Source organism: Collimonas sp. GW821-FHT07E08 (assembly GCF_059418905.1).
This window is the reverse complement of the sequence record NZ_JBWKQR010000013.1, coordinates 1-54,928: the sequence shown is the minus strand read 5'-3', so window position 1 is coordinate 54,928 and position 54,928 is coordinate 1. Positions and strand designations below refer to the sequence as shown.

Below are 54,928 nucleotides of genomic sequence, written 5' to 3'. Positions count from 1 at the left end.
TGCAGCAGGAATCGCCGTTCACCGAACTGACGCAAATGCTGGCGCCGCTTGCGGCGGGCGCCAACGCCGCCGTCAGCATGGAGGAGAAACCCTTCCTTGAATTGATCAACCTCAAGGGCGGAGCGGATTCCACGGTATTGCAGAAAGCTGTCAAAAGCCTCACAGGCGCGGTTTTGCCGTTGCAGCCGAACACGGTAAGCGACAGCGAACAGTTCACCATCTACTGGCTGGCGCCCAACGAATGGCTGATCCAGTCGAAGCAGCCGCGCCTGCCGGCGCTGTGCGCCGACCTGGCCGGCGCGCTGGCGGGAGAGTTTGCTTCCGTGGTGGATGTCAGCAGCGGCAACACCAGCCTGGTGCTCAGCGGGGCGAAGGCGCGCGAGGTATTGCAGAAGGGTTGTCCGCTGGATTTCCATCCGGCTGTGTTCACGCTTGGCCAATGCGCCCAGAGTCATTTCTTCAAGGCCGGCGTCTTGCTGCGGCCGCTGGCCGACGATGCGTATGAACTGGTCATCCGGCGCAGCTTCGCTGACTATTTCGGCCGTATCCTGCTCGACGCTTGCCAGGAGTATCTCCGATGAAGAATGAAAACATCGCTAGCGGCGTCCGCTGGCAGATCTTCGTCGAAGCCTTGTCGACGATCACGCGCATCGGCCTGCATCCGCATGAGCATGAAAAGCCGCAGCCGGTGGAGCTGGATATCGAGCTGTCCTACCGCACCGGCGGCGGCCAGCACGATGACGACGCCGCTTCGGTGATCGACTACGATCATTACTGCGGCGTGGTTACCGCTTTCCTGCAGGCCAAGCCGCATACCCGGCTGCTGGAGACGCTGGCGTCGGAAGTCGCCAGCCTGTCGTTCCGCGAATTTCCGATGCTGGATGAAATCCGGGTTGCGATCCACAAGCCGAAGATCCGTCCCAATACCGCGCGGCTGGGCGTGGCTTCGAGCTGGACGCGCTGGAGTTATGAGACGCTGCTGATACAGCAGCCGCTGGAAAGCAGCGTCGCAGCCTGACATTGGCATGATGGCAGTAATCTTCCGATGGCAAGCCCGCATGCGCGGGCTTTTTTTATGCGGCACTGCGGAATAAATTAGACTGGTATTTTTCGCGGTAACGCTGCAAGTTGCCCGGGATTCGTCTACCATTTGTCATGAGCCGCACAATTCAAACCACGATCCCACCGGATAATTTCCCTTTCCAAAAAGCATCTTCCCCAGCAGAGATATCGGTCGCCGGCAAACCGCGTCGATAGACATTGTGATAATGTCGCTGCCACCGAATTTTCATTAGCGTACCCAGGAGACCATCAATGAGCACCCCTACCACTCTTTCTGCGGCCGAGCAGGCCCTGCGCGACGCTGCGCTCGAGTACCATCGCAGCCCGACGCGCGGCAAGATCGCCGTGGTGCCGACCAAGCCCCTGTCGAACCAGCGCGACCTGTCGCTGGCGTATTCGCCCGGCGTAGCCTATGCCTGCCTGGCGATCCACGAAGATCCGGAGATGGCGGTGGAATACACCTCGCGCGCCAACCTGGTGGGCGTGGTCACCAACGGCACCGCGGTGCTGGGCCTGGGCGACATCGGGCCGCTGGCCGGCAAGCCGGTCATGGAAGGCAAGGGCTGCCTGTTCCACAATTTCGCCGGCATCGACGTGTTCGACATCGAACTGGCCGAGCGCGACCCGGACAAGCTGGTCGAGATCATCGCCGCGCTGGAGCCGACGCTGGGCGGCATCAACCTGGAAGACATCAAGGCGCCGGAATGTTTCTATATCGAGAAGAAGCTGCGCGAACGCATGAAGATCCCGGTCTTCCACGACGACCAGCACGGCACCGCGATCATTTCCTCGGCAGCCTTGCTGAACGGCCTGGAGCTGGTCAACAAGAAGATCGGCGAAGTCAAGCTGGTGGCTTCCGGCGCCGGCGCTGCCGCGATTGCCTGCCTCGACCTGATGGTCGAGCTGGGCGTCAAGCGTGAAAACATTTTCGTCTGCGACTCGCGCGGCGTGATCCATGACAAGCGCGAAGACAAGCTGGATGTGTCCAAGCAGCGCTATCAGCAAACCACTGCCGCCCGCACCCTGGCCGACGCGATTGTCGGCGCCGATGTATTCCTCGGCTGCTCGGCGCCCGGCGTGCTGACCCAGGACATGGTCAAGGCCATGGGTTCACAGCCCATCATCCTGGCATTGGCCAACCCGGAACCGGAAATCCGCCCGGAGCTGGCGCTGGAAGCGCGGCCGGACTGCATCATCGCCACCGGCCGTTCGGACTATCCGAACCAGGTCAACAACGTTTTGTGCTTCCCTTATATTTTCCGCGGCGCGCTCGATTGCGGCGCCACCAGCATCACGGAAGCGATGAAGGTCGCATGCGTACGCGAGATCGCCGACCTGACCAAGGCCGAGATCAGCGAAGAAGTGGCTTCCGCCTATGCCGGCCAGGAGCTGCATTTCGGTCCTGAATACCTGATCCCGAAGCCGTTCGATTCACGCCTGATCCTGCGCATCGCGCCCGCGGTCGCCCGCGCCGCCGAAGAGTCGGGCGTGGCGACGCGTCCGATCAAGGACATGGAGGCTTATCGCCAGTCGCTGATGCGTTTCGTCAGCCATACCGGCATGTTCATGCGTCCGGTGTTCGTCGCGGCGCGCGGCGAACCGCAGCGTATCGTCTACGCCGAGGGCGAGGACGAGCGCGTATTGCGTGCGGTGCAGATCGCGCTCGAAGAAAAGCTGGTGCGGCCGATCCTGATCGGCCGTCCGGCGGTGATCGAAGCGCGCATCAAGCGCGCCGGCTTGCGTTTGCAGGCAGGGCGCGATTTCGAGCTGATCAATCCGGAAGACGATGTGCGTTTCCGCCAGTACTGGGAAACCTACCACGAGATCAAGGCGCGCGACGGCGTTACGCCGGAGATGGCGAAATCGACGCTGCGCCGTTCGAACACCACCATCGCCTCGCTGCTGGTCAAGCTGGGCGACGCCGACGGCATGCTGTGCGGCCTGGTCGGGCGTTTCGACAACCACCTGGAACATGTGAGCGACATCATCGGCCTGCGTGACGGCGCCAAGTGCTTCGCCACCATGAACGGCCTGGTGCTCGACAAGCATACCTTGTTCATCGCCGACACTTTCGTCAACGACGATCCGGACGCCGAGCAGCTGGCCGATATCGCGGCGATGGCGGTGGAAGAGGTGCGGCGTTTCGGCGTGCCGCCCAAGGTGGCGTTCCTGTCGCATTCGATGTTCGGTTCCAGCACGCGGCCGTCGGCCAAGAAAATGCGCGCCGCGCGCGACCTGTTCGTCAAGCGCATGCCGGATGTCGAAGCCGATGGCGAGATGCACGGCGACGCTGCCTTGAGTGCAGAGGTGAGGGCGCAGTTCCTGCCGAAATCCACGCTCAGCGGCGATGCCAACGTGCTGGTGACGCCGAACCTGGACGCCGCCAATATCCTGTTCAATGTGTTGAAGATGACCGGCGGCCAGGGCGTGACGGTGGGGCCGGTATTGCTGGGCGCGGCGGCGCCGGTGCACATCCTTAATCCGTCGGCGACTGTGCGGCGGGTGGTCAACATGACCGCGCTGGTGGTGGCGAACGCGATCTCTGCCAAGCAGGGAGCATAAGCCAGCGGGGGACAGGATGCCTGATCCTGTCCCCCGCTCAATTCAACACAATACAATGCAATGCTGTCAGTCGAACAGCTCTTGCCAGAAACTCTCTTTCTTCTTCGGCCGGCGGTAATCGCCGTACTGCGATCCGTGCTGCTCCTGACGGTATCCGGGCTGATGCCGGACCGGAGCTGCGGGCTGCGCCCTGGCGCTTGCCAGTTCATGCGCCGATTGCTGGACGATCTTGTCCAGTTCGCCGCGGTCCAGCCAGACGCCGCGGCAGCCGGGGCAATAATCGATTTCGATGCCCTGGCGCTCGCTCATGGCGAGCTCCTTGTCTTTACATACGGGGCAATGCATAGTCACTCTCCATAATATTCAAACGTAACCCTGGCAGGCCGTGCAGGCTCTGCCGCGGATTTACTCTTTGTTGACGAATCCCAGCAGCTGCAGCAGGCTGGTGAACAGGTTGAAAATCGAGACGAACAGGCTGACGGTCGCCATCACATAATTGGTCTCGCCGCCGCGCACGATATTGTTGGTTTCAAACAGGATCATGCCCGACATCAGCAGCACGAACACCGCGGATACGGTCAGCGACAAGGCCGGGATGCTGAAGAAGATCGCTGCCAGTGCGGCCACGAAAGCCACCAGCACGCCAACCGTCAGCATGCCGCCCATGAAGGACAGGTCGCGCTTGGTGACCAGCGCACAAGCGGACATTCCCAGGAAAATGATGGCGGTGCCGGCCAGCGCCATCATCACCGTCAAGCCGCCGTTAGGCAGGCTCAGGTAATGGCTGACGATCGGTCCCAGGGTGTAGCCCATGAAGCCGGTCAGGGCGAACACCAGTCCCACGCCGAGCCCTTGGTCACGATACTTTGTGACCAGGAACAGCAAGCCGAAATAGCCGACCAAGGTAATGATGATGCCCGGTGCGGGCAGGCTGAACGCTATCGAGGCGCCGGCGACGATGGCGCTGAAGCCCAGGCACAGCGACAGCAGCAGGTAGGTGTTGCGCAGGACCTTGCGCGCAGCGCCGTCCATCACCGTGGTGGCGGCATGCCTGGCGCTACTGTTTCTAAGAGTGTTGTAGCGGTTGTTCATGGCGGTCTTTCGTAACATTAGATAAGGGCTGGTTCGCTGGTCGGCACCGTGTATCTGGTGTGCCGGATCGATTTGGCGCGCGACAGCAGGCGGTCGATGGCTTGTGCGGCGCGATGCGCGGCCTGGTCGACCATGGCCGCGACATCGTTTCCTTTTTCGGTGATCACCACGGTCGGCAGGCCGGGCAAGGTCAGCTGGATCTGGCAATGCTTGTCGATGCCGCCCTTGGGGCCGTTCTGGTCGCTGATGCGCACTTTCATTGCCTGGATGCTGTATTGCCTCCTGTCGAGCGCCAGGCTCAAGCGATGGATAACGTACTCGCGCAGCCTGCGGCTGAGTTTTACACCTTTGGTAGCGACGATGGCGATAGTCGGTTTCATCAAAGACTCCAGTTCGTTTCAGGAGAAATCATCATAGCGCCGCGACATGAACTTAAAAAGCGAAGATAATCGAAGAATTACTTCGGAAAAACAGAACAATGAAGACATCGGGACTGAATTTCCGCCACCTGCATTATTTCTGGGTGGTGGCCAAGGAGGGCAGCGTCACGCGCGCCGCCGAACGGCTGGGACTGGCGGTGCAAACCGTCAGCGCCCAGCTGTCGCTGCTGGAGCAGGCGATAGGAAAGTCGCTGCTGGCGCCGCAGGGGCGGCGGCTGGTATTGACCGAAGCGGGACGCCTGGCGCTGGGTTACGCCGACCAGATCTTCCTGCTGGGCGAACAGATGCAGGAGGCGCTTGCCGCCGTCGAAGACGAACCTACCTTGCGGCTGGCGGTCGGGATTTCGGATTCGCTGCCGAAACTGATCTCGTCGCGCCTGCTGGAAGCCGCGCTGCGCCTGCCGCAGCGGGTCAAGCTGGTGTGTTTCGAGGACAAGTTCGAGTCGCTGCTGGGCGACCTCACCATGCACAAGCTGGATGTGGTGCTGACTGACCGGCCGGCGCCGTCCGGCGCGGCATTGCGCGTGTTCAGCCATCTGCTCGGCGAAAGCGATATCGCGCTGTTCGGCAGCAAGGAGCTGGCCAAGCGCTACCGCGCAGGATTCCCGGCCAGCCTGAGCGGCGCGCCCTTGCTGCTGCCGACCCGCAACAACGTGATCCGCGGCCGCATCGATCATTGGTTCGAGACGCATGAACTGCGGCCGGATGTGGTCGGCGAATTCGATGACAATGCGCTGCTGAATACGTTCGGCCGCAACGGCCTCGGCCTGTTCCCGGCGCCGTCGGCGCTGGCCGCGGACGTCGAGGAGCAGTTCGGCGCGGTGCTGATCGGCGAGCTGGACCAGGTGCATGAGCAGTTCTATGCGGTATCGAATGAGCGCAAGATCAAGCATCCGGCGGTGGAGGCGATCCTGTCGGCGATACACGGCAGGGTGTTCACCCCGGCCAAGCGCAAATGAGTTAGTCCCCCGACAATGCGCGCCGGTGCTCGCCGGGGCTGCTCCCCGTCCATTTCTTGAAGGCCCGGTGGAAGGCGCTGGAATCGGCAAAACCGAGGCTGATGGCGATATCTTCTATGCTCTTGGCGGAGCCGCTCAGGTAATTGATCGCCAGGTCGCGCCGCAGGTTGTCCTTGATCGCCTGGTAGGATTGCCCCTCCTGGCTGAGCTTGCGGCGCAGGGTCGAAGCCGGCGTGTTGAGCTGTTGCGACAGGCTGTCGAAATCCGACCATTCCGTCAGCGGCAGCTGGCGCAGCCGGCGGCGGATGGTCGCCGCCAGGCTGTCGTGGTTGCTGTATTTCACCAGCAGGTTGCCGGGCGCTTCGCGCAGGAAAGGCTGCAGCGTGCGCTGGTTCTGCACGATCGGCAACGCCAGGCAGGCGGCGTCAAAGGTGATGCTGGTTTGCGGCTGGCTGAAACGCGCCTGGTCGCAAAAGCGGATCTTGTAGTCCAGGCTGGCCAGCGGTTCCTTGCAGCGGAAGTCCGCCGACAGCAGCTGGATGCGGCGTCCGATCAGCCAGCTGCCGATGCCGTGCACGATCATCAGGAAGGCGCCGTAGGCGAACATGCGGCGCGGACGGCCGCTGTCGCTGATGGCGATGCGCGCCAGGCCGTCTTGTTCTGTGAGGGCGGCCGACATGTCGTCCAGCACCAGCCGCAGGAAATCCAGCATGCGTTCCAGGGCCTTGCCGAGATTGGCGCTGTGCAGGGCGCTGCGGCACAGCATGTTGAAGCTGCCGACCCGCATCGGGTGGCTGTCCATGCCGAAGAATTCGTCGTCCATGGCATGCGCGATCAGGTACCACAGCCGGCCGTAGTTGGCGGCGGCGACCCGGGCGTGCGGTTCGTGCAGCCAGCGCGGCGCGATGCCGGCCTGGAGCAGCAGCGATTCGGTATCCATGCCGCGCTGGCGCATGCTGTGCAGCGCTTCATCGACAAAACTGATCGCGATCGTACCCTTTTCCCAGTCTTCCATATGACCACCTCTAAAACCTACTGCGCGGCTCAATCTCGGGGCGGCGATGCTCACCGTACTTTCGTACGGCTGCGCTTCTCACCCCGACCTTGAGCCGCTCGCTACGGTTTTAGAGGTGGCCATAATTTCATTTGCTCGGTATTGCAATTCCGATCAAGCCCGCTGATCGCTTTTAACATGGCCGTCAGCCACCAAATATTCTAGACTTGACTACAGCAATTCTATTTCTGACAACAACAAGAGCCGATTAAGCCTGCCATTTTAGGTTAGAGGAGAACACTCATGCCACCTGCTTTTCCAGGCGATGCTGCAATTGCGCACGCCAGCATTCCTGAATATGCCAGGTTTTATGCGGATTTCAATGTCGACAGCATTGCCGCCGAGCTGTCCGGCAGCTTGCAAACCGGCATCAACGCTTGCGTCGAATGCTGCGACCGCCACGCCACGCCTGGCCGTATCGCGTTGCTTTGGGAAGGCAAGGATGGCCGCAGCGCCAGGTATACCTTCGCCCAGCTCATGGAATTGTCGGGCCGTTTTGCCAATTTCCTGAAAGAGCGGGGCGTCCAGCCCGGCGACCGTGTGGCCGGATTGCTGCCGCGTACGCCGGAACTGCTGGTCGCGATCCTCGGCACCTGGCGCGCCGGCGCGGTGTACCAGCCCCTGTTTACCGCTTTCGGCTCGAAATCGATTGAATACCGGGTGGCCGCCAGCGAAGCCAAGCTGATCGTTACCGACGCCGATAACCGCCACAAGCTGGAGGAAGTGCCGGATTGCCCGCCGATCATGACCGTAGCCGATGAAACGGCGGCCGGCGATTTCAATTTCCGGGCAGAGATGGCGCGCCAGCCGGCCGAGTTTGCGCCGGTGATGCGCAAGGCTGACGACGCTTTCATCATGCTGTTCACCTCCGGCACCACGGGGCCGGCCAAAGGCGTCGCGGTGCCGCTGCGGGCAATGCTGGCGTTCTACGTCTACACGCGCTACGCGCTGGATGTGCGGCCGGAAGACGCTTTCTGGAACATCGCCGATCCCGGCTGGGCCTATGGCTTGTACTACTGCGTGACGGGGCCGATGCTGATGGGGCACGCGATTACCTTCTATGAGGGTTCGTTCACGGTAGAAAGCACCTACCGCCTCATCGACAAATACAAGATTACCAATCTCGCCGGGTCGCCTACCGCGTACCGGCTGCTGATCGCCGGCGGCGCCGAGGCCGCGGCGCCGGTCAAGGGCCGGCTGCGGGTTGTCAGCAGCGCCGGCGAACCGCTGAATCCCGAAGTGATCCGCTGGTTCGGCGAACACCTTGCCTGCCCGATCAACGACCACTACGGCCAGACCGAAACCGGCATGGTGCTGTGCAACCACCATGGCTTGCGGCACGAGGTGCGCATGGGTTCGGCCGGCCTCGCCATGCCCGGGTACCGGCTGGCGGTGCTGGACGATGACGAAAACGAACTGGGAGTGGGCCAGCCAGGCGTGCTGGCGGTGGACCGCCAGCATTCCCCGGTGTACTGGTTCCAGGGTTATTGGCAGCAGGATGCCGCAGATAACGAGGGCCGCTATTACGTCACCGGCGATACGGTCGAGAAAAACCAGGATGGTAGCATCAGCTTTGTCGGGCGTGGCGACGATATCATTACCTCTTCCGGTTACCGCATCGGACCTTTCGATGTCGAAAGCGCATTGCTGGAGCACGCGGCGGTAGTGGAAGCGGCGGTGGTCGGCAAGCCCGATCCCGAGCGTACTGAACTGGTCAAGGCTTTTGTCGTCTTAAGCAAGGACTGCCAGGCCAGCGCGGAACTGGTGGCCGAGCTGCAGCAATACGTCAAGCACCGGCTGGCGGCGCATTCCTATCCGCGCGAAATCGAATTTTTAACTGAACTGCCCAAAACGCCGAGCGGCAAACTGCAGCGCTTCATCTTGCGCAACCAGGAAATCGCCAAGGCTAAAACCTAAAGAAGAAAAGAAGAGAAAACCATGCAAATCGAAAATAATGTATTCCTGATCAGCGGCGGCGGTTCCGGCCTGGGTGCGGCTACCGCCGCCATGCTGGTGCAGGGCGGCGCCAAGGTGGTGATCGCCGACATCAACCAGGAAGCCGGCGCCGCACTGGCGACGCATCTGGGCGCCAACGCCCGTTTCGTGGCGACCGATGTGTGCAGCGAGGCCAGCGCCGCGGAAGCTGTCAACACGGCGCTCACCGTGTTCGGCGGCTTGCACGGCCTGGTCAGCTGCGCAGGCGTGGCGCCGGCCAAGCGCATCGTCGGCAAGGAAGGGCCGCATGCCCTGGAAGATTTTGCGCGGGTGATCCAGATCAACCTGATCGGCACGTTCAACATGATGCGGCTGGCCGCGGATGCGATGAGCAAGGGCGAGCCGAATGCCGACGGCGAGCGCGGCGTGATCATCAATACGGCTTCGGTGGCCGCCTTTGACGGCCAGATCGGCCAGGCTGCCTATGCTTCGTCCAAGGGCGGGGTAGTGGCCTTGACCTTGCCGGCGGCGCGCGAACTGTCGCGCCACGGCATCCGTGTGATGACGATTGCGCCCGGCATCATGGAAACCCCGATGCTGCTCGGGATGCCGGAAGAGGTGCAGGAGGCGCTCGGAAAAATGGTGCCATTCCCGCCGCGGCTGGGCAAGCCGGCCGAATTCTCGGCGCTGGTGAAGACCATCGTCGAGACGGTCTACCTGAACGGCGAAGTGATCCGCCTCGACGGCGGCATCCGGCTGGCGCCGAAATAACGGCGCAGCGCGGTTTGCAGGAAACGCGGGCGGCTGGGCGTGAGCTTAGCTGCCTTGCCGTTTGACGATTTCTTTATTGAAGAAGTCATAGATGCCGTTCTCGCCCATGCGGCGGGCATCGGCCAGCTCGCCGGCCTTGGTCGAGTACAGGATCTTGTTGTCCGGGCTGAGCAGGACGGCGGCTGGAATCCCCTTCTTGATCGGGTTGCCGTAAGACTGGGCAACGTCGAGGTTCTTGTCGAAATTGCCGACGTCGATTTTCACCAGAACAAATTTGCCGTCGATCAGCGACGCGCTTTTGCCATGGATCGCCTTGTCCAGTTCGCGGCAATCGGTGCACCAGTTGGCGCCGAACACCAGGATCACCTGCTTGTGGCTGGCCTGGGCCTGGCTCAACGCCTGGCTCAGGTCGGCCTTGGCGTCGGCCTTTTCATCGTAGGGCAGCGGGGCGGCGGCTACCGCCTGCGCCAATAACAGTCCCAGGCAGAGGGCGAAGAGTTTTTTCATCATGCAATCCTGTTCAGGTTGGGTATTTTACGGATACGGCCGTATGTCGAATAGTATATTTCGTTTTGGTAATTGGCGGCGGCGCCTCGATTTTGACTGAACGATAACTCGTTGCCTGGATCAGAATCAGCGGGAAAGCTCCGTGAGTTTGCCAATTTATGGCAAACTGCGGGCTGATTTCGGGAGCCTCGTTTGAGCATCTTAAAAAATTTACCGTTTGAGTGGCTGGTCGGCATCCGCTATACCCGTGCGGGCAAGCGCAGCGGCCGCAACAGTTTTATTTCCTTCATCTCGCTGATTTCGATGGCCGGCATCGCCCTTGGCGTGGCGGCGCTGATCGTGGTGCTGTCCGTGATGAACGGCTTCCAGAAAGACGTGCGCGACCGCATGCTGTCGGTGCTGGCCCATATCGAAGTGTTCGACGCTTCCGGCTCCATGCCGAACTGGGAAGAGGTCGCCCAGCAAGCGTTCAAGAACAAGGAAGTGATAGGCGCGGCGCCCTATGTCGACGCGCAGGCCATGCTGGTGCGCGACAGCGTGTTGCGCGGCGTCGCGGTGCGGGGCGTGCTGCCGGCCGAAGAGCCGAAGGTGTCCGACGTGGCCAGCAAGGTCAAGCGCGGCAGCTTCAACGACCTCAAGCCGGGCGAATTCAATATCGTGCTGGGCATAGAGCTGGCGCACGCCTTGAGCGTCGGCATCGGCGACAAGGTGACGCTGATGGCGGCGCAAGGGCAGGTGACCCCGGCCGGCGTGATTCCGCGCCTGCGCCAGTTCACCGTGGCCGGGATTTTCGAGGCCGGCCATTTTGAATACGATTCGACCCTGGCCTTCATCCACCTGGAAGATGCGGAAAAGATGTTCCGCCAGGATTCGCCGTCCGGCGTGCGCCTGAAAGTCACTGACATGCTGCAGGCGCCGCAGATCGTGCAGCAGCTGGCGACCACGCTGCCGCCCAACCTGTACCTGCGCGACTGGACCCAGCAGAACAGCAATTGGTTCGCCGCGGTCAAGACTGAAAAACGCATGATGTTCATCATCCTGACCCTGATCATCGCGGTAGCCGCCTTCAACCTGGTGTCGACCCTGGTGATGACGGTGACCGACAAGCAGGCTGACATTGCGATCCTGCGCACCCTGGGCGCATCGCCGGGCTCGATCATGAAGATCTTCATGATCCAGGGCGCGCTGGTGGGCCTGGTCGGTACCGCCATCGGCGTCGGCGGCGGGGTGCTGGTGGCCCTGAATATCGACGTTATCGTGCCGTTCATCGAACGCATGCTGCATGTGCAGTTCCTGCCCAAGAGCGTGTACGTGATCACCGAATTGCCGTCAGACCTGCGCTGGCCGGATGTCTGGACCATAGGCGGGGTCGCCGTGGTGCTGGCTTTCCTGGCCACCCTGTATCCGAGCTGGTGGGCCGCCCGGGTGAAACCTGCTGAGGCATTGCGTTATGAATAATACAAACAATTCCATCGTCCTTTCCTGCCGCAACCTGGGCAAGACCTTTACCCAGGGCAGCTACTCGGTCAAGGTCTTGAACGGTATCGATATCGATGTCGCCAAGGGCGAGCAGGTCGCCATCGTCGGCGCTTCCGGCTCCGGCAAGTCAACCCTGCTGCACCTGCTGGGCGGCCTCGATGCGCCGACCGCCGGCAATGTCAGCCTGCTGGGCAAGGACTTTACGACGCTGGGCGAAAAGACGCGCGGCGACTTGCGCAACAATGCACTGGGTTTTGTTTACCAGTTCCATCATCTGCTGCCGGAGTTTTCCGCGCTGGATAACGTCGCCATGCCGTTGATGATCCGCCGCCTCAAGCGCAGCGATGCGCAGCAGCAGGCGCGCGCGATCCTGGCGCGGGTCGGCCTGGCCGAGCGGGTGATCCATGTGCCGGGCGAACTGTCCGGCGGCGAGCGCCAGCGGGTGGCGCTGGCGCGGGCGCTGGTGACCCGGCCGGCCTGTGTGCTGGCCGACGAACCGACCGGCAACCTGGACCGGGCTACGGCGCAGATGACGTTCAACCTGATGCTGGAACTGTCGCAGACCCTCGGCACGGCATTCGTGATCGTGACCCATGACATCGAACTGGCGCGCCGCTGCGGCCGCATCCTGCGCCTGTCAGAGCGCGGGCTGGAGCCGTACCGGGATTAAACGCCCGATGTGCAGGGAGTCAGGAAGCCGGCGTCGCGAGATGGCCGGCTTCCTTGTTTTGCAGGCTGCCGAAAAACAGCGCGTACTGGCGCGTGAACTGGGCGCCGAAGAAAAAGATCTGCGCCGAATAGTAAATCCACAGCAGCAGCGCGATCACCGAGCCGGCCGCGCCATAGCTGGAGGCGACGCCGCTGTTGCCAAGGTAGATGCCGATCAGGTATTTGCCCAGCACGAACAGGGCGGCGGTGCCGATCGAGCCTATCCAGACATCGCGCCATGGCAGTTTGACCTGCGGCAGCATCTTGTAGATCGAGGCGAACAGGCTGGCGATCACGGCAAACGAAAACAGTTGCGACAGCGGCGAGACAACCACCGTCACGCTGATCCACATGCCGCCCAGGTATTTGGCCAGCAGCGCCAGCGCCGCGCTCACCACCAGCGAGGTGAGCAGCAGGAAGGCCAGCACCAGTATCAGCCCGAACGACAGCAGCCGGGTGCGGACCAGGCCAACGAAGCCGGAGTGGCGCGTGACCGGCACGTACCAGATCTCGTCCAGGCTATCTTTCAGTTCGGAGAATACGGTGGTGGCGCCGACCAGCAGCACCGCCACCGCGATCAGCGCCGCCAGCGGCCCCGAACGGTTGCTGTGGGCCGCCGCCAGCAGCAGCTGGATGGCGTCGGCGCCGGTCGAGCCGATCAAGCCGGAGAGCTGGCCGACAATCTCGCCGCGCGCCGCCTGCTCGCCGAATACCGCGCCGGCAATCGCGATCACCAGGATCAGCATCGGCGCCATCGAAAACAGGGTGTAGAAGGCCAGCGCCGCGCCCTTGCTGCCGCAGCGCTGCTTGAACCATTCCTGCAGGGTGCCGGCCAGCATGGCCTGGATCCGTTGCCGCTCGGGGAGTTTGATCATGCAGTCGCCTTTTTGGAAATTTACCGGCCGAAGCGGGAGTGCTCATAACGCGGATCGGGGCCGTTTTCCAGCTTGCGCACGATGCCGCTGTCATCGAAATACACGGTCATCTGCGAGTTCCAGACGCCGGCTTCCTTGTAAGAGTAATTCCAGCCGTTCAGCTTGACCCGGTCGTAATAGATGGTTTCGTACGGTTTGCCGATGGTGCGCAGGACGTCGGCCTGGTTGAACTGGTTGACCTTGATGGTAGCGAATTTTTCCAGGGTCAGTACTTGCTCGTAAGAAATCAATCGATGGTCCGGGCCGATTTTCGCCATGTACGTCGCCTGGCCGAACGGGCCGCGCGAATATTCCAATAATACATCATTGCCGTCTTGATAAGATCCGGTCGGCTTTCCCAGGCGCGCCAGGACTTGCGCCTCGGGTTCGCCGGGATTGACCGGCGGCGCCAGCAGCGAGGCGCAGCCGCCGAGGCCCAGCAGCAAACCGGCCAGGAGGAGGGGAAAGGGTTGCTTCATTGCGATACTCCCAGATAAATTGTTGTTGGTGCGACGCTAAGTATTTGAATCAGCAGGATTTTTGCTATATACTGCGCGTCTGGTCAAGTTTGACCGGATTTTTTAATTGTTTGTTCACGGTGCATAGGGTTACGTACTCTGTACACCGCTTGTGAAAGGTAAAGCATGACTATCGAAAAAACAGCCAAGGCCGCTATTATCACTGATAATGCGCGCGGTCAAAACGACACCGGCTCCCCGGAAGTGCAAGTTGCGCTGCTGACAGCCCGTATCAACGACCTGAACGGTCACTTCAAAGCCCACGCCAAGGATCACCATTCCCGCCGCGGCCTGATCATGATGGTTAACCGTCGTAAAAGCCTGCTGTCCTACCTCAAGGGTAAGGATCTGAACCGTTACCGCTCGCTGATCGAAAAACTCGGCTTGCGTAAGTAATAGTAGTGCGCGGCTCATCGTCGGCCTCCGGTATTTTCAGCGGCATCCTGTTTCGATATTTCGTGACGATGTCCTTGGTCCGTCGATAAGTTGAAAAAATGCCTGTATCAGTTTCTGATGCGGGCATTTTTGCTTTTGGCAGCGGCTTCTTTGCGGCTTATCTGCACAAGTTTCAAGAGGTTGGTACTAAGCAAGGAGACGGCAATTCATTCGCAGCAGCCAGCGATGAATCGTCAGTGGTGAGGTGAACGACAGCGCCTGAAAATCTGTCGGCAAAATGAAAGGATATATTGTGTTTAATAAAGTTACGAAGACATTCCAGTATGGTCAGCATCAGGTCACGCTGGAAACCGGCGAGATCGCTCGCCAAGCCTCCGGCGCAGTGCTGGTATCGATTGAAGATACCGTTGTGCTGGCTACCGTGGTGGCACGCAAAGATGCCAAGCCAGGTCAGGATTTTTTCCCATTGACCGTTGATTACGTTGAAAAGACATACGCAGCCGGCCGCATCCCAGGCGGTTTCTTCAAGCGCGAAGGCCGTCCTTCCGAAAAAGAAACCCTGACATCGCGCCTGATCGATCGTCCGATCCGCCCGCTGTTCCCGGAAGGTTACCTGAACGAAGTGCAAGTCATCATCCACGTGCTGTCGGTCAATCCTGAAATCGATCCAGACATCGCTGCAATGATCGGCGCCTCGGCTGCCCTGTCGGTTGCCGGCATTCCTTTCGCCGGCCCGGTCGGCGCTGCGCGCGTCGGCTACATCGACGGCCAGTACGTGTTGAATCCAACCACTTCGCAGCTGACCAAGTCGGCCATGGACCTGGTGGTTGCCGGTACTGAAACCGCGGTGCTGATGGTTGAGTCTGAAGCCAAGCAATTGTCGGAAGAAATCATGCTGGGCGCGGTTGTATTCGGCCACGAGCAATCGAAGGCAGTCATCAACGCCATCCACGAACTGGTGCGCGACGGCGGCAAGCCTGAAGTCGAATGGAGCCCGGCGCCCAAGAATGAAGCGCTGATCGCCCGCGTTGCGCATTTCGGCGAAGCCAAGCTGCGTGAAGCCTACCAGACCAAAGACAAGCAAGCCCGCACCACCAAGCTGAAAGACGCTACCGCGGAAGTCAACGCGGCATTGGCTGCTGAAGCTGCATCGATCGGCGGCACCGCACCTGACTCATCCGAAGTCAGCGGCATCCTGTTTGACCTGGAAGCCAAGATCGTCCGTTCGCAGATCCTGGAAGGCGAGCCACGCATCGACGGCCGCGATACCCGCACCGTGCGCCCGATCACGATCCGTACCGGCGTCCTGCCGCGTACCCACGGTTCGGCACTGTTCACCCGCGGCGAAACCCAGGCGCTGGTAGTCGCCACGCTGGGCACCGCGCGCGACGAGCAAAAGATCGACGCGCTGATGGGCGAATACTCGGACCGCTTCATGCTGCATTACAACATGCCACCGTTCGCTACCGGTGAAACCGGCCGCGTGGGTACGCCTAAGCGCCGCGAAATCGGCCACGGCCGCCTGGCCAAGCGCGCACTGCAGGCAGCACTGCCGGCGCCGGAAGATTTCAGCTACTCGGTGCGCCTGGTATCGGAAATCACTGAATCCAACGGTTCGTCGTCGATGGCTTCGGTCTGCGGCGGCTGCCTGGCGCTGATGGACGCCGGCGTGCCGATGCAGGCGCACGTTGCCGGCATCGCCATGGGCCTGATCAAGGAAGGCAGCAAGTTCGCCGTCCTGACCGACATCCTGGGCGATGAAGATCACCTGGGCGACATGGACTTCAAGGTGGCCGGTACTGCCAACGGCATCACTGCCCTGCAGATGGATATCAAGATCCAGGGCATCACCAAGGAAATCATGCAGGTCGCGCTGGCGCAAGCCAAAGAAGGCCGTATCCATATCCTCGGCAAGATGCAGGAAGCGGTGCCGCACGGTAAAACCGAGCTGTCCGATTTCGCGCCGCGCCTGATCACCATCAAGATCAATCCGGAAAAAATCCGCGACGTGATCGGCAAGGGCGGCGCAGTGATCCGCGCCCTGACCGAAGAAACCGGCACCCAGATCGATATCAGCGACGAAGGCGTCGTGACTATCGCTTCGGTGGATGCCGCTGCAGGCCAGGAAGCCAAGCGCCGCATCGAAGAACTGACGGCTTCGGTTGAAGTCGGCAAGGTCTACGAAGGTACGGTCTTGAAGCTGCTGGACTTCGGCGCGATCGTGCAAGTGTTGCCAGGCAAGGATGGCTTGCTGCACATCAGCCAGATCGCCAATGAGCGTGTCAATGCAGTTGCCGACTACCTGAAAGAAGGCCAGCAAGTGCGCGTCAAGGTTCTCGAAACCGACGACCGCGGCCGTCTGAAGCTGTCGATGAAGGCAGCCCAGTCTGAAGAGGGCGGCGAAGCTGCTCCTGCGGCAGCACAGTAATCCAGTGCTGTAAGTAGCACGGGAAAACGCCCGGGATGCAAATGCATCCCGGGCGTTTTTATTTTCAGCCGATAAAAAAAGCCGCTCGGGGAATTCCCTGGGCGGCTTTTGTACTGTCGGCTTGGCGCTTAATCGAACACTGGCGACTCCACGCCCAGGATCTTGTGCAGCTTCGGCGATGTGGTGGTGTACTGCATGTGGATCTTCTTGTCCGGGAAGATGTAGGGCGCAGCGCCGAATGCGGCCAGCGCGGCTTCATGGAAGCCCGACAGGATCAGCTTCTTCTTGCCCGGATAGGTATTGATGTCGCCCACCGCAAAGATGCCCGGCACATTGGTTTCGAACTTTTCGGTATCGACCACTTTCAACTGCTTGCGCTCGATATCCAGGCCCCATTCGGCGATAGGGCCGAGTTTTGGCGACAGGCCGAAGAACACCAGCAGGGTATCCAGCGGCAGGCGCCGGGTGACGCCGTCCGGGCCGGTGACCTTGATCTCGCTCAGCTTGCCGTCCTTGGCTTCGTGGCCGGTGACCTGGCCGACCAGGAACTGCATTTCGTAGGCTTCGCACAAGGCTTTCATCTTGGCGACCGAAGCCGGCGCCGCGCGGAATTCTTCGCGGCGGTGCAGCAGCACCACCGATTCGGCCTTGCCGACCAGGTCCAGCGCCCAGTCCAGCGCTGAATCGCCGCCGCCGCAGATCACCAGGTTCTTGCCGTGGAACTGGGCCGGATCCTTGACACGGTAGAACAGTTGCGTGTTGTCGAACTGGTCGATGCCGTCGACCTTGATGGTGCGCGGCTGGAACGAACCGACGCCGGCCGCGATGAAGATGGTCTTGGTGATGAAGCGGGTGCCGGCCGAGGTTTCCAGGTCGAAGCGGTTATCTTCGCGGCGCGCTACCAGCGTCACTTCCTGGTTAAGGTGGAAGGTCGGTTCGAACGGCTCGATCTGCTTGAGCAGGTTGTCGGTCAGTTCCTGGCCGGTGCAGACCGGGACCGCGGGAATGTCGTAGATCGGCTTGTCAGGGTACAGCTCCACGCACTGGCCGCCGACCACCGGCAGGGAGTCGATGACATGGGCCTTGATTTCCAGCAGGCCGAGTTCGAAGACCTGGAACAGGCCGACCGGACCGGCGCCGACGATGACGGCATCGGTTTCGATCACGCTGTTGGCAGGGTTGAGTGCTGGTGCGAGTTTGACGGTGGTATCCATACGACGATCTGATTCCTGTTTCAGTTGGGTCCCCCAAAACGCCCTGCCGGTTCTGGCTGCGACGGCGATTGGATGAAGGTTTTCGCGAATTTCCGTGCGACGGCGAATACTTGTTGCACTGTGGCTGGGGACAATGGCCTGGCTTAAATCGGCGCTTGGCGCCACGCCCGCCCGGCAAAGGGCGGGTTCCTGCTTAACGTTGCAAGAAGTCCAATTTTTCCTTGACGTCTTTCCATTCCTCGGCTTCGGCCAAAGGAGCGATGGTCTTGGTGATCGACGGCCAGTGGCGCGACAGCTCTTCATTCAATTTGATGAAATGCAGCTGGTCCGCCGGCACATCTTCTTCAGCATAGATGGCGTTGACCGGGCACTCGGCGACGCAGACCGCGCAGTCGATGCACTCGTCGGGGTCGATCGACAGGAAATTCGGGCCTTGGCGGAAGCAATCAACCGGGCATACATCCACGCAGTCGGTATAGCGGCAGCGAATGCAGGATTCGGTCACAACGTGGGTCATAACAACAGTCCTATCTGTAAATAATGTTCTTGAAGCGGATATCGAGGCGGCGGCGGGTAGCCCGGAGCAAGTGCTGCCCTTGATATATACCCAGTCGCAAAGCCTTGTATTTTAAGGTAATTCGGGTTTTCCCACAAACAGCTGTTATATAGAATCCATATAAGCAAATGTGAAATTCACATTAGCTGCAATTGCCGGTATTTCCGCAGTTTTACCACATCCGCCGGAAGCTTTTTGAGGCGGGGCCAGGATTGCTTGCGTCGGCTTGGCAAAATGGCTATCGTGGACGCCTTTGTTGCTACGGAATAATTATGTCATCTTCCAACGAAAGCTCCACCAAAGCGATTTTTTACGCCCTGGGCGCCAATGGCGGCATCGCACTGGCGAAGTTTGCCGCCTCGATCTATACCGGGTCGGGAGCGATGCTGGCAGAGGCGATCCATTCGCTGGCCGACTGCACCAACCAGGTGTTTTTGCTGATCGGCCTGAAAGAAGCCAAGAAACCGGCAAATTCGTCGCATCCCATGGGTTATGCGCGGGTGGTGTATTTCTGGGCAATGATGGTGGCGCTGCTGCTGTTTTTTGTCGGCGGCGCGTTTTCGGTGATGGAGGGCATCGAGCACCTGAAGCATCCGCAAGCCATCAGCACCCCTTGGGTAGCGCTGGGCGTGCTGGGCATATCGGTGGTGCTGGAAGCGTTTTCCCTGCGCGGCGCGATGGTGGAGATCCGCAAGATTTCGCATGGCAAGCCGTTCATGCAGTGGTTCCGCGAAACCCGGCAGTCGGAGCTGATGGTGGTGGCGGGCGAGGATATCGCCGCCCTGGCCGGGCTGGCGCTGGCGTTTGTCGCGGTGCTGATGACAGTGGTTACCGGCAATCCGCTGTGGGACGCCTGCGGCACGATTGCGGTCGGCCTGCTGCTGATGATCGTCGCGGTGATGGTGATCCGCGAAGTCAAGGCCATGGTCACCGGCGAATCGGCGGCGCCCGAGGTGCACGCCGCCATCAAGGCGCATATCGAAGCCGACGCCGACGTAGCGGCCGTCAGGAACCTGATTTCCATGCAGTGGGGCGAGCAGGTCATGGTCGCGGTGCAAGCCGTGATGCGGCCGCAACCCTCCGACGTGGCGCTGGTCGATGCGATCAACCGCATCGAAGCCTCGATCCAGCAGCGCTGGCCGCAGGTGCACTGGTGTTTCTTTGAACCGGACCATGCGCTGGCGGCGCCGGCCGCTGCCGAGGCCTGACATTTCATTAGGGAGCATTGCCATGGACTTATGCTTTCTGCGTTTTCCACTTGCAGCATTGACAGCGTTGACCGCTGCCGCCGGACAGCCGGCGCTGGCGGCCGGCATGCCTGCAGCCGTTGATCCGGCCGTTCACTTCAACGCCGTCGGCATCCGCAACAGTTTTAACGGTTTGTCGCGCGAAGACCGGCGGGACTTGCTGGCGGCGCCGGAATCGGAATCGTCGTCGCAGGGCGGCAGCCGCAGACAGGCCGTGAACAGGGCGCAGCGTTGCGAGGGGCTGGAGCAGCAGCTCAAGGGAGCCGCGCACCGCGAGCCGATAATCGCTCCCGATTTTTATCCCTACGCGGACCTGTCCCGGACCTATCCTGGCCAGCCGAATCGCGAGCCTAACGGCGCCAGGCCCAACTATGCCGAGCCGAACGGCAGGGATCGGGGCAATACCTCATTGATGGACGTCTTTTTCGCATCGAAGGACAAGGAGTCGCGCAGCCAGCGCCGCGATCTGGAAATGCGTTACGCCGATGTGTGCGGCAAATGAGACCGCTGCTGTAAGATGCAAGATCGGTCCAGGCAATCCCGAGGTTTTGCCGGCCACTCATCGCCATGTCATTAATCAAAAACCATGATCATTACTTCACTGCTCGACACAGATTTGTATAAATTCACGATGATGCAGGTGGTGCTGCATCATTTTCCGGCGGCCGAAGTGGAGTATCGCTACAAATGCCGCAACAAGGGCATCGACCTGCGGCCCTACGTCGATGAAATCCGCGATGAAATCGCCGGCCTGTGCCGTTTGCGCTTCCAGGAGCAGGAACTGGCTTACCTGGGCAGCATGCGTTTCTTCAAAAGCGATTTCGTCGATTTCCTCAGCCTGTTCCACTTGCAGCAGAAATACATCAGCGTGCAGCCGTCGGCAGCGGACAACGGCGAGATAGATATCGTGGTCAAGGGACCTTGGCTGCACACCATCCTGTTTGAAGTGCCGGTGCTGGCGATTGTCAACGAAGTCTATTTCCGCGCGACCCAGAGCGCGCCGGACCACGCCGAAGGGCGGCGGCGCCTGCAAAGCAAGATGGCCCTGATCCGCGACGACCCTGCCATGGCCGGCTGCAAGGTGGCCGACTACGGCACGCGCCGGCGCTTTTCCCGCGGCTGGCACGAAGAGGTGGTGCAGACCTTGCAGCGCGACTTTGCCCAGCACCTGGTCGGCACTTCCAACGTCCATTTCGCGATGAAATACGGCATGACGCCGCTTGGCACGATGGCGCACGAATACCTGCAAGCCTGCCAGTCGCTCGGTCCGCGGCTGCGCGATTCGCAGATCTACGGCTTTGAAATGTGGGCCAAGGAGTATCGCGGCGACCTCGGGATCGCCTTGTCCGACGTTTACGGCATGGCGGCTTTCCTGCGCGATTTCGACCTGTACTTCTGCAAGCTGTTCGACGGCGCCCGCCACGATTCAGGCGATCCGTTCGAATGGGGCGAACGCCTGATCAAGCATTACCAGGACAACCGGGTCGATCCCTCGACCAAGACGCTGGTGTTTTCCGATAGCCTCGATTTCGGCAAGGTCAATGCGCTGTACCTGCGTTTCAAGGACCGGACCAGGGTAGCGTTCGGCGTCGGCACCAACCTGACCAACGACCTCGGCTACACGCCGTTGCAGATCGTCATGAAGATGGTGCGCTGTAACGGCCAGCCGGTCGCCAAGCTGTCCGATACGCCGTCCAAGAACATGTGCGATGACCAGGCTTACCTGAATTACCTGCGCCAGGTTTTCGAGATCGCCGAGCCGGTTGCCGCGGCAACATAGTGTGGTGTCTTTGTTATTTTTTTGATATTGATTCCAGGCTAAAATAGCCGGCTTCGATCGATCACCTTATCTGGAAGATTACATTGCACAAAAAAATACTCGCTATCTTGATTGCTTTGCTGCCCATGGCGGCGCAGGCAGCGGAGCTGGACGGCGCCCAGCTGTCGGCCTGGTGGGGCGTGCCTTTCATGGGCTTGCTGCTGTCGATTGCGCTTGGCCCGCTGCTGGTGCCGGCTTTCTGGCACCACCATTACGGCAAGATTGCCGTCGCCTGGTCACTGGCTTTCCTGATTCCCTGCGCCCTGGCGTTTGGCGTGCCGACAGCCGCCGCCGGCGTAGTGCATGCCTTCCTGGCTGAGTATTTCCCTTTCATCATCCTGCTCACGGCCCTGTTCGTGGTGGCCGGCGGCATATGCTTGCGCGGCAACCTGCATGGAACGCCGGCCCTGAACACCGGGCTGCTGGCGATCGGCACGGTGCTGGCCAGCCTGATGGGCACCACCGGCGCTTCGATGCTGCTGATCCGGCCGCTGATCCGGGCCAATGACAATCGCAAGCATGTGGTGCATATCGTGGTCTTCTTCATTTTCCTGGTGGCCAATGCCGGCGGCGCCCTGACTCCGCTCGGCGATCCGCCCTTGTTCCTGGGATTCCTGAAGGGCGTGGATTTTTCCTGGACCGTCAAGAACATCTTCGGCGAAACCATGTTCATGTGGGGCTCGCTGCTGGTGATTTTCTATTTGCTGGACCGCTTTTATTTCCATAAGCGCGAAGAGGAATTCGCGCCGTCGCTCGACCCGACGCCGGACGACGCCAGGCTGCGCTTCGAAGGAAAATTCAATTTCATCCTGCTGGCCCTGGTGGTGCTGCTGGTACTGATGAGCGGTTTCTGGAAACCGGGCGTCAGCTACGACATCTATGGCACCACGGTAGAGCTGCAGAACCTGCTGCGCGACGGCTTGCTGGTGGCGGTGGTGGTGGTCTCGCTGTGGCTGACGCCGAAGGTCGCCCGCGAAGGCAACGATTTCACCTGGGGACCGATCCTTGAAGTCGCCAAGCTGTTTGCCGGCATTTTCGTCACCATCGCTCCGGTGATCGCCATGCTGCGCGCCGGCGAGCAGGGCGCTTTCGGCCTGGTGGTCAGCGCGGTCACCGGCGCCGACGGCCAGCCCAACAATGTCATGTATTTCTGGGCTACCGGCATACTCTCGTCTTTCCTCGATAATGCGCCGACCTACCTGGTATTCTTCAATACCGCTTCCGGCGATGCGGGCGAACTGATGACGCGGCTGGCGGCGACGCTGGCGGCGATTTCCTGCGGCGCCGTGTTCATGGGCGCCAACAGCTATATCGGCAACGCCCCGAACCTGATGGTGAAAGCCATCGCCGAAGAGCGCGGCATCCGCATGCCTTCTTTCTTCGGCTACATGGGTTGGGCCTGCGTGGTATTGTTGCCGTTGTTCGTGATAATGACGTTTATTTTTTTCCATTGATTTTTCCCCGTTAGTGGCGGAACCATGAAACCAAAGATATTGATGGCGCGCGCCGTGTTTCCCGAAGTGATCGCCGGCTTGCAGCAACACTTCGACGTCGAAAGCAACCAGGAAGACCGCATCTTCAGCGCGGCCGAGCTGGCGCAAAAACTGAGCGACAAGGATGGCGTGATCGCCACCGCCAGCGAACGCATCTCGGCGGAATTGCTGCAAGCTTGCCCACGCCTGAAGGCGGTGTGCAACCAAGCGGTCGGCTATAACAATATCGATGTCGCGGCGGCCACCAAGGCTGGCGTGATGGTGACCAACACGCCGGATGTGCTGAATGAAACCACCGCCGATTTCGGCTGGGCCTTGCTGATGGCAACTGCGCGCCGGGTGACGGAGTCCGAGCACTGGCTGCGCGCGGGACACTGGAAGCAGTGGCGCTACGACAGTTTCCTGGGGGCGGACGTACATGGCGCCACGCTCGGCATTATCGGCATGGGACGCATAGGACAGGCGATTGCGCGGCGCTCGCTGGGCTTCGACATGCAAGTGCTGTATCACAACCGTTCACGCCTGGTGCCGGAGCTGGAAGTGCGCGCCAACAACGCGCGCTATGCCGGCAAGGAAGAATTGCTGGCAGCGGCCGACCATGTGATCCTGGTGCTGCCGTATTCGAAGGAATCGCACCATACTATCGGCGCGGCCGAACTGGCCTTGATGAAACCGGGCGCGACCCTGGTCAACCTGGCGCGCGGCGGCATCGTCGACGACCTGGCCTTGATCGCGGCATTGCGCGACAAGAAAATCGCCGCTGCCGGACTCGATGTATTCGAGAACGAACCGGCGCTGCATCCCGGTTTCCTGGAGCTGTCGAATGTGGTGCTGACGCCGCATATCGCCAGCGCCTCCGAGCCTACGCGGCGCGCGATGGCCGACTGTGCGGCGGTCAACCTGCTGGCGGCCTTGCTGCCGACAGCGGAGCGCAAATGGCCGCCGAACCTGCTTAACCCGGAAGTGCTGGGCCGGGTTACGCTGAGTTAGGCCGGCCCGGATCCTGCCTTAGTCTTTCAAGTCTTCGACCAGGTCGATGTATTGTTGTTTTGCATCGTCCTGGCCAGTGCCTTTCAGCTCATTCCATGCATCCCATTTGGCGCGGCCGACAAAATCGGTCATGCCAGGGCGTTCGCCGGTGACATCGCCGCTGCTGCCTTGTTTAAACAGGGCGTACATCTTCAGCATGGTCATGTTGTCAGGACGCTCGCTCAATGTTTTTGAGTCGGCCTGGGCTTGTTCGAATTGGGCTTGGAGGTTCATGGGGATCTCGTATCAAGGAAGAGGGAAAAATCGGCTCAGTCAGGGGTGACCGCGCCGACTACTGCGGAACCTGCTTTGACAGTGCCTTCAACTACGGTAGAAGCAACGCTTACAGCCGCGCTGCCGACACTGACGCCGGCGCCGACCACGCTGGTGGTCACGCTGACCACCGTACAGGCGTCGAGCAGCGGCACGGCAAGCAGCAGCACCGTTGCCAGCCGCAGCGGGTTCAGGCCAGGCAGGCTGAAATGGCTCATCAAGGCGCCGTAGGACTTATACGCCCAGCAGCTCAACTTCAAAAATCAGGGTGGCGTTCGGTGGAATCACGCCGCCGGCGCCGCGCGGACCGTAACCCAGCGCTGCCGGAATGATCAGTGTGCGCACGCCGCCGATTTTCATGCCTTGCACGCCTTCGTCCCAGCCTTTGATGACGTGGCCGGCGCCCAGCGGGAATTCGAACGGATCGCCGCGGTCCTTGCTGGAGTCGAATTTCTTGCCGGCGCTGCCGTCGGGATTTTGCAGCCAGCCGGTGTAATGCACGGTCACGTGGTTGCCGGCTTTTGCTTCAGCGCCATCGCCAACGGTGACATCTTCATATTGCAGGCCGGAAACGGTAGTGGTGGTCGACATGGGTGTCCTTTTAAAGTAGTTGATAGTGCCAGGCTGCGTGCCAAAGCCAGCCGCCGGGCAGGGTAATGCAGTGTAAACGAAAATCCGGCCGTCAACCCGGGCCGCGCGGCAATCTAGTGTGTTGCTTCGGCTGGCCGGCAAAAGCCATTTAAATCCGTGGCTGCGATTCATGCGCGGTAAAATAGTTGTTTTCGCTTCTCTGGGTTTCCCCCATGTTCGTTGTCATGCCAGTTTTTGTTCGCCGTTCTGTCCGTTGTTCCGTACTGGCCGCCTGCGGCCTGCTGACTGCATTTTCCACTTTCGCCGCCGCGCCGGCAGCGGCCATCGGCAACGCCGTGGTCGTGCTCAATTCGCGCGACGCCACCATCACCTTGCTGGACCAGGCGACTTATAAGGAAATCAATACGTTCCCGGTCGGCAAAGAGCCGCACCACCTGATGCCTACGCCGGACAACAAGTCGCTGATCGTGGCTGCCGCCACCGGCAATTCCCTGCTGTTCCTGGACCCGAAAAGCGGGCAGCTGCAGAGCCAGGTCAAAGATATTGTCGACCCTTACCAGATCGGTTTTTCACCCAACCAGAAATGGTTCATCGCCAACGGCCTGCGCCTCGACCGCATCGATATCTACGGTTACGACGGCAAGGACCTGAAGCTGGCCAAGCGCTTGCCGCTGCCGTCCATGCCTAGCCACATGGCGTTTACCGCCGACAGTGCGTTGGCGTTCATCACCCTGCAGGGCAGCGATGAGCTGGCAGCGGTCGACCTGGCGACGCAGAAGGTGAAATGGACCATGCCGATCGGCAAGCAGCCGGCCGGGGTCTACATGACGCCGGACAACAAATACCTGCTGGTAGGGGTGATGGGCAGCGACTACGTGGCCGTGGTCGACTGGCGCACCCAGAAGATCGTCAAGAAGATCAAGACCGGCGACGGCGCCCACAATTTCCGTGCGCAAGGCGACAATCGCCATGTATTCGTCTCCAACCGTGTGGCCGGCAGCATCAACCTGCTCGACCTGAACACCCTGGAAAGCGTCGGCAGCATCGCTGTCCCGGGCGGCCCGGACTGCATGGAGATCACCGCCGACGGCAAGACCATGTGGGTCACCCAGCGCTGGCTGAAGAGGGTGTCGGTAGTCGACCTGGGCACGCGGAAAGTGATCAAGACGATTCCTGTGGGGCGTTCGCCGCATGGCATCTATTTCAATAACCGTGCTTCCGAATCGTGATGCGCATGTTCCCCGCAACCAGGCGTAGCTGGCTGACGGCGGCACTGGCGCTGGCGGCCCTGGCGCCGGCCACGCTGGCCTTGGCGCAGCCGCAAACGGCCAAGGCATGCAGCGGCACGGTCTACCTGAGTTTCGACACCGGCAGCCAGTCGCAGGCCGAATACATCGCACAGACCCTGAGGCGGCATCGCATCAAGGCCACGTTTTTCCTGGCCAATGAAAAAACCGTGAATGGCGATTACACCTTGGACCCGAGCTGGGCGCCGTTCTGGAAATCGCTGGTGGCTGACGGCCACGCTTTCGGCAGCCATACTTTCGACCATGTGTACGCCAAGCGCGACCTGGCGGACGGCAAGATCGAAGTGAAACCGCAGTTCGGCGCCAGCGCCGGCAAGCTGCTGGCCTGGACGCCGCAGCAATATTGCGATGAGCTGAACCGCGTCGACCAGCGTTTCCAGATGCTGACCGGCAAGCACATCGACCGTTTCTGGCGCACGCCCGGCGGCCATCTGACGCCGCATACGCTGGCGGCCGGCGAGGCTTGCGGCTACAAGCATGTGGCCTGGGCCGCGGCCGGTTTTTCAGGCGACGAACTGCCTAGCGATAAATGGCCGAACCAGGTGCTGCTGGAGCGCACGCTGAAAAATCTGAAGGACGGCGATATCGTCATGGCGCACCTGGGAATCTGGTCGCGCAAGGATCCGTGGGCGCCGGCGGTGCTGGAGCCCTTGATCAGCGGCCTGGAGAAAAAAGGATTTTGTTTTGCGACGTTGCGCGACCATCCGGCCTACCAAGGCAGCCTGAAAGGCCCGGTCGCGGAAATCAAGGCGGGAAAGGCGCATAAGGCTTCATGATAAATACATTGGTAGACTGGTTCGCCGGCGTCCAGGCATGGCTGTTCCAGTCGGTGGTGCAGCCGCTCATGTTCCATGCCGGTTTCAGCGAATACCTGGAAGATGCTTTCGACGGCACCGAATGGTTCCTGATCGGCGTCTGCGAACTGGTCCTCCTGTTCCTTATCCTGCGGCCGCTGGAAGCGTGGATTCCGGTGCACAGCTTCAACGACCGGCGCGCGCGCTGGATCGATTTCCTGTATACCGTGCTGTACCGCCTCGGCGCTTTTTCGGTATTCGTGTTTTTCCTGGTCGATCCCCTGGTGGCGAAAGTCGCCGAGCTGCTGCACCTGCAAGGGATCAACCCGTTCAACCTGGAAGACCTGCTGCCCGGCATTACCGACCGGCCGCTGGTCACCTTCCTGATGTACCTGGTGGTGCTGGACCTGTGCGAATACTGGTACCACCGCGCGCAGCACAGCTTCGGCTGGCTGTGGGGTTTGCACAGCCTGCATCACAGCCAGCAGAACATGAACCTGTGGAGCGACGACCGCAACCACTTGCTCGACGGCCTGATCCATGACGTCGTGATGGCGCTGGTGGCGCTGGCGATCGGCGTCGAGCCGGCGCAATACGTGCTGCTGGTGTCGATCACCCGCATGCTGCAAAGCCTGCAGCACGCCAATGTGCGGATCCACTTCGGCCGCCTGGGCGACGCCATCGTCGTTTCGCCGCGCTTCCACCGCTGGCACCACGCGGTCGGCGTCGGCCACGAGAGCAAGGGCAAGGGAACACTGGGCGGCCATAATTTCGGCGTGCTGTTTGCGTTCTGGGATGTTCTTTTCCGCAGCGCGCATTTCGGCAAGACTTTTGAACATACCGGCGTGCGCGACCAGCTGCCGAGCGCAGGCAGGCCGGTCCGCGACTACGGAAGCGGCTTCTGGTCGCAGCAGTGGCTGGGCCTGAAGCGCATGGTCGAATTTTCCAGAAGGCGGTCCAGCTGATGCGCCCGGTACTGGTAGCCTTCGGCCGGGCTTTGCTGTCGCAGCTGCATTACCGCATGCTGATGCTGACTTTCCTGCCCTTCGTGCTGTCGATCGTGATCTGGGGGCTGGCCTTGTGGTGGGGTTTGCAGCCGATGATCGACTGGCTGCAAAAGAATTATTTTGCCGGCAACGACGGCTGGGGCATTGCCAATTATGTGCCGGCCTGGCTCGGCCTGGGCGCGCTCAAGACCGTCATCGTGCCGTGGCTGGCGCTGTGGGCTTTGCTGCCGCTGATGATCCTGACCGCCTTGCTGTTCGTCGGCGCGTTTGCCTTGCCGGCGACCGCGCGCCACATCGGCCGCCGCCATTTCCCCGACCTCGAATTGCGCCACGGCGGCTCGCTGCTCGGCAGCGCCTGGACTTCCTTTACCGCCTTCCTGCTGTTCTGCGTGCTGTGGCTGGTGACGTTGCCGCTGTGGCTGATCCCGCCTTTCGCCTTCCTGGTGCCGCTGGTGCTGTGGGGCTGGCTGACGTACCGGGTGTTTGCCTACGAAGCGCTGGCGGCGCATGCCGACAAGGACGAAATGCGGGCGCTGCTACGGATCCATCGCTGGCCGCTGCTGCTGATCGGGGTGATCGCCGGCGCCCTGGGCGCGGCGCCGACCGTATTGTGGCTGGGCGGCGCCTTGTGGCTGGTGGTGTTTCCCCTGCTGGCGGCCGGTTCCATCTGGCTGTATGTGCTGGTATTCGTGTTTACCGGGCTGTGGTTTGAATATTATTGCCTGGCGGCGCTGGCCAAATATCGGGCGGCGGGCCAGGCTGCTATCATTATGGCTGAACGCGGCGAGGGCCAGGTGATCCACCAGTTGTCCGATACGCCCTAGGGTTCATGTGCCGGTAAAGATTCGGGGTTAAGATCGGCATGGAATGCCTTGACGTCATTAATTATCTTTCTGCCAAATACTTCTATCCATCTTCAGCTGAACGGCGATCCCCATGGCAATCGGACTTATCATCATCGGCGACGAAATCCTGTCAGGCAGGCGAGTCGATAAACACTTTCCAAAAATACTGGAAATGCTCACTGCCCGGGGTTTGCGCCTGGACTGGGCGGAATACATAGGCGACGATCCGGCCCGTATCACGGCCACCCTGAAACGTACTTTCGACAGCGAAGACATCGTGTTCTGCACCGGCGGCATCGGCGCCACGCCGGATGACCACACCCGCCAGTGCGCCGCCGCGGCGCTGGGCGTGCCGCTGGTGCTGCATCCCGAGGCACGCGAGAAAATCCGCGAACGGATCGCCGACACCGCGCGCGACGCCGGCCTGGCGCTGGATTACGATACGCCGGACAACCTGCACCGGCTGAAGATGGGCGAGTTTCCGCAAGGCGCCTCCATCATCCCCAATCCGTTCAACAAGATCCCCGGCTTTTCGGTGCCGCACCAAGGGGAGGGCGCCCATTATTTCGCGCCGGGTTTCCCGGTGATGGCCTGGCCCATGTTCGAGTGGGTGCTGGACACCTATTACGCAGACCGCTTCCACCAGGACCCGCAGCTGGAACAGTCGGTGCTGGTGTTCGAGGCGATGGAATCGACGCTGACGCCATTGATGGAAGCCATCGAGGCGGAGTTTCCGCTGGTGAAGGTGTTCAGCCTGCCGCACGTAGGCGATGCCGGCACCCGGCGCCACATCGATCTCGGCGTCAAGGGCGAACCGGTGCAAAGCGCGGCAGCGTTCAAGAAAATGCTGGCAGGCCTGGACCAGCTAAAGGCAGATTACCGGCCGGCATGACACCGGCCCCATCGGATTCCTACCCCACTCATTTTCCCACTTAACCAAAGCGTTTGCCGCCGGCGATCGGCGGCAATCCGCTGCTATCTGATTGACATCATATGTTCGGATTCCTTTTCAAGCGCGCAGACCGTACCGACCGCAAAGCGCCGCAAGCCGCCGTTGCTCCACAGGCCGCATTGCGCGCCGAGGCCAGGCAGGTATCGGACCAGGCCCGGCAGCAAGCGTTGCAGCAAGCGCAGGCTTTGACTGATGAAACAGCCGCGGTGGCGTTCATTCTGCAATCCGCGTTTGCCGATGCCCGTTTGTGCGCGGCGCAGTTGGTGCAATCCCCCGCGGCCCTGGAGCAGGTTTTGCAGGCATGCCGCAACACTGACCGGCGCGTCGCCAAGCTGATGCAAGGACGGCTCGACAGCGGACGCCAGCAACAGCAGGTTGCCGAAAAGGCAGCCGCATCGGTGGCGCAGGCGCAGCGCTTGCTGCAGGAGCAGCAGCTGATGCCGAACCAGGTGGCAGAGCTGGACCGGGGCTGGGACGCCAAGGATGCGCCGGCTGGATTGCAGCAGCAATTTTCGCAAGTGCGCGCGGCGCTTGCCGAGCGCCTGGCAGCCCAGGCCGATTTGCAACGCAGTGCGATCGGTGTCCTGGCCAATGCGCGCGCATTGCACCTGCAGCTCAAGACAGCCATGGCCGCCGAGCCGCAGAACCAGCAGGAACTCGACACGCTGGAAGCGCAGATGGCGGCTTGCGCCAGCCATGCCGAGGCGCCGGCCTTGCCGCGCCACCTGGCGGCCGAGTTTGCTCAGGAAGCCCAAGCGTTGCGCAAGCTGCTGTCGGATTTGCAGCAGCATCAATCCGCCTTGCAGGCGCGCAGCGATTTGCTGGCAAGCTGGGAAAGCACCGCCGAAACGCTGGATGCGGAGACATTGAAGGCGGGCTGGTCAGCCTTGTCCAGATTGCCGGCGGCATTGTTTGACGATAGCCTGGAACAACGATACCAGGCACTGCTGAAGCAATATACGGTGGCAGCGCCAAGCAAACCGGAAAGGACTCGCCCGCCGGCAGCAACGGCAGAGGCAAGCGAGCGCCCGCAAATCGACGCAACCCTGGACGGCCTTGAGAAAGCGCTGGAAGACGGCGCGCTGCAAGCGGCGATGGATTTCGACAAAACGCTGCGGGCCGTCGATTTCAAGCAGCACAAGCCGAGCGCGGCGCAAAGCAGCCGCCTGGCGCAAGCGCGCGCCGAGCTGGCGCGGCTGCAAGGCTGGGCGCGCTGGGGCGGCAATGTTTCGCGCGAAGAATTGACCAAGGCCGCGCAAGAGTTGCAACAGCAAGCGCTGGCGCCGGCCGAACTGGCAAAAAAAATCGGCAGCCTGCGGGCGCGCTGGAAATCCCTGGATGTCAGCTCAGGTCCGGCGCCCAAGACCCTGTGGGAAGGTTTTGACAGCGCGTGCACCAGCGCCTATGCGCCGGTGGCGGCGCATTTCCAGCAGCAAGCCGAACAGCGCCAAGCCAACCAAGGCAGCGCGCGCGCCCTGATCGACGAAGTACAGCAGTATGCGCAGGCGGTCTTGCCGGCAGAACAGCCGGCCGGGGCGGCAGCGGACTGGAAAGCCATCGCCCAGTTTTGCCAGCAGAAACAGCAAGCCTGGAAAAACCTGGGGCCGATCAACCGTGGCGAAAAAAAGACGCTCGATAGCAGTTTTGTCGCAGCCATCCAGACCTTGCTGGCGCCGCTGGCGCAACAGCAGGCCGGCGAAATCGCCAAGCGCGAACAGCTGATTGCCGAAGCGGCGCAATTGCCTGCCAATCAGCGCGATACCGCCGAGCGCGTGAAAGAATTGCAACAGCGCTGGCAAGAGCACGCCAAGGCGCTGCCTTTGCCGCGCCAGGATGAGCAGGAACTGTGGCAGCGTTTCCGCAGCGCTTGCGACGCCATCTTTGCCCAGCGCAAGGAAGCGGCGTCCAGCGCCGATGCCGAGCGGCGCGATAACCTGCGTTTGCGCGAAGAACAATGTGCGGCGCTGGAAGCCGCAGTGAACCAGCCGGCGGCAGAATTGCCGAAAATCCTGCAGCAGGCCCAGCAGGAATGGTCGCGCGGCGGGCAGGTGCCGCGTGCGCTCCAGGCCCAGGTTGAAGCACGTTTCCAGGCCGCGCTCGGCGCCCTGCAGGCGCAGCTCGAGCAGGGCCGGCGCCAGGCCGCTTTGGCGCAAGCCGATGCCCTGCGCGACAAGCTGGTCTTGTGCCAGCAGCTTGAAACGCTGATAGCGGCTGCCGAGAATCCGCTCGAAGCCGACTGGCGCAACCGCTGGCAGGCATTGCCGCGGCTGGCGCCAGCCTTTGAAAAGGTTGTCGCGGCGCGTTTCGAACGTGGCTTGCAGAACGCCGGCGGCTACGCTGCCACGCTGGAAAGCCAGCGCTCGGTATTGCAGCAAGAGTTGCTGCTGGCGGAAATCCTGGCTGGCGTCGATAGCCCGCCGGCGTTGTCGCGCGAGCGTTTGCAGTTGCAGGTGGAAGTATTGCAAGCATCGCTGAAGGCGGGCGGTTCGGCGAAAAACATCGAACAACAGCTGTTGCATATTTGCAACCTGCCAGCCTTGATGGATGAAGCGGCGCTGCAGCGGCTGTTGAAACTGGTGGCCCAGGTCAAGCCCGCAGCGGATAAATAAAAGGCGCCGGGCAAAAAAATACCCCGGCTGGCCGGGGTAAATACCGATACCGCTATCGCGGGTACCGAGGAGATTCAGGCTGGCGCGCCAGGCACGCCAGTTTTGCAAATTACTTCTTGGCGCGGGCGGCAGTCTTGGTAGCAGCTTGCGACAATTGGTCGACAGCGCTGTTGACGTTGGTTTCCAGCGCTTCAACAGCTTGCTTGGTGCTCTTGGCGAACTGTTCGTAACCGGCGTTGGCGCTGCCGATGGCCGATTTGACGAAAGCAACTGCGCCTTCTGCGCCAGGAGGCACGTTCTTCGACGCCTGGTCAACGAATTCGATGACTTTACGCTTGGTTTCTGCAACTTGCGCTTCAGCCGACTTGGCCAGTTCAGCTTGCGTGCTGGAAGCGATGCTGGCGAAATGACGGCCGTAAGCGATTGCTTTTTCAGTGTTCGGCTGGGCCAGCGCTGCGCTCAGCGAGAAAAATTCCTGTGGATCTTTAGCCGAAAACAGCTTCTGGGTAGTAGCGTTCGAATCTTCCAGCGAAGCCTTGGCGGCGTTCAGGTTGAGGTCGATCAGCTTTTCCACGCCGGCAAACGCCTTGGTCGTGAAATCGGTGAACAGGGCCAGATTGGATTCAAAATTGGCTTTGGCGGCGGCTGAAAATTGTTCTGCAACGGTAGACATGGCTTCTCCTAAGATTCGATGCTATAAAAACGAAAAGGGCGATAGGGCAATTCAAGGGTGGCTAAGATCTAGCCGTTGATTGCGCCTGCCAGTGGTCTCGATGAGCATTGTGCGACGCAACAATTTCATTTTAAATTATTCTGAATCCGTGTCAAGAGATTTTTTGTGCGCTGCAATATATTGTTTATATCGATTTGAAAAAAGCTTATGAAATCAATTTATTAGCGCATTATTTGTTGTTGTTTCGAACACTCTACCGCGGCTGCCAGCCGATGGTAGACTGACCGTTTTACCGGATCCGCGCCGTCTATCTTGAAAGTCTTCTACAGCGACCATTTCGTACTGCCCCTGCCAGCCGGACATCGTTTCCCCATGCAGAAATACCGGCTTATCCACGAAGCTGCGCTGGCGGCCGTCGGCGATATCGATTTCCATGAGGCGCCGACCACCAGCGACGGCGTGCTGGCCCTGGCCCACCATCCGCGCTATATCAGTGCGGTCAGCGCCGGCACTTTGCCGGAGAGTGTGCAAAAAGCCATCGGTTTTCCATGGACGCCGCAGATGGTGGAGCGTTCGCGGCGTTCCGCCGGCGCCACCATCGCCGCTTGCCGCGCCGCGCTGACCGATGCCGGGCGGATCGCGGTCAACCTGGCAGGCGGCACCCACCACGCGTTTGCCGACCAGGGCGCCGGTTTTTGCGTCTTCAACGATGCGGCGATTGCGGCCCGGCTGATGCAGGCGGAGCGCCGGGTGCAGCGGGTCGCCATCGTCGACCTCGATGTCCACCAGGGCAACGGCACGGCCTCAATCCTGGCCAAGGACGATTCGATTTTCACCCTGTCGCTGCACGGCGCCCGCAATTATCCGTTCGATAAGGAAAACAGCGACCTCGACGTGGCGCTGGCGGACGGCACCGGCGACCAGGCTTACCTGAGCGCGCTGCAGGAGGCGCTGGTGACCATGCTGGGACGCTTCTCGCCGCAGCTGATCATTTTCCTGGCCGGCGCCGATCCGCATGAAGGCGACCGGCTGGGGCGCCTGAAGCTGAGTTTCGACGGCCTCGCCCGGCGCGACGCCATGCTGCTGGAGACTGCCGGCCGCCATGCGATACCGGTAGCGATCGCGATGGCGGGCGGGTATGGCAAGAATATACAAGACACGGTAGCGATCCACCTGCAAACTATCTCGCTCGCAGCACAGTTCGCGCGCCGGCAAGGCGCCGTCCAGCCGCCTACCTCACCCGGATAATCCATGCATTCAGCCAGCCTTTCCACCGCGCCGCCAGCCCATCGCCTGCTGGCGGCCATGCCCATGGTATTCGTGCTGCTCTGGAGCACCGGCTTCGTGGTGGCCAAGTTCGGCTTGCCGTATGCGCCGCCGCTGACCTTCCTGCTGCTGCGCTTCGCCGGCGTGCTGCTGGTCCTGCTGCCTTTGGTGCTGCTGATGCGCGCCCCTTGGCCGGCAGGCCAGGTCCGGCATATCGCGATAGCGGGGATCTTGCTGCAGGGCGGTTACCTGGCCGGCGTCTGGTGCGCCATCAAGCTGGGCATGCCGGCCGGCGTGTCGGCGCTGATCGTCGGCATGCAGCCGATCCTGACTGCGTTCGCCGCGCCCTTGATCGGCGAATCGGTGCGGCCGCGCCAATGGCTGGGATTATTGCTTGGCATTTGCGGAGTCGGGCTGGTGGTCGCCGCCAAGGTCAGCCTGATCGGCCTTTCCTGGCAAAGCATCTCGCTGTGCCTGCTGGCTTTGGTTTCGATCACGCTCGGCACCTTGTACCAGAAACGCAAGTGTCCGCATTTCGATTTGCGCACCGGCACCATCATCCAGTTCGCCGCCTCGATCGCGGTGCTGCTGCCGTTCGCGGTTTTCTACGAACACCTGGGGCCAAGCCTGGATACGGTGCAATGGACGCCGCGCTTCATCGGCGCTTTGCTGTGGTCGATACTGGCCTTGTCGATCGGCGCGATCTTCCTGCTGTTCGCGCTGATACGCAAAAGCGCGGCAACCCGCGTCACCAGCCTGCTTTACCTGACGCCGCCGACCACCGCGCTGATGGCCTGGCTGATGTTTGGCGAAGTATTCAACCTGCTCGGCATCGTCGGCATGGCGGTGGCAATACTGGGCGTGGTCTTCGTCATGAAAAAATAAGCGGGTTCAAACCGGCAGCAGCATCACCAGCTTGAGTTCCGGCCGGTTGGCCACCCGCAGGTTGACTTGCCGGTACGACAGCTGGCCCAGGGCCGGATGGCTGAAGCGGCGTTCGCCGCCTTCCTTTTCCACTACGTCATGCAGGTTCCAGGCGCGTTTGAACGCGCTGCTGGCGGCGCTCAGGCGCGCCACCAGCTGGACAATCTCCGGTTCGTCCAGGTACATGCCGCAATCGGCCCGGAATTCCGCAGCCAGCCGGCTGGCCCGTTGTTGCCAGTCGCTGATGAGTTGCGCGGCTTCCGGGGAGCAGTAGGTGTATTCGAGCAGGTTCCTGCTGGCGCTTTTTTTATCCAGCCAGCCGACGAACAGTGTCTTGGCGGCGCGGTTCCAGGCGATCGCATTCCAGTGGCGGTCCAGCAGGTAGGCGGGGGTCTTGATGGCGCCGGTGACGGCCAGTATTTCAGCCGGGATTTCCTGGGCCAGCGCGTCCTGCGCCTGCGGATCTTTTTTGCCCGACAGTTCAAACAGATAAGCGCGCTTGGCGCGCGACAGCTGCAACGCTTCGGCGATCCGTGCCAGCGCCGGCGCCGACACCGACACGGTGCGCCCTTGTTCTATCCAGGTATACCAGGTGACGCTGATATCGCACAGCTGGGCCACTTCTTCGCGCCGCAAGCCGGGGGTGCGGCGGCGCGTGCTGCCGCCCAGCCTGAGCGCCGCGGTCGGGAGCTGGGTGCGCTGGGTCTTGATGAATTCGCCCAGTGCTTTGCGTTTGCCGGTCTGGTCCATGTTTATCCTGTTATTCGTAGTACTAGTATAAGCACTAGTCTTGTAACAGGATAAAAAATAATTAGACTGGATCCTGCCTGAAACGACATGGCCTATTCCCGAGGAGAAAACCGATGACCGCAGCACGCAACCACGACAAAGTAGTTTCCGAACAATTCGGCAGCACCGCTGCCGCCTACCTGACCAGCACCGTCCACGCCCAGGGCGCGGACTTGCAGCAGCTGGTAGCCTACGCCGGCAAATTCCCGCAAGGCAAGGCGCTCGACGTCGGCTGCGGAGCAGGGCATGCCGCGTTCGCGATTGCGCCGCATACCGGGGTAGTGATCGCCTACGACCTGGCTGCCGAAATGCTGGACGTCGTGCAGCAGGCTGCCGCCGAGCGCGGCTTGAAAAATCTTCACGTACAGCAAGGCAGCGCCGACCGCCTGCCGTTTGCCGATGCTTCATTTGAGCTGGTGTGTACGCGCTTTAGCGCGCATCATTGGACCAGGCTGCCAGAAGCGCTGGCTGAAATGGCGCGGGTGCTGAAACCGGGCGGCACATGCATTGTGATCGATACCGCTGCACCGGAGGACGTGTTGAGCGACACCTATTTCCAGTCGATCGAATTGCTGCGCGACACCTCGCACGTGCGCAATCGCAGCGTGGCGGGCTGGCGCCGGTTGCTGGCCGAAGCCGGATTGCGTCCGGCCGCGGACAACAGCTGGAAGCTGCCCTTGCAGTTCGATACCTGGGTGGCGCGGATGCGTACGCCGCCGGAACGGGTGGCGGCGATCAAGTCGTTGTGGGACAGCGCGCCGTCGGAAGTGGCGGCTTATTTTGAGCTGCAGGCCGACTACTCGTTTTCGATAGACGTCGTGCAGCTTGAATGTTACAAATAGTCAGAATGTCTGGATCAGGAGTTACGGTAAAATCTATCTCGCAAATTCTGGTCCAGACATCGAAAGTCGTTTAATTTAGTGCGCTAACCCTCTAATTCTCTTGCGATTTCTTAGATATTTGCCTACACTTCCACAAAGTTATAGATCGCCGCATATTGGAGCCGCAAATGGGCAAATCCGCGTTAATTGTTTTTTTGTCACTATTCCTCGTGCTCGCGAACGCGCCCGTTGCTCTTGCTTCAGCCCAAACTAAACACAGCACTGCAAAAAAAGCCGCTAAAAAACCAGCGGCTACAGCTGCTTCTACCGGCAAAAAAGCGGTAGCCAGATCCGGTTCCAGAAAACATGCCGTGATCGCGGCGCGCGGCCGGAGCGATACGGCATCGTTCAATAAAAATGAAAAGCTGGTGAAGAAAGTAGTGATGGTCCATGGCCGTCGCAAAGTCACTTACCAGCGCATCGCATTCGCGCCTGCAGTGCCGGCTTTGCCGCCGGTCTTGTCTGCCGGCGAGCAGGCCGGACTGAACCTGACGCGCGATCCGCTCGAACTGAAATCGAGCGTGGCGCTGGTGCTGGACCAGAACAGTTCGGAAGTGCTGCTGGATAAAAATTCCCAGATTGCATTGCCGATCGCGTCGCTGACCAAGCTGATGACCAGCATGGTGGTGGTGGAGTCGAAACAGGACATGAACGAAGTGCTGACCGTGACCGATGACGACATCGATCGCGAAAAGCACAGCGGCTCGCGCTTGCGCATCGGTTCGCAGCTGACGCGCGCCGACATGCTGCACATCGCCTTGATGAGTTCCGAGAACCGCGCCGCATCCGCGCTCGGCCGCTCCTATCCTGGCGGCTTGCCCGCTTTCGTGCTCGCCATGAACGCCAAGGCAAAAGCCCTGGGCATGACCGAAACCCACTATGTCGATTCGACCGGCCTGTCGCACCTGAATGTCGCCAGCGCCCGTGACCTGTCGCGCCTGGTCATGGCTGCCTACCAGCATCCGTTGATCCGCCAGTATTCGACCGATTCCAAATATGTAGTGGAGCCGGGCGGGCGGCCGCTGCAATACTCGACATCGAACCACCTGGTCGAAAATCCTGAATGGCAGATTGGTTTGCAAAAGACCGGATACATCAACGAAGCAGGCCGCTGCATGGTCATGCAGACCACGATCGACGGCCGCCAGTTCGTGATGGTGTTCCTCGATTCGCGCGGCAAGTATTCGCGCCAGGCAGATGCCGACCGGGTCCGCAGGTGGCTCGCCGACGCGCATCCTGCCGCCCTGACGCGAGTAAAGATCGCCGACGGCCAGACCTAGGGTTTACCCGGGACGTAGACCAGACCGGATTATCATCCGGCATAAAAAAAACAGAGTTTATTCATTGCGAATAAACTCTGTTTTTTTTTATGCCTTGCCTGGGCGGTTACGGCTGCTGCGAGGTGTATCCGAGCACCGCGGAAATCTGGTTCGCGGTGCTGATCAGGTCCTCCACCCATTCTTCCTGCAGGCGATCGGCCGGCGCCGAGATCGACAGGCCGGCCACCATCTTGCCGGAATCGTCGCGGATGCCGGCCGCCATGCAGCGCACGCCAAGCTCCAGCTCTTCATTGTCGCGCGCATAACCGAGCGCGCGCACCAGGCTCAATTCGCGCTCCAGCTTGCTGAGGTCGGTGATGGAATTCTTGTTGTGTCCTGCCAGCCCGGTGCGGGTGGCGTAGGCGCGCACCATTTTCGGATCGTCGATGGACAGGAACAGCTTGCCGGTGGATGTCAGGTGCAGCGGCGCCCGGCCGCCGATGGCGCGCACCACCTGCATGCCCGAGCGTTCGGAAAACGCCCGGTCGATATAGACGATTTCATCGCTCTGGCGCACCGACAGGTTGACCGTCTGGTTGGTCTTGCGATGCAGGCCGCGCATGAAATCAAGCGCTGCTTCGCGCACGTTGAGGCGGCTCTTGACGACATTGCCGAGTTCCAGCAGGCGCATGCCAAGGCGATAGCTGCCCGGCTCGGAGCGGTCGACAAAACGCTTCACCACCAGGTCGTTGAGGATCCGGTGCGCGGTCGACGGATGCAAGCCGGTGACGGCCGATAGTTCTTTCAGGCTTACCGGATCAGGGTAGAGCGCCAGCGTATCGAGCAGTGAAATCATGCGCTCTATGACCTGGATCGAAATCTTGTCGGCGTCGTCGGTAGTGGCTGGTTTCATTGGAGTAATGGTGCATTGCAATGGAATGTTTATATCATAATGTGAAAAGTTGTGCTTCGTTATTGTCGTCGATTAGAGTGCATTCACGAGCCGGCGCGCTGGCGGCGCGCGGCGAAAAAGCATTTAGCGTGCAGCGCAGCAAGGCTGTTAAAATTCGCTAACGCAAACCGGCGTTTCCATCACAGCGAGCCTAGTACCGCACTGGCTTGCCATCAGATCCAGCACAGCATGAGCGAAAACAAGCAATCATCGCGGTCGCAAGACGCGCCGCAGCAGCCGATCAGCGAATTCAAGAGCACCAGCGGATTCAAGAGGATTTTTTCAGCTTTCTTCTATTCGGCGGAAGGTTTCAAGTCGGCCTGGAAAAACGAACATGCATTCCGCCAGGAGCTGATGATCGTCGTTCCCGGCATCATCGTCGCCTTGCTGCTGCCGGTGACGGCGCTGCAGAAACTGCTGCTGATCGCGGTGCTGGTCTGGATCATCATCATCGAGCTGATCAATTCGGCGATCGAAGCGGTGGTGGACCGGGTCTCGCTGGAGCGCAATCCGCTCTCCAAGAACGCCAAGGATTTCGGCAGCGCCGCAGTGCTGCTGACCTGCGTGCTGGCGGTCGCCACCTGGGCGGTGATCCTGTATCCCGTCCTGTCCCAAGGCTAAATCCCGCAAAGAAAGCTTTTCGGTTTTCTGTTGCCCACGTTTGCACGTTTGTGTATATTTACACTTGTTTGTGCATGATATGGGCGATATGAACACGACCAACCTACTTCTCAAAGAGCGCCACGCATTCATCCGGCAACGCCTGCTGGCTGACGGCCGGGTGCTGGCGCTGGACCTGGCGCAGCAGCTTAACGTCTCGGAAGACACCATCCGGCGCGACCTGCGCGACCTCGCCGCCGCCGGTTTGTGCACCCGCGTATACGGCGGAGCGCTGCCGCTGCCTCCCGCGCCGGGGCCGCTGGCTGAACGGCGGGCCCAGGCGCCGGAGCGCAAAGCGCAGCTGGCGCGGGCGGCGGTGTCGCTGGTGACGGCCGGCAACGTGCTGTTCATCGACGCCGGTTCGACCAACCTGGAGATTGCCGCGGCATTGCCGGAGCTGCCGCTGACGGTCGTCACCAATGCCGCTGCAGTCGCGCTGGCGCTGCAAGAACGGCCGGCGATTGAACTGATCATGATCGGCGGCCGGGTCGACCGCCGCAGCGGCGCCAACCTGGGCGCGGCCGCGCTGCGCGACGCCGAGCGCATGCGGCCCGACATTTTTTTCCTGGGCGGCTGCGGGGTCGACGCCACCGCCGGCGTCACCTGCTTTAACTACGAAGAAGCCGAATTCAAGCGCAGCCTGGCTGCCGTCAGCAAAGCAGTGCTGGTGGCCGCCACCAGCGAAAAATTCGGTACTGCCGCGACTTATGCGGTGCTGCCTGCCGCCCACCTTACCCACCTGGTGCTCGAATCCGACACCGACAGCAGCCAGGCCGGCGAGTTTGCCCGGCAAGGCGTGCAACTGCTGTATGCCGACGCTGACTACCTGAAAGCCCAGCCATGAACCATATCGGTCCCAAGCAGCGCCTCGCTACCCGCCTGGCCTTCCTTAGCGCAGGCCTGGCCATGGCGGCCTGGGCGCCGCTGGTGCCGTATGTCAAAGCGCGGCTCGGGCTGCAAGAAGCCGAGCTTGGTTTGCTGCTGCTGTGCCTGGGTGTCGGCTCCTTGCTGGCCATGCCGCTGACCGGCGTGCTGGCGGCGCGCCTCGGCTGCCGGCGCGTGGTCCTGGCGGCCGGCGGCCTGGCTTGCCTGGCGCTGCCTTGCCTGCCGCTGGCGGCCAGCGCGCCGCAGCTGGCGCTTACCTTGTTCATCTTCGGCGCAGCCATAGGCACCCTCGATGTGGCAATGAACATACACGCCGTAATGGTGGAAAAAGCCAGCGGCGACGCCCTCATGTCCGGCTTCCACGGGCTGTTCAGCGTGGGCGGATTCCTCGGCGCCGGCGGCATGGCGCTGCTGCTGTGGAGCGGCTTGAGCCCGGCGTGGGCCAGCCTGGCGGCGGCGCTGGTGGTGGCGCTGGCGCTGGCGGCGGCCGGTCCGCACCTGTTGCGCGAGCCGGAACCGGGCGAGCGCGGAAGCTTGTTCGTGCTGCCGCATGGCGCGGTGATCTTTATCGGCGTGCTGTGTTTTATCGTATTCCTGGTGGAGGGCGCGATCCTCGACTGGAGCGCGCTGTTCCTGACCGCCAGCCGCGGCCTGGACCCCCGCCAGGGCGGACTCGGTTATGCCGCTTTTGCCATCGCCATGACCAGCGGCCGCCTCAGCGGCGACCGCATCGTCAAGCGTTTTGGCGGCAAGCGCGTATTGCTGCTGGGCGGCCTGTGCGCTGCCGTCGGTTTTTTCGTGGCGGTGTTTGCGCCGACTGCCAGCATGGCCTTGCTCGGTTTTGTCTTGATCGGGCTGGGCGCATCCAATATCGTGCCTATCCTGTTTACCGCGGCCGGTAGCCAGCCGGCGATGCCGGCCAGCCTGGCGATTGCCGCCATCACCACCATCGGTTACGCCGGCATCCTGGCCGGCCCCGCGCTGATCGGCTTTGTGGCGCACGCCAGCAGCCTGAGCATTGCCTTCGGCGGACTGGGCTGCGCATTGCTGCTGGTAGCCTCCAGCGCGTATCTTGGCGTGGCTAGCGGGACTGCGGGCAGGTCGCGCTGAGAGCGGCGGCCAAGGCAGCTGCCGTCGCGCCGCGCGGCAACGCGATTCCTCACAGCTTGCAAAGCTATATGCTAATTCAGCGGGAATAAGCGTCCCCTTTATTCGGCTGGCCAGTCCATACATATCTGTTTTTTGCATAAGGAGAGAAGAAAGAATTCGTTTTGTTTTCCAGGCCGCCTCATTAATCTGTATTCCTCAAAACAAAAAACATCTACAAACAAGGGAAGCAGAACATGTTCAAGAAAATAGTCAGGTCGGTCATCGCCATCGCCTTGGTAGCCCAGGGTGCGCAGATTGTCCATGCGGCTGATTTTTCGCTGCTCAATGTTTCTTACGATCCGACACGCGAGCTGTACCAGGAGTACAACAAGGCTTTTGCCAAGTACTGGAAAGACAAGACCGGCGACAACCTCACCCTGAAGGCGTCGCATGGCGGCTCCGGCAAACAGGGGCGCTCGGTGATCGACGGCCTGGAAGCCGACGTGGTGACCCTGGCGCTGGCCTACGATATCGACGAGATTTCAGAAAAAGCCAAGCTGCTGCCGGCCGACTGGCAAAAGCGCTTGCCGCATAACAGCACGCCGTATACATCGACCATCGTGCTGCTGGTGCGCAAAGGCAATCCGAAGGGCATCAAGGACTGGGATGACCTGGTCAAGCCTGGCGTATCGGTCGTGGTGGCCAATCCGAAAACTTCCGGCGGCGCGCGCTGGGCCTACCTGGCCGCATACGGTTATGCGCTGAAGAAGAACAATAACGACGACGCCAAGGCGCGCGATTTCATCTCGCGCCTGTACAAGAACGTACCGGTGCTCGATTCCGGCGCGCGCGGTTCGACCGTCACCTTCGCCGAACGCGGCGTAGGCGATGTGCTGCTGTCGTGGGAAAACGAAGCCTACCTGGTGGAGGCGGAATTCGGCAAAGGCAAGTTCGATACGGTGTTTCCGTCCCTGAGCATCCTGGCCGAACCGCCGGTGGCGGTGGTCGACAAGGTGGTCGACAAGCGCGGCACGCGCAAGATTGCGCAAGCCTACCTGGAGTACCTGTACTCGCCGGAAGGCCAGGAAATCGCCGCCCACAATTATTACCGTCCTATCGATCCTAAAGTCGCCGCCAAGTACGCCGGCAAGTTTCCGAAGCTGAGCCTGTTCACCATCGACGACACTTTCGGCGGCTGGAAAAATGCGCAGAAGGTCCACTTCAGCGACGGCGGCGTGTTCGACAAGATTTATCAGCCTGGCGTGAAATAAACAGGCTGACCGGAATGAATCAACTGCCCTGCCTGGCGGGGCGGTTTCTAGATTGCTACAAATGACTATTTTGTTATTGGCCGGCAGCCCGTCGGCGCCTTCGCGCTCTACCCGTTTATTGCATTACACAGGTGAAAAACTGGCGTTGCTGGGGCATCGCTACAGCAAGCTCGACGTGCGCGACCTGCCGGGCGATGCACTGCTGCGGGCCGATTTCAGCCACGCGGCGATCCAGGCTGCGCTGGAGCAGGTAGCGCAAGCTACCGCGGTGGTAGTGGCGACGCCGGTCTACAAGGCCTCGTACAGCGGCGTGCTGAAAGCGTTCCTCGACCTGCTGCCGCAGTTCGGCCTGACCGACAAGCTGGTGCTGCCGCTGGCCACCGGCGGCAGCCAGTCGCACATGCTGGCGCTGGATTACGCCTTGCGCCCGGTATTGTCGTCGCTGGCGGCGCGCCATGTACTGCCCAGCATCTATGCGACCGAAGCGCAGGTGCAATGGTCAGAGCAAGAAGGATTGAGCCTGGACCAGGCCATCTTCCAGCGCATCAGCGAAGGCGTGCAGCAGTTGTCGGACAGCTTGCTGGCGCTGCGTAAAACCGGCGCCAGCCATTTCGATCCGATTCCGTTTTCGCAGGTGCGATGTAGCGTGTAGCAGAAAATCCGGCCGAATCAGCTAACTAGGACAACACACCCCGCCCAGCGTTCTGTAAAAAATCCGCCTTGACTGGCGGGGGGGAGCGTTTTGTCTAAAAAAACAGGAAGCAAGCAATGACAGTCTCGACCAGCAACAAACACACAAGGCGCCACGTGCTGGCGCTGCTCTCCGCAATCGCCGCCGGCGCGTTCGCGACGGGCTTGCCGCAACCGGCGCAGGCGCAGGACAAGCAGGTGCTGCGCATCGGTTACCAGAAAGCCGCCAGCACCCTGGTGCTGCTGAAAGCCCACGGCACTTTGGAAAAGCGCCTGGCAGCGCAGGGCATCGAGGTCAAATGGGCGGAATTTGCCGCCGGCCCGCAATTGCTGGAAGCCTTGAACGTCGGCTCGGTCGACTTCGGTTATGTCGGCGAAGCGCCGCCGATCGTGGCGCAGGCCGCCGGCGCCGATTTCGTGTACAGCGCCTATGAGATCCCGACGCCGGAAGCGGAAAGCATCCTGGTGCCGAAGAATTCGCCGATCACTTCGCTGGCGCAATTGAAGGGCAAGAAAATCGCCTTCAACAAAGGTTCTGACGTGCACTGGCTGGTCATCAGCCTGTTGAAGAAGGGCGGCGTCGCCTACAGCGATTTCCAGCCGATCTACCTGGCGCCGGCCGATGCCCGCGCTGCCTTTGAACGCGGCGCGGTCGACGGCTGGGCGATCTGGGATCCGTTCCAGACGGCGGCGATCAAGCAGATCGATGCGCGGGTGCTGGCGAGCGGCAGCGGCGTCGTCAGCCACCACCAGTTCTTCCTGAGCGCGCGCAAATATGCGGAAAAGAACCAGGCGGTAGTCAATGCGATCCTGGAAGAAGCCGGCAAGGAAGGGCAGTGGATACGGACCAACTACAAGGAAGCGGCCACCCAGCTGGCGCCGATCCAGGGACTGGAGCCGGACGTGATCGAAACCGGCCTCAAGCATTACGCGCACATCTACAAGCCGGTTGACAGCAAGGTGCTGGACGAGCAGCAGAAGATCGCCGACACCTTCTATGCGTTGAAACTGATTCCCAAGAAGATTTCGACGCGCGACGCTGTATTGCCGGCCACCATATCGCCTGCCAAATTGGCAGACAAATCCTGAGGCCTGACACATGTCTATCTCTTTGTTTTGCCGCCGCTCCCTGCAGAAAATCCGCCGCGCAATGGCGCTGCCGCTGCTGGCCGCGCTGCTGCTTGCGTCGCCGCTGATCCAGGCGCAGCCGGCAGCCAGGGAGCCCGAGCAGATACGCATCGGCTTCCAGAAAAGCGCGGTCAACCTGGTGGTGCTGAAACAGCGCGGCACGCTGGAACAGCGCTTCAAGAACAGCAAGATCGTCTGGCTCGAATTTCCCGCCGGTCCGCAGCTGCTGGAAGCCCTGTCCGCCGGCAGCCTGGATTTCGGCCTGACCGGGGACGGCCCACCGGTATTTGCGCAGGCGGCCAACAAGGATCTGCTGTACGTCGGCGCCGAGCCGCCGAAGCCGGAGAGCTCGGCGTTGCTGGTGCAGCCCGCGTCGGACATCAAGACGCTGGCGGATTTGAAGGGCAAACGCATCGCTTTGCAAAAGGGTTCCAGCGCGCAATTCCTGCTGGTGCGGGCCGTCAGGAAAGCCGGCCTGGCCTGGACCGACATCCAGCCGGTCTACCTGGCGCCGGCCGATGCCCGCGCTGCGTTTGAACGCGGCAGCGTCGACGCCTGGGTGATCTGGGATCCGTATTACGGCGCCGCCGAACTGAGTTTCAAGCCGCGCGTCCTGAGCACCGGCAGCGGCCTGTCGAACAATAATTCGTTCTACCTGGCGGCGCGCGGTTTTACCGAAAACTATCCCGGCACGATACTGAGCCTGCTGGATGAACTGACCAAGGCCGACCGCTACGTGCAGCAAAACCGCAAGGAGGTAGCGCAGCTGATTGCCGACGTCAGCGGCCTGAACCTGGCGACGGTGCATCTGTTCCTGCGCCGCCGTCCCGATCCGTCGCCGACCGCCGTGCTCAGCCCGGCCCTGGTGGCCGACCAGCAGCGGGTGGCGGACAGCTTCAAGGAACTGGGCCTGATTCCGCGCGCGGTCAAGGTGGCCGATATCGTCTGGCATCCCAAGAACGCGCCGCTGGCGCAGCGGTAAACACATACATATACGGAAGCAGTCATGAACGTTTTCTGGTTTATTCCTACCCACGGCGACAGCCGTTATCTCGGCACCTCCCAAGGTGCGCGCCCGGTCAACTTCGATTACATGAAGCAGATCGCGGTGGCGGCCGACACCCTCGGTTACGACGGTGTGCTGCTGCCGACCGGACGCTCTTGCGAAGACGCCTGGGTAGTAGCATCGAGCTTGCTTGGTTTCACCCAGCGCCTGAAATTCCTGGTGGCGATCCGGCCCGGCCTGAGCACGCCTGGCCTGGCGATCCGCATGGCCTCGACTTTCGACCGGCTGTCGAACGGCCGCCTGCTGATCAACGTGGTCACCGGCGGCGACCAGGCCGAGCTGGAAGCGGACGGCTTGTCCGCCGACCATGCCGAGCGTTATGAAATTTCCTCTGAATTCCTGAAGGTCTGGCGCGGCGCCTTGTCTGGCGAAGGCGGCGACGCCGGCTACAACTTCATCGGCAAGCACATCAAGGTCAAAGGCGCGAAGACACTGTACCCGCCGGTGCAGAAGCCGTATCCGCCTTTATATTTCGGCGGTTCTTCGGAGCCGGCGCATGCGCTGGCGGCGGAGCAGGTCGATGTCTACCTGACCTGGGGCGAACCGCCGGCAGCGGTCGCTGAAAAGATTGCCGACATCCGCGCCCGCGCCGCCAGGCATGGCCGCACCGTCCGTTTCGGGATCCGGCTGCACGTGATCGTGCGCGAAACCAGCCAGGCCGCATGGGCTGCGGCCGAGGAACTGATCAGCCATGTCGACGACGACGTGATCGCCCGGGCCCAGGCAGCATTTTCCAAGATGGATTCGGAAGGGCAGCGGCGCATGGCGGCCTTGCACGGCGGCCGCCGCGACAAGCTGGAAGTGTCGCCCAACCTGTGGGCCGGGGTCGGCCTGGTGCGCGGCGGCGCCGGCACCGCGCTGGTGGGCGATCCGGAAACCGTGGCGGAACGGATGCAGGAATATGCGGCATTGGGCATAGATACATTCATCCTCTCCGGTTATCCGCACCTGGAAGAATCCTATCGTTTTGCCGAACTGGTTTTTCCTTTGCTGGGCAAGGGCCGCGCCGCCTCTGGCGAGCAAGCACTGACCGGGCCGTTCGGCGAAGTGATCGCCAACGGCCTGCTGCCGAAGGCAACGCAAAGTTGATGGAGGCGACATGAGTGCAATCAGTAGCGCGGCAACCGCAGCTGCGCGGCCGCAAGCCGGTAAAACAGGGAAGGTCCGCAAGCTTCAGGCTGCGCGCATCTGGCAAGAACGCCTGCTGCCCTGGCTGCTGCCGGCGGCCCTGATCCTGGGCTGGGAATTTGCTGCCAAGGTGGGCTGGCTGTCGAGCCGGATCTTGCCTGAGCCGTGGGCGGTGGCGCGCGCGGCGTGGTCGCTGACGCTGTCCGGTGAACTGTGGACACATGTGCGGGTCAGCGCCTGGCGCGCGATTTCAGGTTTTGCCGTGGGCGGCGGCCTGGGCCTGCTGCTGGGTTTGCTGACCGGGACTTTCAAGCGGGCGGAAACTTTGCTCGACACCAGCATCCAGATGATCCGCAACATCCCGGCGCTGGCCCTGATCCCGCTGGTGATCCTGTGGTTCGGCATCGATGAGTCGTCGAAACTGTTCCTGGTGTCGATCGGGGTATTTTTCCCGGTGTACCTGAACACTTTCCATGGCATCCGCTCGGTCGACAAAGGCTTGATCGAAATGGCCAGGAGCTACGGCTTGTCCGGCTGGCCCTTGTACCGCGATGTGATCCTGCCGGGAGCCTTGCCGTCGATACTGGTCGGCGTGCGTTTTGCGCTGGGCCTGGTGTGGGTCTTGCTGATCGTCGCCGAGACCATCTCGGCGCAGGCCGGGATCGGTTACATGACCATGAATGCGCGCGAATTCCTGCAGACCGATGTGGTGCTGGTAGGCATCCTGCTGTATGCCTTGCTGGGCAAGCTGGCCGATATCCTGGCGCGTGTGCTGGAACGTTACTGGCTGCGCTGGCATCCCGGTTATCAATAAGTGTGCAGTACAAGTTAATCAAGGTGGAAACGCGATGCAGAATGATCCAGTCGAAAATGCCGAAGTAAAAGCCGCGGGCCAGCTTGGCGCCGGCCGCGGCGTCGGCATCCGGGTGCGCTCGGTGTCGAAGTCGTACGCCGGGCGGGAAGTGCTGAAGACGCTCGATGTCGAAGTGGCCGCCGGTGAATTCGTCGCGGTTGTCGGCCGCAGCGGTTGCGGCAAGAGCACCCTGCTGCGGCTGATCGCCGGGCTGGAGCAGGCCAGCGGCGGCAGCATCGGCTTCGGTGCGCACGGCGAGAAGGCGGAAATCCGCATCATGTTCCAGGATTCCCGGCTGCTGCCGTGGAAGCGGGTGCTCGGCAATGTCGGCCTCGGCTTGCCGAAAGCCTCGCTGGCTTCGGCCAAAGCACTGGCGCAGGTCGGCCTGGAAGACCGGGCCGATGAATGGCCGGCGGTATTGTCCGGCGGCCAGCGGCAGCGGGTAGCGCTGGCGCGGGCGCTGGTGCACGACCCCGAACTGCTGCTGCTGGATGAGCCGCTCGGTGCGCTGGACGCCTTGACCCGCATCGAGATGCAGCAGCTGATCGAATCGCTGTGGAAGGAACGCGGATTTACCGCCGTGCTGGTGACGCATGACGTGCAGGAGGCGATTGCGCTGGCGGACCGCGTGCTGCTGATCGAAGACGGCGACATCACGCTGGACGAACGGATCAGCCTGCCGCGTCCGCGCGCACGCGGCAACCTGGCTTTTGCGCAGCTGGAAGAACGGATACTGGCGCGCGTATTGAAACACCCCGCGGCACAGCTTGATTCGGCGCTAGGCGATGTTTCGCTGCAGCGTACGGTAAGCCAGGTCGGCTGGGCCATCTGATGTCTGACGCAATTTTTGACGCATTTTTTTGAAGCAGCCGCATTACCAAAGGAGAACCAATGAGTATCCAGGCAATTAACGTCCGCAACCAGTTCCGCGGCAAGATCCACAGCATTACCGAGGATGACGTGTTATCCGCGCTCGATATCGAAACGCCTTCGGGCATCGTTTCCTCGGTCATCACCACCCGTTCCGTGCGCGACCTCGGCCTGGTGGTCGGATCTGAAGTGGTGGCGCTGGTGAAAGCTACCGAAGTATCGCTCGCCAAGCTGTAATTTTTTACCGCTGGAAAATCCCATCCAATCGTATCTGTTCAGGAAAATATCATGACTATCCAAGCCATCAATGTACGCAACCAGTTCAAGGGCAAGATCAAGGCCATCATCGAAGGCACGGTCGTCTCGGAAGTCGACGTCGAGACGCCGGCCGGCATCGTCACTTCGGTGATCACCACCCGTTCGGTCAAGGACCTGGGCCTGGTGATCGGTACCGAAGTGGTGGCGCTGGTGAAGGCTACCGAAGTATCGATCGCCAAGATCTGATTGCCATCCTTTCTTGTATCGACCACATCGAGGTAAGCACATGTCCTTTCCCGCCCTGGAACAGTATCTGGCCCGCCTGAACGGCGCCAGGGATGACCCGGCCCGCGACGCTGCCCGCAGCGATTGCCGGGTCTGGCTGGACGGCGACGGGCGCGCCCAGGGGCGTTATTTCAACACCACCCTGACCAGCGTATTCCAGCCTTTGCGCCGGATCGAGGCTGGGACAGGCAAGGGCGCCATCGTCGGCCATGAAGGTTTTGCCCACAGCTATTCGGCCAGCGACAACGGCCTGTACCTGTGGAAACTGCTGGACCATGCGGCCAGCGACGACGAATCGATCGAACTCGACCGCCTGTGCCGCATGCTGCATTCAATCAATTTCTACCGCCAGGCAGAAGCCACCGCGGGCGATCTCTACCTGAGCGTGCATGCGCGCCTGCTGGCGGCGGTCGACAGCAACCACGGCATGGCGTTCCGGCGGATCCTGACGCTGCTCGGCCTGCCGCACGAGCGGATCGTGCTGCAGCTGCCGACCATTACCGAAAACCAGGGCTGGCTGCTAAACTATGTGCTGGACAATTACCGGCGCAATCATTTCCGGCTGGCGGTGAATGCCGACGACGTGGCGCAGGCGGCAAGCCTGCTGGAACGGGTGCGGCCGGATGTGATCAAGATCGATGCGCGCGGCGTCGCGCACGACGAGCAGGCCACGCGCCTGCTGGAAGACTGCGCCAAGCGCGGGATCCAGGTGATTTTCAAGCGGCTGGAAAAGGCGCGCGACCTGGAAGTGCTGCAGCAGCTGGCGAGGATTGCCGCGCTGCCTCTGCATGCGCAAGGTTTTCTGTGGGACTTGCCGCAAGCCGCGCTGCATGCATTCACGGCGCCCGGCACGCTGCAGGACGGCCTCTCTACGGCGGAACTCGATACTGGAGGAAGTTGATCATGGCGACGCTGTCATCGTTCCGCGTGCTGGTGGTGCCCGGGCTGTACAACAGCGGCCCGCAGCACTGGCAATCGCGCTGGCAGCGGCTGTACCCCAGTTTCGAGCGCGTCGAGCAAGCCAGCTGGGATGCGCCGGTGCTGGAAGTCTGGTCGGAGCGTTTGCGGCAGCAGCTGCTGAAATCGGAACAGCCGGCGCTGGCGATAGCGCACAGTTTCGGCTGCCTGACCACGGTGCACAGCGCCTTGAACGAAGTTCCCAACCTGGCCGGTGCGTTGCTGGTAGCGCCGGCCGATCCCGACAAGTTCGATGTCGGCGCGGCCGTCAACGGCCGCCTGCCGGTGCCGGCGATCGTGGTCGGCAGCCTGAACGACCCATGGATGGAAAGCCGGCGCGCGCGCCATTGGGCGAAAACCTGGGGCGCCGAATACATCGACGCCGGCGCGCTCGGGCACATCAACGCCGAATCCAACCTGGGGGACTGGCTGTACGGCCAGTCCTTGCTGCAGCGGCTGGTGGCGATGTCGGCCGAGCGTCCGCAGGAAGCGCGGCCCGCGGCTGCCCGCTAGTCAAGCGCGGCGCGCTTCGGGAGCGACATGCATGGAATTTTCCCGTGTCCGATTGCCGAGATAGACGGCCCGATAGCGCAGGTAACCTTCAAATTCAACCTGCTTGCGCAAAAATTCGCCGCCTAATTTTTCGATGAAACCGGCATAGGAATCATGCACCATCTCATCGTAAAATGCGCCCACCTCAGGAGGCACTTTGATCGTCTGGATCACGTTATAAATCTCAGTGACATTTTTATTATAGTTATGCCGCGCAGACCGGTCCTCTGGATCAACAATGGGAAGATATCGAGATACCAGCTCGATCTGCTTGGCGAACACTTCTTGCCCCTTTCGATAATAGAACAGGCTATTTCGCTCTTTCATATTGCCCAAATTGTCGCGGTATTTAATGATTCCAGCTGCCTGTGCATACCTCACGCTATACAGGCGCTCAAAACCTTCAGCCGTATTTACCATGTGGCGCCAGGCCAAATACATCAAGCCGTGCGCACGTAATTGCCGATCAATGGGGAGATCCTTGACGATGCGGCAGTTGGTGAAATAGCCGGCTACCGCCTTGCGGACTTCGGGATCCAGCGCGAATTGTGCAATCAATGGATTCTCGTCAGTCTCGGACTCCGGCGTCACCTCTAGCCATGGCTGACCGGCGGAATGATATTCACAGGCTTTTCTTGCGGCCTGATACATATCGTTGAGTGGGAGTTGCGACAGCTTTTTGCTATCGTCCGGGACCGGCACGCCATCAACGATTCGTACCGCCTTGCCTTGAGCGCCGGGGGCATAGCCGCCGCCGACATCGGCATGTGCGCCGGGATAATAATGTTCGTAACAATTTGATGGCAAGACATCGCCTTGACATGTGCTATCGAGGGGGAAGACAGTGCGAAACTCATGCAGGGCCACGTAATGAACGCAGTTCCTGACCTCCGGATGAATGCGCAAATTCTCCACCGTAGCCCAGTCCCAGTGACCCTCACCATTGTTTGCATTGGTAACGCCCACCGACGCAACCGTATCCATGAGGCCCAGCATACGGACATAGGCGGGAATACCAAACAGTTTACCGTCAATCAGGAAATATTGATGCAGCCAATTGGTGAACACGCGCGCCTGGGCTGCGCCACGGGAAAATCCGAATACATCGAGATAAATTCCCGCCAGTCGCGGCAAGGTCTTCGGCGCCTTGAGCTGGATGCTCAGCTTGAGGGCACATTGTTTCAAGAAGTCCTCTCGCGTCTTTTCGTAATCGACCAGACCGGATTTTAAACCGAGCGCTTTGAGTATCTGGTCTTCCTCGGACGGAATGGGTATTGGCCATTCACGTCGATCTTCAGGCTTTACCCAGTGATCGCTGCACAAAGCTTTCATTTGCTTATCATCAAACATTGGATCATCACGATTCACAAAACTATGTACCGAATTCAGGACTTGAAGCAGTCCCCATATGATGCGCGGCTCACCGCCCTTGCCGGCCGCTGCTTCTCGTATGTCTTCGCCATCGGTGCCGAGTTCTTCAAACGGTGTCGCGACACCCGGAATGTAGTGTGAAAAAAAACCTTCCTGCCATTCATCTCGGTATGCCGAAAATAAGCGAGCAATATTGCTTTGGGAAAGGGATGGGGTATCGCGTTCCATATTGTTGTCGGTACCATCAAAAAAAATGCCGATACTCAAATTGAAGTCGCAATATGTTCCACAGTCCATCGGCAACGCGCGTGGACAGACTACTTCGGCCTGTTCAAGGCCGGATTTTGCATTCGCCATGTTTATTTCCCCTGTGCCGGTTCAGGTTTTTCATCGGGGAGTGGCACATAGTCAGGAGCAGGCCCGCGCGGATACGAGGGGCCAGGGTAGTCAGGATTCGCTACCCCGGCACGCGCATACCATACTTCGACTTGATGTCCCGGCAAGAAATGAACTTTCAAACCATAGCCATCCCCTGGGGGAACAGCAAAATGCACTGGCACGGTAGCCTCATGCCAGCGTTTCTCAGCGACTCTCGTGCGATAGGTTTCCCATTTCACGGTCACCATGGTGGGAGTGCTGGTCGGCCGTGACAGACTTACGCAGCACACCGTCTTTCCACCACCGCCCCAACCGTTATACTGCACGCCACCCCAGCTGCCGTTGACATAGAAGTTACCAATACCTATCCCTTTGCCGTAATGCGACACAGACGAAATGGTGGTGCCAATCTTCTCTTCTGCCACCAACCGGTTTGAACCGGCGCCAGCACAGGCGCTTAACATCAATGCCAGGAGTGCTGGCAACAACCAACGCAATAACGCAAATTTAGAGAAACTGTTTTTCACCTGGTTTTCCTTGAAAAAATGCTAGTGTTTAAATTGAAATCACAATGTTTTTCGCAATCCATTGGCAACGCACATGGAGAGACTACTTGGGCAGGCTCGATGCAGGACTTTGCATTCGTCATGTTTATTTCCCCTTGGCCGGTTCAGATTTCGTCGGAGAGAGGAACATAATCCGGAGCGGGAGGGCGGGGGTAGGGAGGTCCAGGATATTCTGTTGATTCCGGATACTGCCTAGTTACCCAAATCTCAACTCGATGCCCGGGCAGAAAATGGACATACATACCGGAGCTCTTTCCTACTGGGACGGCAAAATTGACCGGAACAGTCGCCTCATGCCATCGCTCCTCTGTGCCCCCCGTACGATAGGTCTCCCATTTCACCGTCACCATGGTGGGCACGTTGGTAGCACTCGGCATGGTCACGCAACACACCGTCGCACCTCCGCCACCCCAACCATCATATAAAACTCCGCCCCATTTACCGTTGATATAGAAGTCTCCAATTCCGATACCCTTGCCATAGTGCGACACTGCCGAAACGGAGGTGGCAATCTTTCCTTCCGCCACCAATCGGTTTGATCCCGCACCAGCACAAGCGCTTAACAGCAATGCCAGGAGTGCCGGCAACAACCAACGCAATAATGCAGATTTAAAGAAATTATTCGTCATCTGATTTCCCTTAAAAAATACCGACACTCAAATTGAAGTCGCAATGTTTTCCGCAATCCGTCGGCAACGGGCGTGGACAGATTATTTCGGCCTACTCAAGGCCGGATTTTGCATTCGCCATGTTTATTTCCCCTGTGCCGGTTCAGGTTTTTCGTCGGGGAGAGGAATATAATTTGGGGCCGGGCCGCGCGGATAAGCTGGCCCGGGATAGTTGGGGCTTCCAATTCCTTCATCTGCGATCCAAATTTCGACTTTATGACCAGGTAGGAAATGCACAACCGCGCCATAACCTGTTCCTGGTTTCGCTTCTGATATATGTAGCGGTACGGTAGCTTCATGCCAGCGTTTCTCAGTAACCGCCGTGCGATAGGTTTCCCATTTCACGGTCACCATGGTGGGGATGCTGGTCTTGTACGGCAGACTTACGCAGCACACCGTTTTTCCACCACCACCCCAACCGTTATACTGGACTCCGCCCCAGCTACCATTGACATAGAAGTTGCCAATGCCAATCCCTTTGCCGTAATGCGATACAGACGAAATCGAGGTGGCAATCTTTCCTTCCGCTACCAATCGGTTTGATCCCGCACCAGCACAGGCGCTTAACAGCAATGCCAGGAGTGACGGCAGCAACCATCGCAATAATGCAGATTTAAAGAAATTATTCGTCATCTAATTTCCCTTGGTGGTGATTTTCCATAAACTTCCCCTGCACTTGGTTTTGGTGCGGGGAATTCTGGCACAGGGAAATAATATTATCAAATGAACATTTAATGTTATTTAAGTAACATAACAGTGATGAGTATTTCAGAGGCTGCCACCGGCAAGCCATGGCCTGAATGAATCGATAAAGCATCCGCGCATAAAAAAAGGAGCCGAAGCTCCTTTTGCGCATTTGGATTTGCCTGAATCAGGCAAATGCACCAATCTTCTCAACCACCGCATTACGCACCGACCCGCTCACCACAAACGACTGCGCCACCGCGA

58 protein-coding genes (1 of these 58 cut by a window edge) are annotated in these 54,928 nt (G+C 60.7%); 39 read left to right on the top strand and 19 right to left on the bottom strand.

The window, feature by feature from the left end:
- From AC07RZ_RS17635 to AC07RZ_RS17625, 3 genes are all read left to right on the top strand, one after another.
- On the top strand, positions 1–581 hold the 3' portion of the coding sequence (locus tag AC07RZ_RS17635) for a sarcosine oxidase subunit gamma (RefSeq protein ID WP_494668913.1). It extends 28 nt beyond the left edge of the window; only the last 581 of its 609 coding nucleotides appear in the window; its start codon lies off the left edge, out of view; the stop codon is at positions 579–581.
- Positions 578–1,018 carry a dihydroneopterin aldolase gene (locus tag AC07RZ_RS17630; protein ID WP_092398204.1) on the top strand — a complete coding sequence of 147 codons (441 nt, stop codon included), beginning with the start codon at positions 578–580 and terminating at the stop codon, positions 1,016–1,018. Before AC07RZ_RS17635 ends, AC07RZ_RS17630 begins: the two co-directional genes overlap by 4 nt.
- Positions 1,019–1,314: 296 nt before the next feature.
- Positions 1,315–3,624 carry an NADP-dependent malic enzyme gene (locus tag AC07RZ_RS17625; protein WP_494668912.1) on the top strand — a complete coding sequence of 770 codons (2,310 nt, stop codon included), beginning with the start codon at positions 1,315–1,317 and terminating at the stop codon, positions 3,622–3,624.
- 66 nt (positions 3,625–3,690) lie between these two features.
- Here the strand turns inward: AC07RZ_RS17625 and AC07RZ_RS17620 are convergent, their stop codons facing one another.
- From AC07RZ_RS17620 to AC07RZ_RS17610, 3 genes are read right to left on the bottom strand one after another with little or no spacing between them, the layout of a single operon-like run.
- Positions 3,691–3,969: a TFIIB-type zinc ribbon-containing protein gene (locus AC07RZ_RS17620; RefSeq protein ID WP_494668911.1), complete on the bottom strand. Its 279-nt coding sequence runs from the start codon at positions 3,967–3,969 to the stop codon at positions 3,691–3,693.
- Between the two features lie 60 nt (positions 3,970–4,029).
- A complete protein-coding gene (locus AC07RZ_RS17615; protein ID WP_494668910.1) occupies positions 4,030–4,716 on the bottom strand; it encodes a Bax inhibitor-1/YccA family protein in 687 nt (228 codons plus the stop codon).
- 17 nt (positions 4,717–4,733) lie between these two features.
- Positions 4,734–5,096 (bottom strand): HPF/RaiA family ribosome-associated protein, encoded by a 363-nt coding sequence (locus AC07RZ_RS17610; protein WP_144741183.1) that lies wholly within the window; start codon positions 5,094–5,096, stop codon positions 4,734–4,736.
- A gap of 98 nt (positions 5,097–5,194) precedes the next feature.
- Here AC07RZ_RS17610 and nhaR point away from each other — a divergent pair, with 98 nt between their 5' ends.
- The gene (nhaR, locus tag AC07RZ_RS17605) at positions 5,195–6,115 is read left to right on the top strand and encodes a transcriptional activator NhaR (RefSeq protein WP_144741180.1); all 921 of its coding nucleotides are present in this window, start codon (positions 5,195–5,197) and stop codon (positions 6,113–6,115) included.
- A gap of 1 nt (position 6,116) precedes the next feature.
- Here nhaR and AC07RZ_RS17600 read toward each other — a convergent pair whose 3' ends face one another.
- On the bottom strand, positions 6,117–7,130 hold the full coding sequence (locus AC07RZ_RS17600; RefSeq protein WP_494668909.1) for an AraC family transcriptional regulator: 1,014 nt from the start codon (positions 7,128–7,130) through the stop codon (positions 6,117–6,119).
- 282 nt (positions 7,131–7,412) lie between these two features.
- Between AC07RZ_RS17600 and AC07RZ_RS17595 the strand changes: the two genes are divergently transcribed.
- Together AC07RZ_RS17595 and AC07RZ_RS17590 are read left to right on the top strand one after the other, a co-directional pair.
- The gene (locus tag AC07RZ_RS17595; protein WP_494668908.1) at positions 7,413–9,086 is read left to right on the top strand and encodes an AMP-binding protein; all 1,674 of its coding nucleotides are present in this window, start codon (positions 7,413–7,415) and stop codon (positions 9,084–9,086) included.
- Between the two features lie 21 nt (positions 9,087–9,107).
- The gene (locus AC07RZ_RS17590; RefSeq protein WP_144741175.1) at positions 9,108–9,875 is read left to right on the top strand and encodes an SDR family NAD(P)-dependent oxidoreductase; all 768 of its coding nucleotides are present in this window, start codon (positions 9,108–9,110) and stop codon (positions 9,873–9,875) included.
- 45 nt (positions 9,876–9,920) lie between these two features.
- Here AC07RZ_RS17590 and AC07RZ_RS17585 read toward each other — a convergent pair whose 3' ends face one another.
- Positions 9,921–10,385 carry a thioredoxin family protein gene (locus AC07RZ_RS17585; RefSeq protein WP_494668907.1) on the bottom strand — a complete coding sequence of 155 codons (465 nt, stop codon included), beginning with the start codon at positions 10,383–10,385 and terminating at the stop codon, positions 9,921–9,923.
- Positions 10,386–10,574: 189 nt separating this feature from the next.
- On the opposite strand from AC07RZ_RS17585, the gene AC07RZ_RS17580 reads away from it, so the two are divergent.
- On the top strand, positions 10,575–11,840 hold the full coding sequence (locus AC07RZ_RS17580) for a lipoprotein-releasing ABC transporter permease subunit (protein WP_092398218.1): 1,266 nt from the start codon (positions 10,575–10,577) through the stop codon (positions 11,838–11,840).
- Positions 11,833–12,531 carry a lipoprotein-releasing ABC transporter ATP-binding protein LolD gene (lolD, locus tag AC07RZ_RS17575; RefSeq protein WP_494668906.1) on the top strand — a complete coding sequence of 233 codons (699 nt, stop codon included), beginning with the start codon at positions 11,833–11,835 and terminating at the stop codon, positions 12,529–12,531. Before AC07RZ_RS17580 ends, lolD begins: the two co-directional genes overlap by 8 nt.
- 19 nt (positions 12,532–12,550) lie before the next feature.
- Here the strand turns inward: lolD and AC07RZ_RS17570 are convergent, their stop codons facing one another.
- Both AC07RZ_RS17570 and AC07RZ_RS17565 read right to left on the bottom strand, forming a co-directional pair.
- The gene (locus AC07RZ_RS17570) at positions 12,551–13,444 is read right to left on the bottom strand and encodes a YihY/virulence factor BrkB family protein (RefSeq protein WP_494668905.1); all 894 of its coding nucleotides are present in this window, start codon (positions 13,442–13,444) and stop codon (positions 12,551–12,553) included.
- Between the two features lie 20 nt (positions 13,445–13,464).
- Positions 13,465–13,962 (bottom strand): outer membrane protein assembly factor BamE, encoded by a 498-nt coding sequence (locus AC07RZ_RS17565; RefSeq protein ID WP_144741164.1) that lies wholly within the window; start codon positions 13,960–13,962, stop codon positions 13,465–13,467.
- 165 nt (positions 13,963–14,127) lie between these two features.
- Between AC07RZ_RS17565 and rpsO the strand changes: the two genes are divergently transcribed.
- Positions 14,128–14,397, top strand: coding sequence for a 30S ribosomal protein S15 (gene rpsO / locus AC07RZ_RS17560; protein ID WP_014007042.1), 270 nt, complete (start codon positions 14,128–14,130; stop codon positions 14,395–14,397).
- 292 nt (positions 14,398–14,689) lie between these two features.
- Entirely contained in the window at positions 14,690–16,825 is a 2,136-nt protein-coding gene (pnp, locus tag AC07RZ_RS17555; RefSeq protein ID WP_144741161.1) for a polyribonucleotide nucleotidyltransferase, read from the top strand.
- Positions 16,826–16,953: 128 nt separating this feature from the next.
- Here pnp and AC07RZ_RS17550 read toward each other — a convergent pair whose 3' ends face one another.
- On the bottom strand, positions 16,954–18,039 hold the full coding sequence (locus AC07RZ_RS17550; RefSeq protein ID WP_144741159.1) for an NAD(P)/FAD-dependent oxidoreductase: 1,086 nt from the start codon (positions 18,037–18,039) through the stop codon (positions 16,954–16,956).
- A gap of 193 nt (positions 18,040–18,232) precedes the next feature.
- Complete coding sequence (gene fdxA / locus AC07RZ_RS17545) at positions 18,233–18,556, bottom strand: ferredoxin FdxA (protein WP_144741156.1); 324 nt, start codon at positions 18,554–18,556, stop codon at positions 18,233–18,235.
- Between the two features lie 311 nt (positions 18,557–18,867).
- Between fdxA and AC07RZ_RS17540 the strand changes: the two genes are divergently transcribed.
- From AC07RZ_RS17540 to AC07RZ_RS17520, 5 genes are all read left to right on the top strand, one after another.
- Positions 18,868–19,803 carry a cation diffusion facilitator family transporter gene (locus AC07RZ_RS17540; RefSeq protein ID WP_494668904.1) on the top strand — a complete coding sequence of 312 codons (936 nt, stop codon included), beginning with the start codon at positions 18,868–18,870 and terminating at the stop codon, positions 19,801–19,803.
- 22 nt (positions 19,804–19,825) lie between these two features.
- Positions 19,826–20,344, top strand: a complete 519-nt coding sequence (locus tag AC07RZ_RS17535) for a hypothetical protein (RefSeq protein WP_494668903.1) — start codon at positions 19,826–19,828, stop codon at positions 20,342–20,344.
- A gap of 84 nt (positions 20,345–20,428) precedes the next feature.
- Positions 20,429–21,622 carry a nicotinate phosphoribosyltransferase gene (gene pncB, locus AC07RZ_RS17530; protein WP_494668902.1) on the top strand — a complete coding sequence of 398 codons (1,194 nt, stop codon included), beginning with the start codon at positions 20,429–20,431 and terminating at the stop codon, positions 21,620–21,622.
- Between the two features lie 83 nt (positions 21,623–21,705).
- A complete protein-coding gene (locus AC07RZ_RS17525) occupies positions 21,706–23,115 on the top strand; it encodes a sodium:proton antiporter (RefSeq protein ID WP_494668901.1) in 1,410 nt (469 codons plus the stop codon).
- Positions 23,116–23,139: 24 nt separating this feature from the next.
- The gene (locus tag AC07RZ_RS17520) at positions 23,140–24,144 is read left to right on the top strand and encodes a 2-hydroxyacid dehydrogenase (RefSeq protein ID WP_494668900.1); all 1,005 of its coding nucleotides are present in this window, start codon (positions 23,140–23,142) and stop codon (positions 24,142–24,144) included.
- An 18-nt stretch (positions 24,145–24,162) separates the two neighbouring features.
- On the opposite strand, the gene AC07RZ_RS17515 is transcribed toward AC07RZ_RS17520, so the two are convergent.
- The 3 genes from AC07RZ_RS17515 to AC07RZ_RS17505 are packed head-to-tail and all read right to left on the bottom strand — an operon-like array spanning position 24,163 to position 25,047.
- Positions 24,163–24,417, bottom strand: coding sequence for an acyl-CoA-binding protein (locus AC07RZ_RS17515; RefSeq protein WP_494668899.1), 255 nt, complete (start codon positions 24,415–24,417; stop codon positions 24,163–24,165).
- A gap of 35 nt (positions 24,418–24,452) precedes the next feature.
- Positions 24,453–24,674 (bottom strand): hypothetical protein, encoded by a 222-nt coding sequence (locus AC07RZ_RS17510; protein WP_494668898.1) that lies wholly within the window; start codon positions 24,672–24,674, stop codon positions 24,453–24,455.
- A gap of 16 nt (positions 24,675–24,690) precedes the next feature.
- Complete coding sequence (locus AC07RZ_RS17505) at positions 24,691–25,047, bottom strand: FKBP-type peptidyl-prolyl cis-trans isomerase (RefSeq protein ID WP_144741134.1); 357 nt, start codon at positions 25,045–25,047, stop codon at positions 24,691–24,693.
- Positions 25,048–25,271: 224 nt separating this feature from the next.
- On the opposite strand from AC07RZ_RS17505, the gene AC07RZ_RS17500 reads away from it, so the two are divergent.
- The 6 genes from AC07RZ_RS17500 (at position 25,272) to AC07RZ_RS17475 (ending at position 32,561) form a co-directional block, all read left to right on the top strand.
- The gene (locus AC07RZ_RS17500; RefSeq protein WP_144741131.1) at positions 25,272–26,276 is read left to right on the top strand and encodes a YVTN family beta-propeller repeat protein; all 1,005 of its coding nucleotides are present in this window, start codon (positions 25,272–25,274) and stop codon (positions 26,274–26,276) included.
- Positions 26,276–27,130, top strand: a complete 855-nt coding sequence (locus tag AC07RZ_RS17495) for a polysaccharide deacetylase family protein (protein ID WP_494668897.1) — start codon at positions 26,276–26,278, stop codon at positions 27,128–27,130. Before AC07RZ_RS17500 ends, AC07RZ_RS17495 begins: the two co-directional genes overlap by 1 nt.
- Positions 27,127–28,113, top strand: a complete 987-nt coding sequence (locus AC07RZ_RS17490; RefSeq protein WP_494668896.1) for a sterol desaturase family protein — start codon at positions 27,127–27,129, stop codon at positions 28,111–28,113. The genes AC07RZ_RS17495 and AC07RZ_RS17490 overlap by 4 nt, the downstream gene beginning before the upstream one ends.
- A complete protein-coding gene (locus AC07RZ_RS17485) occupies positions 28,113–28,979 on the top strand; it encodes an EI24 domain-containing protein (RefSeq protein ID WP_494668895.1) in 867 nt (288 codons plus the stop codon). Before AC07RZ_RS17490 ends, AC07RZ_RS17485 begins: the two co-directional genes overlap by 1 nt.
- Before the next feature lie 112 nt (positions 28,980–29,091).
- The gene (locus AC07RZ_RS17480) at positions 29,092–29,892 is read left to right on the top strand and encodes a competence/damage-inducible protein A (protein ID WP_494668894.1); all 801 of its coding nucleotides are present in this window, start codon (positions 29,092–29,094) and stop codon (positions 29,890–29,892) included.
- Between the two features lie 101 nt (positions 29,893–29,993).
- Positions 29,994–32,561 (top strand): DUF349 domain-containing protein, encoded by a 2,568-nt coding sequence (locus tag AC07RZ_RS17475; protein WP_494668893.1) that lies wholly within the window; start codon positions 29,994–29,996, stop codon positions 32,559–32,561.
- 109 nt (positions 32,562–32,670) lie between these two features.
- Here AC07RZ_RS17475 and AC07RZ_RS17470 read toward each other — a convergent pair whose 3' ends face one another.
- On the bottom strand, positions 32,671–33,234 hold the full coding sequence (locus tag AC07RZ_RS17470) for a phasin family protein (RefSeq protein ID WP_494668892.1): 564 nt from the start codon (positions 33,232–33,234) through the stop codon (positions 32,671–32,673).
- Positions 33,235–33,546: 312 nt separating this feature from the next.
- Between AC07RZ_RS17470 and AC07RZ_RS17465 the strand changes: the two genes are divergently transcribed.
- A complete protein-coding gene (locus AC07RZ_RS17465) occupies positions 33,547–34,482 on the top strand; it encodes a histone deacetylase family protein (protein ID WP_494668891.1) in 936 nt (311 codons plus the stop codon).
- A 3-nt stretch (positions 34,483–34,485) separates the two neighbouring features.
- Positions 34,486–35,385: a DMT family transporter gene (locus AC07RZ_RS17460; RefSeq protein WP_494668890.1), complete on the top strand. Its 900-nt coding sequence runs from the start codon at positions 34,486–34,488 to the stop codon at positions 35,383–35,385.
- A gap of 6 nt (positions 35,386–35,391) precedes the next feature.
- Here AC07RZ_RS17460 and AC07RZ_RS17455 read toward each other — a convergent pair whose 3' ends face one another.
- Positions 35,392–36,174, bottom strand: a complete 783-nt coding sequence (locus AC07RZ_RS17455) for a helix-turn-helix transcriptional regulator (RefSeq protein WP_494668889.1) — start codon at positions 36,172–36,174, stop codon at positions 35,392–35,394.
- 113 nt (positions 36,175–36,287) lie between these two features.
- Here AC07RZ_RS17455 and AC07RZ_RS17450 point away from each other — a divergent pair, with 113 nt between their 5' ends.
- Together AC07RZ_RS17450 and pbpG are read left to right on the top strand one after the other, a co-directional pair.
- Positions 36,288–37,055, top strand: a complete 768-nt coding sequence (locus AC07RZ_RS17450; RefSeq protein ID WP_494668888.1) for a class I SAM-dependent methyltransferase — start codon at positions 36,288–36,290, stop codon at positions 37,053–37,055.
- Positions 37,056–37,222: 167 nt separating this feature from the next.
- A complete protein-coding gene (gene pbpG / locus AC07RZ_RS17445) occupies positions 37,223–38,374 on the top strand; it encodes a D-alanyl-D-alanine endopeptidase (RefSeq protein WP_494668887.1) in 1,152 nt (383 codons plus the stop codon).
- Between the two features lie 106 nt (positions 38,375–38,480).
- On the opposite strand, the gene AC07RZ_RS17440 is transcribed toward pbpG, so the two are convergent.
- Positions 38,481–39,266 (bottom strand): IclR family transcriptional regulator, encoded by a 786-nt coding sequence (locus tag AC07RZ_RS17440; protein ID WP_494668886.1) that lies wholly within the window; start codon positions 39,264–39,266, stop codon positions 38,481–38,483.
- A 228-nt stretch (positions 39,267–39,494) separates the two neighbouring features.
- Here AC07RZ_RS17440 and AC07RZ_RS17435 point away from each other — a divergent pair, with 228 nt between their 5' ends.
- The 14 genes from AC07RZ_RS17435 to AC07RZ_RS17370 all read left to right on the top strand — a co-directional run bounded on the left by AC07RZ_RS17435 (position 39,495) and on the right by AC07RZ_RS17370 (position 50,958).
- Positions 39,495–39,926, top strand: a complete 432-nt coding sequence (locus AC07RZ_RS17435; RefSeq protein ID WP_144741095.1) for a diacylglycerol kinase — start codon at positions 39,495–39,497, stop codon at positions 39,924–39,926.
- 88 nt (positions 39,927–40,014) lie between these two features.
- Positions 40,015–40,809: a DeoR/GlpR family DNA-binding transcription regulator gene (locus tag AC07RZ_RS17430; protein WP_144741092.1), complete on the top strand. Its 795-nt coding sequence runs from the start codon at positions 40,015–40,017 to the stop codon at positions 40,807–40,809.
- The gene (locus AC07RZ_RS17425) at positions 40,806–41,960 is read left to right on the top strand and encodes an MFS transporter (protein ID WP_494668885.1); all 1,155 of its coding nucleotides are present in this window, start codon (positions 40,806–40,808) and stop codon (positions 41,958–41,960) included. The genes AC07RZ_RS17430 and AC07RZ_RS17425 overlap by 4 nt, the downstream gene beginning before the upstream one ends.
- Positions 41,961–42,193: 233 nt before the next feature.
- On the top strand, positions 42,194–43,210 hold the full coding sequence (locus AC07RZ_RS17420; RefSeq protein WP_092398273.1) for a sulfate ABC transporter substrate-binding protein: 1,017 nt from the start codon (positions 42,194–42,196) through the stop codon (positions 43,208–43,210).
- Positions 43,211–43,271: 61 nt separating this feature from the next.
- Positions 43,272–43,862, top strand: a complete 591-nt coding sequence (gene ssuE / locus AC07RZ_RS17415; RefSeq protein ID WP_494668884.1) for an NADPH-dependent FMN reductase — start codon at positions 43,272–43,274, stop codon at positions 43,860–43,862.
- Positions 43,863–43,978: 116 nt separating this feature from the next.
- Positions 43,979–44,989, top strand: a complete 1,011-nt coding sequence (locus AC07RZ_RS17410; protein WP_494668883.1) for a sulfonate ABC transporter substrate-binding protein — start codon at positions 43,979–43,981, stop codon at positions 44,987–44,989.
- Between the two features lie 10 nt (positions 44,990–44,999).
- A complete protein-coding gene (locus AC07RZ_RS17405) occupies positions 45,000–46,010 on the top strand; it encodes a sulfonate ABC transporter substrate-binding protein (protein ID WP_494668882.1) in 1,011 nt (336 codons plus the stop codon).
- A gap of 24 nt (positions 46,011–46,034) precedes the next feature.
- Positions 46,035–47,183: an FMNH2-dependent alkanesulfonate monooxygenase gene (gene ssuD, locus AC07RZ_RS17400; protein ID WP_494668881.1), complete on the top strand. Its 1,149-nt coding sequence runs from the start codon at positions 46,035–46,037 to the stop codon at positions 47,181–47,183.
- A gap of 10 nt (positions 47,184–47,193) precedes the next feature.
- The gene (gene ssuC, locus AC07RZ_RS17395; RefSeq protein WP_494668880.1) at positions 47,194–48,036 is read left to right on the top strand and encodes an aliphatic sulfonate ABC transporter permease SsuC; all 843 of its coding nucleotides are present in this window, start codon (positions 47,194–47,196) and stop codon (positions 48,034–48,036) included.
- Between the two features lie 34 nt (positions 48,037–48,070).
- A complete protein-coding gene (locus AC07RZ_RS17390; protein ID WP_494668879.1) occupies positions 48,071–48,907 on the top strand; it encodes an ATP-binding cassette domain-containing protein in 837 nt (278 codons plus the stop codon).
- Positions 48,908–48,966: 59 nt separating this feature from the next.
- Positions 48,967–49,182 (top strand): TOBE domain-containing protein, encoded by a 216-nt coding sequence (locus AC07RZ_RS17385; RefSeq protein ID WP_014007004.1) that lies wholly within the window; start codon positions 48,967–48,969, stop codon positions 49,180–49,182.
- Positions 49,183–49,233: 51 nt separating this feature from the next.
- Complete coding sequence (locus AC07RZ_RS17380; RefSeq protein ID WP_014007003.1) at positions 49,234–49,449, top strand: TOBE domain-containing protein; 216 nt, start codon at positions 49,234–49,236, stop codon at positions 49,447–49,449.
- Positions 49,450–49,489: 40 nt separating this feature from the next.
- Positions 49,490–50,389 (top strand): EAL domain-containing protein, encoded by a 900-nt coding sequence (locus AC07RZ_RS17375; protein WP_494668878.1) that lies wholly within the window; start codon positions 49,490–49,492, stop codon positions 50,387–50,389.
- A gap of 2 nt (positions 50,390–50,391) precedes the next feature.
- The gene (locus AC07RZ_RS17370) at positions 50,392–50,958 is read left to right on the top strand and encodes an RBBP9/YdeN family alpha/beta hydrolase (protein ID WP_494668877.1); all 567 of its coding nucleotides are present in this window, start codon (positions 50,392–50,394) and stop codon (positions 50,956–50,958) included.
- On the opposite strand, the gene AC07RZ_RS17365 is transcribed toward AC07RZ_RS17370, so the two are convergent.
- The 4 genes from AC07RZ_RS17365 to AC07RZ_RS17350 form a co-directional block, all read right to left on the bottom strand.
- On the bottom strand, positions 50,959–52,725 hold the full coding sequence (locus tag AC07RZ_RS17365) for a T6SS phospholipase effector Tle1-like catalytic domain-containing protein (protein WP_494668876.1): 1,767 nt from the start codon (positions 52,723–52,725) through the stop codon (positions 50,959–50,961).
- Between the two features lie 2 nt (positions 52,726–52,727).
- A complete protein-coding gene (locus AC07RZ_RS17360; RefSeq protein WP_494668875.1) occupies positions 52,728–53,273 on the bottom strand; it encodes a DUF3304 domain-containing protein in 546 nt (181 codons plus the stop codon).
- 143 nt (positions 53,274–53,416) lie between these two features.
- On the bottom strand, positions 53,417–53,941 hold the full coding sequence (locus AC07RZ_RS17355; protein ID WP_494668874.1) for a DUF3304 domain-containing protein: 525 nt from the start codon (positions 53,939–53,941) through the stop codon (positions 53,417–53,419).
- A gap of 123 nt (positions 53,942–54,064) precedes the next feature.
- Positions 54,065–54,613, bottom strand: coding sequence for a DUF3304 domain-containing protein (locus AC07RZ_RS17350; protein WP_494668873.1), 549 nt, complete (start codon positions 54,611–54,613; stop codon positions 54,065–54,067).
- Positions 54,614–54,928 lie beyond the last annotated feature (315 nt).

Excerpts from the sequence above, each read along its gene's own strand:
- AC07RZ_RS17570 (WP_494668905.1), bottom strand. The coding sequence starts at position 13,444 with ATGATCAAACTCCCCGAGCGGCAACGGATCCAGGCCATGCTGGCCGGC.
- AC07RZ_RS17610 (WP_144741183.1), bottom strand. The coding sequence starts at position 5,096 with ATGAAACCGACTATCGCCATCGTCGCTACCAAAGGTGTAAAACTCAGC.
- AC07RZ_RS17350 (WP_494668873.1), bottom strand. The coding sequence starts at position 54,613 with ATGACGAATAATTTCTTTAAATCTGCATTATTGCGATGGTTGCTGCCG.
- AC07RZ_RS17430 (WP_144741092.1), top strand. The coding sequence starts at position 40,015 with ATGAACACGACCAACCTACTTCTCAAAGAGCGCCACGCATTCATCCGG.
- AC07RZ_RS17590 (WP_144741175.1), top strand. The coding sequence starts at position 9,108 with ATGCAAATCGAAAATAATGTATTCCTGATCAGCGGCGGCGGTTCCGGC.
- AC07RZ_RS17480 (WP_494668894.1), top strand. The coding sequence starts at position 29,092 with ATGGCAATCGGACTTATCATCATCGGCGACGAAATCCTGTCAGGCAGG.
- AC07RZ_RS17615 (WP_494668910.1), bottom strand. The coding sequence starts at position 4,716 with ATGAACAACCGCTACAACACTCTTAGAAACAGTAGCGCCAGGCATGCC.
- ssuD (WP_494668881.1), top strand. The coding sequence starts at position 46,035 with ATGAACGTTTTCTGGTTTATTCCTACCCACGGCGACAGCCGTTATCTC.
- AC07RZ_RS17595 (WP_494668908.1), top strand. The coding sequence starts at position 7,413 with ATGCCACCTGCTTTTCCAGGCGATGCTGCAATTGCGCACGCCAGCATT.
- AC07RZ_RS17455 (WP_494668889.1), bottom strand. The coding sequence starts at position 36,174 with ATGGACCAGACCGGCAAACGCAAAGCACTGGGCGAATTCATCAAGACC.
- AC07RZ_RS17390 (WP_494668879.1), top strand. The coding sequence starts at position 48,071 with ATGCAGAATGATCCAGTCGAAAATGCCGAAGTAAAAGCCGCGGGCCAG.
- pncB (WP_494668902.1), top strand. The coding sequence starts at position 20,429 with ATGATCATTACTTCACTGCTCGACACAGATTTGTATAAATTCACGATG.
- AC07RZ_RS17440 (WP_494668886.1), bottom strand. The coding sequence starts at position 39,266 with ATGAAACCAGCCACTACCGACGACGCCGACAAGATTTCGATCCAGGTC.
- AC07RZ_RS17550 (WP_144741159.1), bottom strand. The coding sequence starts at position 18,039 with ATGGATACCACCGTCAAACTCGCACCAGCACTCAACCCTGCCAACAGC.
- AC07RZ_RS17460 (WP_494668890.1), top strand. The coding sequence starts at position 34,486 with ATGCATTCAGCCAGCCTTTCCACCGCGCCGCCAGCCCATCGCCTGCTG.
- AC07RZ_RS17495 (WP_494668897.1), top strand. The coding sequence starts at position 26,276 with ATGCGCATGTTCCCCGCAACCAGGCGTAGCTGGCTGACGGCGGCACTG.
- AC07RZ_RS17435 (WP_144741095.1), top strand. The coding sequence starts at position 39,495 with ATGAGCGAAAACAAGCAATCATCGCGGTCGCAAGACGCGCCGCAGCAG.
- AC07RZ_RS17625 (WP_494668912.1), top strand. The coding sequence starts at position 1,315 with ATGAGCACCCCTACCACTCTTTCTGCGGCCGAGCAGGCCCTGCGCGAC.
- AC07RZ_RS17510 (WP_494668898.1), bottom strand. The coding sequence starts at position 24,674 with ATGAGCCATTTCAGCCTGCCTGGCCTGAACCCGCTGCGGCTGGCAACG.
- nhaR (WP_144741180.1), top strand. The coding sequence starts at position 5,195 with ATGAAGACATCGGGACTGAATTTCCGCCACCTGCATTATTTCTGGGTG.
- AC07RZ_RS17600 (WP_494668909.1), bottom strand. The coding sequence starts at position 7,130 with ATGGAAGACTGGGAAAAGGGTACGATCGCGATCAGTTTTGTCGATGAA.
- ssuE (WP_494668884.1), top strand. The coding sequence starts at position 43,272 with ATGACTATTTTGTTATTGGCCGGCAGCCCGTCGGCGCCTTCGCGCTCT.
- AC07RZ_RS17380 (WP_014007003.1), top strand. The coding sequence starts at position 49,234 with ATGACTATCCAAGCCATCAATGTACGCAACCAGTTCAAGGGCAAGATC.
- AC07RZ_RS17365 (WP_494668876.1), bottom strand. The coding sequence starts at position 52,725 with ATGGCGAATGCAAAATCCGGCCTTGAACAGGCCGAAGTAGTCTGTCCA.
- AC07RZ_RS17520 (WP_494668900.1), top strand. The coding sequence starts at position 23,140 with ATGAAACCAAAGATATTGATGGCGCGCGCCGTGTTTCCCGAAGTGATC.
- AC07RZ_RS17370 (WP_494668877.1), top strand. The coding sequence starts at position 50,392 with ATGGCGACGCTGTCATCGTTCCGCGTGCTGGTGGTGCCCGGGCTGTAC.
- AC07RZ_RS17375 (WP_494668878.1), top strand. The coding sequence starts at position 49,490 with ATGTCCTTTCCCGCCCTGGAACAGTATCTGGCCCGCCTGAACGGCGCC.
- AC07RZ_RS17515 (WP_494668899.1), bottom strand. The coding sequence starts at position 24,417 with ATGAACCTCCAAGCCCAATTCGAACAAGCCCAGGCCGACTCAAAAACA.
- AC07RZ_RS17630 (WP_092398204.1), top strand. The coding sequence starts at position 578 with ATGAAGAATGAAAACATCGCTAGCGGCGTCCGCTGGCAGATCTTCGTC.
- rpsO (WP_014007042.1), top strand. The coding sequence starts at position 14,128 with ATGACTATCGAAAAAACAGCCAAGGCCGCTATTATCACTGATAATGCG.
- AC07RZ_RS17540 (WP_494668904.1), top strand. The coding sequence starts at position 18,868 with ATGTCATCTTCCAACGAAAGCTCCACCAAAGCGATTTTTTACGCCCTG.
- AC07RZ_RS17565 (WP_144741164.1), bottom strand. The coding sequence starts at position 13,962 with ATGAAGCAACCCTTTCCCCTCCTCCTGGCCGGTTTGCTGCTGGGCCTC.
- AC07RZ_RS17355 (WP_494668874.1), bottom strand. The coding sequence starts at position 53,941 with ATGACGAATAATTTCTTTAAATCTGCATTATTGCGTTGGTTGTTGCCG.
- AC07RZ_RS17450 (WP_494668888.1), top strand. The coding sequence starts at position 36,288 with ATGACCGCAGCACGCAACCACGACAAAGTAGTTTCCGAACAATTCGGC.
- AC07RZ_RS17475 (WP_494668893.1), top strand. The coding sequence starts at position 29,994 with ATGTTCGGATTCCTTTTCAAGCGCGCAGACCGTACCGACCGCAAAGCG.
- AC07RZ_RS17425 (WP_494668885.1), top strand. The coding sequence starts at position 40,806 with ATGAACCATATCGGTCCCAAGCAGCGCCTCGCTACCCGCCTGGCCTTC.
- AC07RZ_RS17620 (WP_494668911.1), bottom strand. The coding sequence starts at position 3,969 with ATGCATTGCCCCGTATGTAAAGACAAGGAGCTCGCCATGAGCGAGCGC.
- pbpG (WP_494668887.1), top strand. The coding sequence starts at position 37,223 with ATGGGCAAATCCGCGTTAATTGTTTTTTTGTCACTATTCCTCGTGCTC.
- AC07RZ_RS17535 (WP_494668903.1), top strand. The coding sequence starts at position 19,826 with ATGGACTTATGCTTTCTGCGTTTTCCACTTGCAGCATTGACAGCGTTG.
- AC07RZ_RS17505 (WP_144741134.1), bottom strand. The coding sequence starts at position 25,047 with ATGTCGACCACCACTACCGTTTCCGGCCTGCAATATGAAGATGTCACC.
- fdxA (WP_144741156.1), bottom strand. The coding sequence starts at position 18,556 with ATGACCCACGTTGTGACCGAATCCTGCATTCGCTGCCGCTATACCGAC.
- AC07RZ_RS17420 (WP_092398273.1), top strand. The coding sequence starts at position 42,194 with ATGTTCAAGAAAATAGTCAGGTCGGTCATCGCCATCGCCTTGGTAGCC.
- AC07RZ_RS17585 (WP_494668907.1), bottom strand. The coding sequence starts at position 10,385 with ATGATGAAAAAACTCTTCGCCCTCTGCCTGGGACTGTTATTGGCGCAG.
- AC07RZ_RS17490 (WP_494668896.1), top strand. The coding sequence starts at position 27,127 with ATGATAAATACATTGGTAGACTGGTTCGCCGGCGTCCAGGCATGGCTG.
- AC07RZ_RS17485 (WP_494668895.1), top strand. The coding sequence starts at position 28,113 with ATGCGCCCGGTACTGGTAGCCTTCGGCCGGGCTTTGCTGTCGCAGCTG.
- AC07RZ_RS17500 (WP_144741131.1), top strand. The coding sequence starts at position 25,272 with ATGCCAGTTTTTGTTCGCCGTTCTGTCCGTTGTTCCGTACTGGCCGCC.
- AC07RZ_RS17405 (WP_494668882.1), top strand. The coding sequence starts at position 45,000 with ATGTCTATCTCTTTGTTTTGCCGCCGCTCCCTGCAGAAAATCCGCCGC.
- lolD (WP_494668906.1), top strand. The coding sequence starts at position 11,833 with ATGAATAATACAAACAATTCCATCGTCCTTTCCTGCCGCAACCTGGGC.
- AC07RZ_RS17385 (WP_014007004.1), top strand. The coding sequence starts at position 48,967 with ATGAGTATCCAGGCAATTAACGTCCGCAACCAGTTCCGCGGCAAGATC.
- ssuC (WP_494668880.1), top strand. The coding sequence starts at position 47,194 with ATGAGTGCAATCAGTAGCGCGGCAACCGCAGCTGCGCGGCCGCAAGCC.
- AC07RZ_RS17410 (WP_494668883.1), top strand. The coding sequence starts at position 43,979 with ATGACAGTCTCGACCAGCAACAAACACACAAGGCGCCACGTGCTGGCG.
- AC07RZ_RS17470 (WP_494668892.1), bottom strand. The coding sequence starts at position 33,234 with ATGTCTACCGTTGCAGAACAATTTTCAGCCGCCGCCAAAGCCAATTTT.